Source organism: Pedobacter sp. GW821-FHT01D05, assembly GCF_059422505.1.
Genome location: NZ_JBWKXA010000002.1, coordinates 609,142 through 666,812, shown reverse-complemented (window position 1 = coordinate 666,812; position 57,671 = coordinate 609,142). Strand labels below are relative to the sequence as shown.

At 39.5% G+C, this 57,671-nt stretch carries 47 protein-coding genes (1 of these 47 running past the window's edge); 25 read left to right on the top strand and 22 right to left on the bottom strand.

All coding sequences use genetic code 11. The features are described from left to right. The 6 genes from AC07VK_RS11015 to surE all read right to left on the bottom strand — a co-directional run. On the bottom strand, window positions 1-1,584 hold the 5' portion of the coding sequence (locus tag AC07VK_RS11015) for a RagB/SusD family nutrient uptake outer membrane protein (protein ID WP_492960420.1). It extends 57 nt beyond the left edge of the window; 1,584 of the gene's 1,641 nt are visible here — the first part of the coding sequence; it begins with the start codon at window positions 1,582-1,584; the stop codon falls past the left edge of the window. Between the two features lie 10 nt (window positions 1,585-1,594). Next, window positions 1,595-4,645: a SusC/RagA family TonB-linked outer membrane protein gene (locus AC07VK_RS11010; RefSeq protein WP_492960418.1), complete on the bottom strand. Its 3,051-nt coding sequence runs from the start codon at window positions 4,643-4,645 to the stop codon at window positions 1,595-1,597. Between the two features lie 340 nt (window positions 4,646-4,985). Continuing rightward, window positions 4,986-5,990 (bottom strand): LacI family DNA-binding transcriptional regulator, encoded by a 1,005-nt coding sequence (locus AC07VK_RS11005; protein ID WP_492953962.1) that lies wholly within the window; start codon window positions 5,988-5,990, stop codon window positions 4,986-4,988. Window positions 5,991-6,244: 254 nt separating this feature from the next. Further along, window positions 6,245-7,348, bottom strand: a complete 1,104-nt coding sequence (lpxB, locus tag AC07VK_RS11000) for a lipid-A-disaccharide synthase (protein WP_492960416.1) — start codon at window positions 7,346-7,348, stop codon at window positions 6,245-6,247. 154 nt (window positions 7,349-7,502) lie between these two features. Further along, complete coding sequence (locus AC07VK_RS10995) at window positions 7,503-7,763, bottom strand: stationary phase survival protein SurE (protein ID WP_492960414.1); 261 nt, start codon at window positions 7,761-7,763, stop codon at window positions 7,503-7,505. Between the two features lie 24 nt (window positions 7,764-7,787). Next, complete coding sequence (gene surE, locus AC07VK_RS10990; RefSeq protein ID WP_492960412.1) at window positions 7,788-8,633, bottom strand: 5'/3'-nucleotidase SurE; 846 nt, start codon at window positions 8,631-8,633, stop codon at window positions 7,788-7,790. A gap of 222 nt (window positions 8,634-8,855) precedes the next feature. Here surE and AC07VK_RS10985 point away from each other — a divergent pair, with 222 nt between their 5' ends. Beyond that, window positions 8,856-11,789 (top strand): M16 family metallopeptidase, encoded by a 2,934-nt coding sequence (locus tag AC07VK_RS10985; RefSeq protein WP_492960410.1) that lies wholly within the window; start codon window positions 8,856-8,858, stop codon window positions 11,787-11,789. Window positions 11,790-12,360: 571 nt separating this feature from the next. Here the strand turns inward: AC07VK_RS10985 and AC07VK_RS10980 are convergent. From AC07VK_RS10980 to AC07VK_RS10960, 5 genes are all read right to left on the bottom strand, one after another. Continuing rightward, window positions 12,361-12,843 (bottom strand): hypothetical protein, encoded by a 483-nt coding sequence (locus AC07VK_RS10980; RefSeq protein WP_492960408.1) that lies wholly within the window; start codon window positions 12,841-12,843, stop codon window positions 12,361-12,363. Further along, window positions 12,833-13,396: a C40 family peptidase gene (locus AC07VK_RS10975; RefSeq protein WP_492960406.1), complete on the bottom strand. Its 564-nt coding sequence runs from the start codon at window positions 13,394-13,396 to the stop codon at window positions 12,833-12,835. Before AC07VK_RS10975 ends, AC07VK_RS10980 begins: the two co-directional genes overlap by 11 nt. Further along, a complete protein-coding gene (locus AC07VK_RS10970) occupies window positions 13,315-13,689 on the bottom strand; it encodes a hypothetical protein (protein WP_492960404.1) in 375 nt (124 codons plus the stop codon). Before AC07VK_RS10970 ends, AC07VK_RS10975 begins: the two co-directional genes overlap by 82 nt. Before the next feature lie 65 nt (window positions 13,690-13,754). Further along, window positions 13,755-14,393: a DUF6266 family protein gene (locus AC07VK_RS10965; RefSeq protein ID WP_492960402.1), complete on the bottom strand. Its 639-nt coding sequence runs from the start codon at window positions 14,391-14,393 to the stop codon at window positions 13,755-13,757. Window positions 14,394-14,770: 377 nt separating this feature from the next. Then, window positions 14,771-15,049, bottom strand: coding sequence for a helix-turn-helix domain-containing protein (locus AC07VK_RS10960; RefSeq protein ID WP_492960400.1), 279 nt, complete (start codon window positions 15,047-15,049; stop codon window positions 14,771-14,773). Between the two features lie 927 nt (window positions 15,050-15,976). Between AC07VK_RS10960 and AC07VK_RS10955 the strand changes: the two genes are divergently transcribed. The 6 genes from AC07VK_RS10955 (at window position 15,977) to AC07VK_RS10930 (ending at window position 22,132) form a co-directional block, all read left to right on the top strand. Next, window positions 15,977-16,390: a hypothetical protein gene (locus AC07VK_RS10955; RefSeq protein WP_492960398.1), complete on the top strand. Its 414-nt coding sequence runs from the start codon at window positions 15,977-15,979 to the stop codon at window positions 16,388-16,390. A 35-nt stretch (window positions 16,391-16,425) separates the two neighbouring features. Then, complete coding sequence (locus tag AC07VK_RS10950) at window positions 16,426-18,666, top strand: trypsin-like peptidase domain-containing protein (protein WP_492960396.1); 2,241 nt, start codon at window positions 16,426-16,428, stop codon at window positions 18,664-18,666. 991 nt (window positions 18,667-19,657) lie between these two features. Further along, window positions 19,658-19,888 carry a helix-turn-helix domain-containing protein gene (locus AC07VK_RS10945; protein WP_492960394.1) on the top strand — a complete coding sequence of 77 codons (231 nt, stop codon included), beginning with the start codon at window positions 19,658-19,660 and terminating at the stop codon, window positions 19,886-19,888. A 360-nt stretch (window positions 19,889-20,248) separates the two neighbouring features. Next, the gene (locus AC07VK_RS10940; RefSeq protein WP_492960392.1) at window positions 20,249-21,127 is read left to right on the top strand and encodes a YDG/SRA domain-containing protein; all 879 of its coding nucleotides are present in this window, start codon (window positions 20,249-20,251) and stop codon (window positions 21,125-21,127) included. After that, window positions 21,114-21,509, top strand: a complete 396-nt coding sequence (locus tag AC07VK_RS10935; RefSeq protein ID WP_492960390.1) for a (deoxy)nucleoside triphosphate pyrophosphohydrolase — start codon at window positions 21,114-21,116, stop codon at window positions 21,507-21,509. Before AC07VK_RS10940 ends, AC07VK_RS10935 begins: the two co-directional genes overlap by 14 nt. A 68-nt stretch (window positions 21,510-21,577) precedes the next feature. Beyond that, window positions 21,578-22,132: a hypothetical protein gene (locus tag AC07VK_RS10930; RefSeq protein ID WP_492960388.1), complete on the top strand. Its 555-nt coding sequence runs from the start codon at window positions 21,578-21,580 to the stop codon at window positions 22,130-22,132. Between the two features lie 335 nt (window positions 22,133-22,467). Here the strand turns inward: AC07VK_RS10930 and AC07VK_RS10925 are convergent, their stop codons facing one another. From AC07VK_RS10925 to AC07VK_RS10910, 4 genes are all read right to left on the bottom strand, one after another. Then, window positions 22,468-23,193 carry a hypothetical protein gene (locus AC07VK_RS10925; RefSeq protein WP_492960386.1) on the bottom strand — a complete coding sequence of 242 codons (726 nt, stop codon included), beginning with the start codon at window positions 23,191-23,193 and terminating at the stop codon, window positions 22,468-22,470. Further along, a complete protein-coding gene (locus AC07VK_RS10920) occupies window positions 23,174-26,200 on the bottom strand; it encodes an N-6 DNA methylase (RefSeq protein WP_492960384.1) in 3,027 nt (1,008 codons plus the stop codon). Before AC07VK_RS10920 ends, AC07VK_RS10925 begins: the two co-directional genes overlap by 20 nt. A gap of 117 nt (window positions 26,201-26,317) precedes the next feature. Continuing rightward, complete coding sequence (locus tag AC07VK_RS10915; protein ID WP_492960382.1) at window positions 26,318-26,974, bottom strand: STM2766 family helicase-associated protein; 657 nt, start codon at window positions 26,972-26,974, stop codon at window positions 26,318-26,320. A 1-nt stretch (window position 26,975) separates the two neighbouring features. Next, on the bottom strand, window positions 26,976-28,964 hold the full coding sequence (locus AC07VK_RS10910) for an STM2767 family DEAD/DEAH box helicase (protein ID WP_492960380.1): 1,989 nt from the start codon (window positions 28,962-28,964) through the stop codon (window positions 26,976-26,978). Window positions 28,965-29,506: 542 nt separating this feature from the next. Here AC07VK_RS10910 and AC07VK_RS10905 point away from each other — a divergent pair. From AC07VK_RS10905 to AC07VK_RS10885, 5 genes are all read left to right on the top strand, one after another. After that, window positions 29,507-30,229, top strand: coding sequence for a hypothetical protein (locus AC07VK_RS10905; RefSeq protein ID WP_492960378.1), 723 nt, complete (start codon window positions 29,507-29,509; stop codon window positions 30,227-30,229). Between the two features lie 129 nt (window positions 30,230-30,358). Further along, window positions 30,359-32,416 carry an AAA family ATPase gene (locus tag AC07VK_RS10900; protein WP_492960376.1) on the top strand — a complete coding sequence of 686 codons (2,058 nt, stop codon included), beginning with the start codon at window positions 30,359-30,361 and terminating at the stop codon, window positions 32,414-32,416. 69 nt (window positions 32,417-32,485) lie between these two features. Next, window positions 32,486-32,698, top strand: coding sequence for a hypothetical protein (locus AC07VK_RS10895; RefSeq protein WP_492960374.1), 213 nt, complete (start codon window positions 32,486-32,488; stop codon window positions 32,696-32,698). 26 nt (window positions 32,699-32,724) lie between these two features. Beyond that, window positions 32,725-33,795 carry an HNH endonuclease domain-containing protein gene (locus tag AC07VK_RS10890; protein WP_492960372.1) on the top strand — a complete coding sequence of 357 codons (1,071 nt, stop codon included), beginning with the start codon at window positions 32,725-32,727 and terminating at the stop codon, window positions 33,793-33,795. A gap of 206 nt (window positions 33,796-34,001) precedes the next feature. Continuing rightward, a complete protein-coding gene (locus tag AC07VK_RS10885; protein WP_492960370.1) occupies window positions 34,002-34,853 on the top strand; it encodes a helix-turn-helix domain-containing protein in 852 nt (283 codons plus the stop codon). Here AC07VK_RS10885 and AC07VK_RS10880 read toward each other — a convergent pair. The 3 genes from AC07VK_RS10880 to AC07VK_RS10870 all read right to left on the bottom strand — a co-directional run bounded on the left by AC07VK_RS10880 (window position 34,850) and on the right by AC07VK_RS10870 (window position 37,815). Continuing rightward, window positions 34,850-35,350, bottom strand: coding sequence for an SRPBCC family protein (locus AC07VK_RS10880; RefSeq protein WP_492960368.1), 501 nt, complete (start codon window positions 35,348-35,350; stop codon window positions 34,850-34,852). The genes AC07VK_RS10885 and AC07VK_RS10880 overlap by 4 nt on opposite strands. A gap of 57 nt (window positions 35,351-35,407) precedes the next feature. After that, window positions 35,408-36,292: an SDR family oxidoreductase gene (locus tag AC07VK_RS10875; RefSeq protein WP_492960366.1), complete on the bottom strand. Its 885-nt coding sequence runs from the start codon at window positions 36,290-36,292 to the stop codon at window positions 35,408-35,410. Window positions 36,293-36,792: 500 nt separating this feature from the next. Next, the gene (locus AC07VK_RS10870; protein ID WP_492960364.1) at window positions 36,793-37,815 is read right to left on the bottom strand and encodes an LLM class flavin-dependent oxidoreductase; all 1,023 of its coding nucleotides are present in this window, start codon (window positions 37,813-37,815) and stop codon (window positions 36,793-36,795) included. Window positions 37,816-37,935: 120 nt separating this feature from the next. Here AC07VK_RS10870 and AC07VK_RS10865 point away from each other — a divergent pair, with 120 nt between their 5' ends. The 4 genes from AC07VK_RS10865 to AC07VK_RS10850 all read left to right on the top strand — a co-directional run bounded on the left by AC07VK_RS10865 (window position 37,936) and on the right by AC07VK_RS10850 (window position 44,349). After that, window positions 37,936-38,460 (top strand): hypothetical protein, encoded by a 525-nt coding sequence (locus AC07VK_RS10865; RefSeq protein WP_492960362.1) that lies wholly within the window; start codon window positions 37,936-37,938, stop codon window positions 38,458-38,460. Between the two features lie 388 nt (window positions 38,461-38,848). Continuing rightward, on the top strand, window positions 38,849-39,586 hold the full coding sequence (locus tag AC07VK_RS10860; protein WP_492960358.1) for an ImuA family protein: 738 nt from the start codon (window positions 38,849-38,851) through the stop codon (window positions 39,584-39,586). 5 nt (window positions 39,587-39,591) lie between these two features. Further along, window positions 39,592-41,100 (top strand): Y-family DNA polymerase, encoded by a 1,509-nt coding sequence (locus AC07VK_RS10855; protein WP_492960355.1) that lies wholly within the window; start codon window positions 39,592-39,594, stop codon window positions 41,098-41,100. Window positions 41,101-41,109: 9 nt separating this feature from the next. Continuing rightward, window positions 41,110-44,349 (top strand): error-prone DNA polymerase, encoded by a 3,240-nt coding sequence (locus AC07VK_RS10850; RefSeq protein ID WP_492960353.1) that lies wholly within the window; start codon window positions 41,110-41,112, stop codon window positions 44,347-44,349. A 135-nt stretch (window positions 44,350-44,484) separates the two neighbouring features. Here AC07VK_RS10850 and AC07VK_RS10845 read toward each other — a convergent pair whose 3' ends face one another. Continuing rightward, window positions 44,485-45,537: a glycoside hydrolase family 130 protein gene (locus AC07VK_RS10845; protein WP_492960351.1), complete on the bottom strand. Its 1,053-nt coding sequence runs from the start codon at window positions 45,535-45,537 to the stop codon at window positions 44,485-44,487. A gap of 67 nt (window positions 45,538-45,604) precedes the next feature. Continuing rightward, a complete protein-coding gene (locus tag AC07VK_RS10840; RefSeq protein ID WP_029276197.1) occupies window positions 45,605-45,790 on the bottom strand; it encodes a CsbD family protein in 186 nt (61 codons plus the stop codon). A 200-nt stretch (window positions 45,791-45,990) separates the two neighbouring features. Here AC07VK_RS10840 and AC07VK_RS10835 point away from each other — a divergent pair, with 200 nt between their 5' ends. After that, window positions 45,991-49,080 (top strand): SusC/RagA family TonB-linked outer membrane protein, encoded by a 3,090-nt coding sequence (locus AC07VK_RS10835; protein ID WP_492960349.1) that lies wholly within the window; start codon window positions 45,991-45,993, stop codon window positions 49,078-49,080. Between the two features lie 16 nt (window positions 49,081-49,096). Beyond that, window positions 49,097-50,476 carry a RagB/SusD family nutrient uptake outer membrane protein gene (locus AC07VK_RS10830; RefSeq protein WP_492960347.1) on the top strand — a complete coding sequence of 460 codons (1,380 nt, stop codon included), beginning with the start codon at window positions 49,097-49,099 and terminating at the stop codon, window positions 50,474-50,476. A gap of 62 nt (window positions 50,477-50,538) precedes the next feature. Here the strand turns inward: AC07VK_RS10830 and acs are convergent, their stop codons facing one another. Further along, complete coding sequence (acs, locus tag AC07VK_RS10825) at window positions 50,539-52,434, bottom strand: acetate--CoA ligase (protein ID WP_492960345.1); 1,896 nt, start codon at window positions 52,432-52,434, stop codon at window positions 50,539-50,541. Between the two features lie 301 nt (window positions 52,435-52,735). Here acs and rpmB point away from each other — a divergent pair, with 301 nt between their 5' ends. The 7 genes from rpmB (at window position 52,736) to rimO (ending at window position 56,643) form a co-directional block, all read left to right on the top strand. Continuing rightward, the gene (rpmB, locus tag AC07VK_RS10820; RefSeq protein WP_025145121.1) at window positions 52,736-52,969 is read left to right on the top strand and encodes a 50S ribosomal protein L28; all 234 of its coding nucleotides are present in this window, start codon (window positions 52,736-52,738) and stop codon (window positions 52,967-52,969) included. A gap of 44 nt (window positions 52,970-53,013) precedes the next feature. After that, a complete protein-coding gene (rpmG, locus tag AC07VK_RS10815) occupies window positions 53,014-53,196 on the top strand; it encodes a 50S ribosomal protein L33 (RefSeq protein ID WP_010599807.1) in 183 nt (60 codons plus the stop codon). 83 nt (window positions 53,197-53,279) lie between these two features. Next, complete coding sequence (locus tag AC07VK_RS10810; protein ID WP_010599808.1) at window positions 53,280-53,435, top strand: DUF4295 domain-containing protein; 156 nt, start codon at window positions 53,280-53,282, stop codon at window positions 53,433-53,435. Window positions 53,436-53,553: 118 nt separating this feature from the next. Continuing rightward, a complete protein-coding gene (locus tag AC07VK_RS10805) occupies window positions 53,554-53,781 on the top strand; it encodes a hypothetical protein (protein WP_426325900.1) in 228 nt (75 codons plus the stop codon). Continuing rightward, window positions 53,782-54,198, top strand: a complete 417-nt coding sequence (locus AC07VK_RS10800; RefSeq protein ID WP_426325902.1) for a type II toxin-antitoxin system VapC family toxin — start codon at window positions 53,782-53,784, stop codon at window positions 54,196-54,198. Then, window positions 54,198-55,160, top strand: coding sequence for a signal recognition particle-docking protein FtsY (gene ftsY, locus AC07VK_RS10795; protein ID WP_029276206.1), 963 nt, complete (start codon window positions 54,198-54,200; stop codon window positions 55,158-55,160). Before AC07VK_RS10800 ends, ftsY begins: the two co-directional genes overlap by 1 nt. 151 nt (window positions 55,161-55,311) lie before the next feature. Beyond that, window positions 55,312-56,643 (top strand): 30S ribosomal protein S12 methylthiotransferase RimO, encoded by a 1,332-nt coding sequence (gene rimO, locus AC07VK_RS10790; RefSeq protein ID WP_492960342.1) that lies wholly within the window; start codon window positions 55,312-55,314, stop codon window positions 56,641-56,643. Between the two features lie 77 nt (window positions 56,644-56,720). On the opposite strand, the gene AC07VK_RS10785 is transcribed toward rimO, so the two are convergent. Then, window positions 56,721-57,065: a hypothetical protein gene (locus tag AC07VK_RS10785; protein ID WP_492953991.1), complete on the bottom strand. Its 345-nt coding sequence runs from the start codon at window positions 57,063-57,065 to the stop codon at window positions 56,721-56,723. Window positions 57,066-57,671: the final 606 nt, after the last annotated feature.

Here is a 57,671-nt window from a genome sequence, read left to right as displayed (position 1 = left end):
TGGGTAGAGCGCCTTGGTAGCTGTTGATGGTGTATGATCCCACCAGCTAGCTGTTGCAAATTTACCAAAACGGATTAAATCGTCTCTTCTCATACCTTCGAAGATAAATTCTCTTCCTCTTTCAGCCAAAAGCTCATCTAAAGTTAAACTTGTTGTCGTGTAGGCACGTGTAGCAAAATCTGCCTCACTAAAGGCACGTTTTTTACAATCGTTGATTAATTGAACAGCCTCTGCTGTAGCTACGCCTCCATTTTTACGCATAATTGCCTCTGCTTTAGCAAAATAAATCATCGTTAAGCGATAGATATTCCAGTCGCCATTATTATAATTCACATCAATGGCAGGCACTCCACCGGGGCCAGGGAACTGATTACCTAATTTGTATTTGTTAAAACGTACACCCGAATTTTCTTCACCTTCGCTCATGTTGCTTACAGTAGAACCCGCTTTGTTTTTCCTGATATTATCAACAAATGTCAGTTGCGATCCATTGTATTCTTCAGATGCCAGAACCGGCTGGGTTGGGGCAACAAACTGGAACATAGGTCCTTCTAAAAGCCAGCCTCTTTTTCTCAAGTCAGCCTCTTCATAAGTGGTAAAAACACCGGGGATCAATACAATTCCATCGTTACCATTCCTACCACCACCATAAATCTGTTGTTGTTTAAAGTGATAGAATTCTCCCGGCCAAGAAGGCTGGAAATTGGCAATCGAATAATTATAAGCAATAGAGAAAATAACCTCTTTAGATAAGTCGTTAGTGGTTTTAAACTGGTCCGTAATGTTAGGATCAAGCGCCATAACACCATTCTGCGCTCCTGCTTCGCCAGAGATGAGTTTATTTGCTGCAGCAATACAATCATCCCAACGTGGAGTTCCTGTCCATACCTCTGCATTTAAATAAAGTTCTACCAACATAGCATAACCAGCAGCCTGGCTTATCCTGCCCACCATTGCACGCGAAAGTTTAGGTGCTTTATCAATGTTGGTTTTGATCTCCGACTCGATAAAGTTGAATACCTCTTTTCTCGGCATGGTTTCAGGCCTTTCAGGAACCCCTACTTTTGTTACTACAGGGATATTACCAAACAGATCCATTAATTTAAGATAATGGAATGCCCTTAAAAGTTTTAGTTCAGCAATATAAGCGTCCTTTTCCGCTTGGGTGATACCCATCTGCCCAATATCTCTTTTCTCGATATTCTCAATAGGGTCATTACATAATCCCATACCCCAGTTCATTAATACCCATGCCTGGTTAATTCCACCCTCATCAACGGTCCAGGTGTGGTAATGTAATCTTTTCCATTTACCTCCGTCTTCACCATGGCGACCTTTAGTAGGCCAGGCCAACTGATCACCAGATAATTCGGCAAGGCGCCACCAACCATCCTGACCAGATGGGGTAACCCATGCATTAGCATGCGTATAAGGCCTTAGTACAGCCGATAAAACCTCTGTTTTGTTATTATAAAAATTATCAGTTAACAACTGATCGTATGCGTTTTCATCAAGCTTGGTACAAGCACTTGTAATACTTAATACACCGGCAAGTACGCCATATATGATTGATTTATTTTTCATTTTTAAGTTCTTAGAATCCAACATTTAATCCGACAACAAATGATCTGGTACTTGGGTATGGACCTCTTGTATCAATACCTAAACTCTTACCATCAATTTCGTTTCCGATACCATTATCCTGTACAAAATCAGGGTCGTTTCCGGTATAACCTGTAATGGTACCCAAGTTTTGTCCGGTTGCATAAAGGCGCAGCTTGCGGATGTACTTATTCTTAAATTTAAAATTGTAGCCTAAAGTAACCTCATCAAGTTTTACAAAGCTTCCGCTTTCTAAATAGTAATCAGAATACATATAGGTATCGTTGATGTCTTTATATTTATCAAAAGTGCTTCTCAATAAATTACCAGACCAGGTTTTGTTGGCGTAAGTTAATGCCGTTGTGTTTAATACATCGAAACCAAATTTACCTCTTAAAAATATACGAAGGTCGAAATTCTTATAGGTAAAACTGTTTGTCCACGAAGCATAGTATTTAGGGATGGCGTTACCGATAACGGCTAAATCTGTTGCATTTAAATCGTTACGTGAGGTATTGATCTGACCATTTAAAACTTTTTCACCATTTCTGTTATAGAATAACCATTTACCCTCTGGTGTGAAACCAGCAAACCTTTTACCATAGAATTCGCCGATTTTTCCGCCTTCAAATATGGTAAAGGCATCACCTAAATCTCCTGCACCGCCAATTCCACCTCGGGTGATAAATTTAACTTTAAATACATCATTCGAGTAGCTATCCAACTTGTTGCTTAAGGTACTGGCCGTAGCATCCATGTTCCAGCTAAAGTTATCGTTTTTAATTACCATGTAGCTTAAACCCAACTCTATACCTTTAGACGAGATCTGACCAACATTGGTTTGCAGGTTATCGCGAACATATGGTGGCTGAGGCGTTGTATAACTATCTAAAAGATCTTTTGTTGTTCTCTTAAATACATCAATCGAACCTGTTAAGCGGCTGTTAAGCAAAGTAAAATCTAAACCGATGTTTGCCTCCTGTTTACGTTCCCATCTTAAATTCGGATTTGGGTTTCTATCAGGGCCATAGGTTTCGTAATAGTTACCATCAGGATACAGGTATTTACCGCCACCGCCAAGCGTAACGCGAGATACGTTATTAACAGTAGGTGCATTACCGGTAACCCCGTAACCAGCCCTCAATTTCAGGTAGTTAACAAAAGGAACATTTTTCATGAAACCCTCTTCAGTAATATTCCATCCGGCAGAAACCGCAGGGAAGTTACCCCATTTGTTATTCGCACCGAACCTTGATGAACCTTCTCTTCTTAAGATAAACTGAACCAGGTATTTGTTATCGAAAGCATAGTTTACCCTTCCGAAGAATGCAATTAAAGTATTATCGTTTTTACCACTGGCCATTGTAGCCTTACCAACGCCCAATGCTGCTCCCTGTGATATATTATCTTCATGGAAAAGATCGTTAATGAACCCCCGGTTAGACAGGTTTGAGTTCTCTTCCATATAATAACGGTAGCTATAACCTGCCAATGCCGTAATATTATGTTTTTGAGCAAATGTATTATTATAATTTAAGGTAGGTTCAAGGGCGTATGCCTGTGAAAGAAAATCTCCTTTGTAAGCATAACCACCGCCAGGAAAATCGGTATTTTCGACAGAGTTTTCACTTGCTTTTAGACGGTACTGACCATCCAGGTATGAATTTCGCACTACCGAACCAAAAATTGAAGCCTTTAACCCTTTAATGATATCTAAATCGGCCTTCACATCACCTGAGGTTGTCTGCTGCTTTCTGTAATAGGTTTCCTGGAATAAACGCGCATACTCGTTGGTACTCGTTAAATCAAAACGATAAGAACCATCTGGATTAAAGTTAGAAAGTGTAGGGTTTTTTGCAGATTCACTTTCCCAACCGCCACCACCCAATAAATTGGCTTTATTAAAATTGGTAACCAGGTTCATTTGAATGTTCAAGCGGTCATCCAATCCTTTTTGGTTTACATTTAACCTTAAGGTATATTCCTCTCTACCGTTCTGCTTGGAAATACCTTCCAAATCGCGATAGTTTAAACTCGCTCTGTAGTTTGTTTTATCGGTTCCACCACTGAAAGAAAGGTTGTGATTCTGCGAAAGATTATCGTGATTAATCAATTCATTATAAAAGTCGGTAGAGCTACCAAAATTCTGTTGTTTAATCTGTCCGGCTGTTATTTTTTCACGATACTCATCAGCAGTTAAATAATCAGGACGGTTTTGCAGATATTCCTTTCTCAGATAGCTAGAATATTCGAACACGCCTGGCCCTGCTTTACCTTTTTTGGTTGTAATTAAAATTACACCCGCATTGGCACTGGTACCATATATTGCTGCTCCCGAACCATCTTTTAACACATCGATCGACGCAATATCGTCCTGTTGCAATAAATCAGGGTTACCACCAGGTATTCCATCAATTACAAACAAAGGGCTACGGCTACCGGTTACGGTTACAGATCCCCTCAGCTGTACAGAAACGCCACTGTTAGGGTTACTACCGCCTGGTCTGGTTAAGTTTAAACCAGCAATTTTACCCTGGATCAGATCCAGAGGATTTCTGGAGCCACTTTGCCTAAAGTCTTCAACACCGGCATGGCCTACTGCTGAAGTGGTTTCTTTGATACCCTGTGTACCATAACCAACAGCAACAACAGTTACTTCCTGTAGGTTCGTATTTTTTGAAACTGCAAATTTGACATTAACAACTGAAGATTGGCCAACAGTTATATCTTGTGTATCGTAACCAATGTAAGTAAAACGGAGCACCTGCCCTTCGCTGGCCTCAATAGCAAATTTTCCGTTAGCATCGGTAACGGTGGTTTTACCGGTGCTTTGATTTTTAATACCTGCACCCGGTACTGGCTGGCCATTTTCATCGACAACAGTTCCTGTTACATTTTTTTGCGCCTGGATGCGCCCGGTAAATGCGTTTGCGTACAAGCCTCCCCCTGTACCTTTCCACTTCGGGTTCATTGAAAACGCCGGGCTATTTAGCAACACTATTGCAGCAGACAGCCCCGTAATTTTAAGTAAATTAATTTTCATTAACGGTTTTGTTAAATTATAAATGATTAGTTATTTGATTTCCTGGTAATATTTTATCTGTGATGGAAATGACCAGACTGGATTACTTGCCTGACATTTTCGAGTGCTTTATTGATTTAAAATTTTGATTGGCAATAGCAGAAACGAACTTCAAGCATCAAGTTTATCTCTGCAGTCTTATAGAGCTGTTAAATTTCAGAAGGGGGATGCTGTAATTCTCATAAAAACGACTTGGTTACGCTAAAACGTTTTAGCCAGTCAATTATAAGGATTTTAAATTATAATAAAACGTTTTAGTAAGTAAAAAAAATATTACAATCGAGCGAAGGATGATTTTTTTCTAGTCTCTAATAACTAAACGGGCGGGGATAATTACCTCTTCAGCAGGCGATTTACCTTTTGAAGAAAGCTGGTTTAAAATGAGTTTAATGATGGTTTCGGCTATTTCCTCCAGGGGTTGTTGGACAGCAGAAATACGGGGGGTATGCAGTTCGAATGCTTCATGATCATCATATGCGATCACTCCGAAATCATCTCCTACTTTTTTATTGATTTGTTTTAACGCTTTTAAGCCACTAATCGCCAAATAATTGGTTGCAAATAACACTGCATCGATTTTTTTATTTTCGAAGAGTTCTTGGATCTGAGCAATCGTTTCGCCTTCTTCCTGATTAAAGTGGATTTTTAAAACCAGCTTGTCATCATATTTGATTCCATTATCTTCCAGTGCTTTTTTATAACCATCGTACCGCTCTATAATCTGTTCCACATTTATATCAGTGGTAACCAGGGCTATATTCTTTTTACCCTGATCGATAAAACTCTGTATTGATTGGTGCGAGGCATTAAAATGATCTGCTCCAACATAGCTGGTATTAACGTCTGACAAATTTCTATCAAACAGGATTACGGGGTTTCCATCATCAAGGAGCATTTGTATATCTTCTTCTATTCCTTTTATTGGAGAGATGATATAGGCATCAACTTTCCTCGATTTGAACATGTTGATCAGCTCTTTGGCTTTGTCGATGCTGTTTTCTGTACTGGAATAAATGATCTTATATCCTCTTTTATAGGCTTTATCTTCGATTAACCTTGCAATCCTCGAGAAGAATGAATTGGAAATATCTTCGATAATTAAGCCGATGATATTGGAGTTGCCGGTTCTTAAGCTTCTCGCTATCTGATTAGGCTTATAACCGCTTTCCTCGATAATTTTTTTAACTTTTTCTATTACTGCTTCGCTTATTGATTTCTCTTTTGCTTTACCGTTAATAATGAATGATACTGTGGTAATGGATACATTTGCTTTTACGGCTATATCTTTGATAGAAAGCGATTTCATTTGCTTGGGATTTCTTTTGAGTTAATCAATTCAAAGCTAAATAAAAATTATAGCTTTTAAATTTTTGCCAGTATAAAAACGCAATTTAACATTTTTTATGTTAATCGTTTTAGAAACGTTTGTGAAAGGATGGTACAATGTTAATATGAATGCCTAAAACAACAAAAGGCGCCATTAAAGTGCCATTTGTATCAAAATTAATATCCTAATATAAGTAAGTCCACCATTAAGTCCCTTCTGTCTTGTTGAATTGTTTAGTTCAGGTAGGTCGTAATCAATCTGGCCGTTTTTGCCGAAGCGCCGGGTTTTCCCATGAGCAAAAGCAGCTCGTCGTATTGCTTTAACATCTCGTTCCTCCCCTCGCCTGTTAAGATAATTTTGAGCTCTTCGTTCACCTTTTGGGTATTGCAATCTTCCTGGATAAGTTCGGTTACGATCTTCTTGTTAACGATAAGATTAACCAGTGAAATAAACTTAATTTTCACCAATAGCCTGGCAATGGCAATTGAAATGGTGCCGCCCCTATAAACCACCACCTGTGGCACTTTAAACAAAGCAGTTTCTAGCGTAGCTGTTCCTGAAGCTACAATTGCGGCATTGGCATGGTGCAACAAATTATAGGTACTGTTAAAAAGAAGATAGACTTTTTTATCTCCCGTAAACTGGCGGTAATAACTTTCGGTAAAGGTTGGTGCTGCTGCAATGGCAAAAATATAATCAGGGTGGTTTTCGGTGATGCTCAACATCACCGGCAGTAAACGTTCTATTTCCTGCTTTCGACTGCCAGGCAACAGGGCGATAATTTTTTCATCTCCTAATTGATGGTTTTCGCGAAAATTTAGATCTGGCGTAAACTGCGCAATTTCATCTAATAAGGGATTGCCAACATAATCTACCTTCATGCCCCATTCTTTGTAGAAATCTACTTCGAAAGGTAATATACAGAACATATGATCGACCACCTTCTTGATTTTCAACACCCGTTTCTGGTTCCAGGCCCAAACCTTAGGCGAAATATAATAGCATACTTTTATACCGTTTGCTTTTGCAAACTCCGCGATTTTTAAATTAAAACCAGGAAAATCAATCAGAATCAGCACATCGGGCTTCCATTTTAAAATATCATCCTTACAGGCTTTAAGATTTCTGAAAATGGTTCGTAAATTTAAAATCACCTCGGTAAAACCCATAAAAGCCATATCGGCATAATGTTTAACCAACTCGCCACCCTCGGCTTCCATTTTATCGCCCCCGAAATACCTGAACACCGCTTCGCCGTCCTCAGCTTTTAAGGCTTTCATTAAGTTGGCGCCATGTAAATCGCCTGAGGCTTCTCCGGCTACGAGGTAGTATTTCATATTTCTTATGTTATAACAAAATCGTAATTGCGAGGCAAAACGAGCGATCGTCATTCCCGCGCAGGCGGGAATCTTAAAGCTAATTGCATTAGGATTCCCAATCAAGTTGGGAATGACGAACCGACTATATCCTTCATGCCAGTCTAGTATTTCCTTAAAAAACTTTATATGCAAAAAACACAAAAGCGCATAAAAAGGTTGCTGCCAATATGCCTCTTCCAATATTTTCTTTGTTGTATTTAAAAAAGTATTGCATGGTATAAGCATTTATGGCAATACCACCAATGTATAATAAATCTGCTTTAGCAAGGGAAGCCACATGGTGAATGATATACCAGGCCATAGCACAAAATATTGCCGGCACAAGCAAACCTATGCCCAAACCTATCCATACCGAATTATTTAATCTTTTCAACCGATCAATCATAAGGACAAGCGCTTAACCTAAATTAATGCCATCGGGCGCTGAAACTTTAGCTCCGGCACTTTTAGATTTCGTAGCATTGTTGCCTATAAAATCCCAACTGTTTATTGCTTGTATCGCGTGATGGGCCGTTAAATCAAACTGGACCGGAACGATAGAAATGTAATTGTTTTCCAATGCCCAAACATCGGTATCCTCTCCTTTATCAAAATTTTCGAAAACACCGGTTAACCAATAATATGGTCGTTTGTAAGGATCAGTTCTTTCATCAAATTCTTCCATCCACTTGGCATTGGCCTGGCGGCAAACCTTAACGCCTTTTAGCTGATCGCCCTTCGGGAAATTCACATTTAAAAGGGTTCCCTCTGGTAAACCATTCACCAAAACCTGCTCACAGATATTTTTAATGTATTTTTTGGTATGACTAAAATCGGCATCGGCTGCGAAATCATCTAAAGAGAAACCAATAGATGGAATTTTTTCTATCGCGCCTTCTACTGCCGCAGACATAGTACCCGAATAAAGTACATTAATCGAATTGTTTAATCCGTGGTTAATTCCCGAAACGCATAAGTCAGGTTTTTTACCTTTAAAAATCTTATTTACAGCAATTTTAACACAATCAACCGGAGTTCCACTGCATTTATACATTTCTACACCTGCATAAAGATCAACCTTATCAAAACGGATCGGCTTGCCTATGGTAATGGCATGTCCCATACCGCTTTGCGGACTATCTGGTGCAACCACCACTACATTGCCCAGCTCCTGCATTACTTCCATTAGATTCTTTATGCCTGTAGCTGTAATCCCATCATCATTTACAACTAAAATATTTGGTTTTGTGCCCTGCTTTGTCATGCCGGTAAAAATACAGATTATAAATTCAAGGCACAATAAACCATGATTGATATGCTAAAATCATTTATTCCTAGATTTTTAGTTTTGAAATCAAAATTATTTCATTCCCTGCCAGAAAGCATATATATTTGGATAAATAACTTATTAAAAATGAAGGCTGTATTTGAGATCATACTTAAACGAACAGGTACGCACTCATGATCATAAACCAAAACCAATTCAATGAAATTCAAACTATTTACTTTGGCTTGTTTTCTAATTACAGGTTCTTTAGCGAAGGCGCAAACAACCTATCAATGGAAAACAGGAACTTCTGGTGGCTTTAGCTACAGGTATGTAACCAACGATCCGACCAAAACACGTTTTTATACGCTAAAAAACGGTTTAACTGTAATTTTATCCCAGAACAATAAAGAGCCAAATATTACCTATAAGATGGCGGTAAGAGCGGGCAGTAATACCGATCCGCGTACCAATACCGGCCTGGCGCATTATTTAGAACACCTGTTATTTAAAGGAACGGACAAATTTGGAACCTTAAATTATGCCAAAGAAAAACCACTTTTAGATAAGATCGAAGCACTTTACGAAACCTACAACAAAACTACCGATCCGGTTAAACGTAAAGAGATTTATAAGGAAATTGATAAAACTTCGGGCGAAGCTTCTAATTATTCTATCGCAAACGAATACGATAAAATGATGAAATCGATCGGGAGCAACTCTACCAACGCCCACACCTCGGTAGAAGAAACCGTTTACGAGGAAGATCTTCCATCAAATGCCATTGATAAATTCCTGGCTGTGCAGGCAGAACGTTTCCGCGCGCCTGTTTTCCGTATCTTCCATACTGAGTTAGAAGCGGTTTACGAAGAAAAAAACATCGGTATGGATAACGATGGCCGTAAAATGTATGAGAAAATGCTGTATGCTTTGTTCCCAACACATAACTACGGACAACAAACCACCATTGGTACCATCGAACATTTAAAAAATCCATCCTTAATCGAAATCAGAAAATACTACAACAAATATTATGTGCCCAATAATATGGCGCTAATTATGAGTGGCGATATTAATTATGATGATTTAATCAAAAAAATCGACAAGGATTTCGCTTATATGGCACCTAAACCTTTGTCGCTTTATAACCCTGCACCAGAGAAACCGTTAACACAGGTTCAAACGGTTGATATTTATGGTCCAAGTGCCGAAAATTTATATGTTGCGTATAGAGGTTTTGCCCAAAATACACACCAAAGTTTATTGTTAGATTTAATCGGCAGCATTTTAGCCAACGGTAAAGCGGGTTTAATGGATATCAACATCAATAAACAGCAAAAAATGTTGAGGGCGGGCGCCGGTTATAACTCGATGAAAGATTATGGAATCTTCATTTTATCTGGCTCACCTAAAGCTGGCCAAAGTTTAGAAGAAGCCCAAAAATTATTGTTAGAGCAGGTAGAACTGCTTAAAAAAGGCGAATTCGACGAAAGCCTGATTAAAGCAACGGTTGCAAACATCAAATTAGCAGAGTTACAGAGCTTTGATAATAACGATGTGCGTGCAGATTTCGCGATGAATGCCTTTATCCAAAACCGTGGTACGGAGTGGGATAAAAGCCTGGCATCAACCGATGCAATGGCTAAAGTAACCAAAAAGGAAATTGTAGATTTTGCCAATAAATTTTTCGTCAACAACTACGTTTCTATCTTAAAACATAAAGGCGAAGATAAAAGCATCATCAAAGTAGAAAAGCCAGCCATTACCGCTGTAAAAACCAATGTTAATGAGGTTTCTCCATTTACAAAAGGTATCATTGCTGCTCCGGTAAAACCGATAGCCCCTAAATTTTTAGATTACACCAAAGACCTTAATTTCGGTAAAGCAGGCATTGCTGATGTAATTGCGGTTCAAAACACCGAAAACGGAATTTTCCGTTTAGGCTACCGTTTTGATATGGGCTCGTACAACTACAAGTTATTGCCTTATGCTGCTCAGTATTTAGCGTTCTTAAGTACCGATAAATATTCGGCAGAGGATATTAGTAAAGCATTTTACAACATTGCCTGTAGCTATAGCATAAACGTAGGTACCGATGTAACTACAGTTTCCATCAGTGGTTTACAAGAAAACTTTGATAAAGCTGTTGCCCTGGTAGAAGATGTACTGGCAAACTGCAAAGCAAACGAAAAAGCCTTAGAAGATTTAAAAGGCCGTTTGTTAAAATCGAGAGATAACGCAAAATTAAATAAATCATCAATTCTTGGTGGTTTAATGAGTTATGCACAATACGGTGCCGATAATCCTTTCAATTACGGATTAACAAATGATGAGATCAAAAATATGAAATCGGCAGATTTGATCTATATCTTACACAACCTGACCAATTACAAACACACCATTACTTATTATGGCCCTAAAACTTTAACAGCATTTTCTGCTGATATTGTAAAAGCACACCCATTGGCCAAAGCATTTACTGATGCGGCGCCAATTAAGAAATTTGTATACACCAAAACCGATTCGAACAAAGTTTACTTTGCCGATTACGATATGGTGCAGGCAGAAATCCGTTGGGTACGCAATGGTGGCTTGTACGATCCGGCCAATGCTGCAAAAATTGCCTTGTTTAACAACTATTTCGGCGGCGGTATGGGTTCAGTCGTATTTCAAACCATCCGCGAATCTAAAGCTTTGGCTTATTCTACCTTTGCGGTATATTCTTCTCCAAATACCAAAGAAAAAGAAAATACCATTATTGCTTATGTAGGTACACAGGCAGATAAAATGAATGAGGCCGTTGCCGGTATGAATGAGTTATTAACCACTTTACCAGAGTCTGATAAATCATTTGCATTATCAAAAACCAATTCATTAAATGGCCTGGAAACCAGCCGTATCACCAAAGACGGAATTATCTATAGCTATTTGGCAGATAAAAAATTAGGTTTTGATCACGACTCGAGGGTTGATGAATACGCGAATTTAAAACCATTAACTTTTAATGATGTAAAATCATTCCACCAGACCAATCTTTCAGGCAAACCTTACAGTTATTGTATCGTGGCTTCCGAAAAGAAAATCAACATGGCCGATTTAGCAAAATTTGGTCCGGTAACTAAATTAAGCCTGGAGCAGATTTTTGGATACTAATAAGGTTGAAGGTAGGAAGGCAGAAGGTTTAAGGTAGAACCTGATGCTTCAATATCAAAATTACCAGCGATTCTCGGAAACGGGGATCGCTTTTTTTTGTTTAATTCAATAGTTTATTGGCCATTGGTCATTGGTCATCGGTTGCATAATGCAAAAAATCCGTGTTAATCCGTGCCTTCGTGGCTAAAGCGTTTATTGGCCATTGGTTCATTGCCTAAGTGGTTTAATGTCTGGCGGTTAGCTAAATGCCAAACGCTAACCGCCGGGCAAAAAAATATTTTTCGGATCATTGAGCTTTGTAATTGAAATCCTCTAAAAAATAAATCTATTTCCAGGTACTATTTTTGATTGGGTAGTCATAATAATTTTTGTTATGTTGTTTAATTTAGCCTAACTGTCAGCTTAAGTCTTGACTAATTTAAGTAACGTGGAATAAATGCTCCCCTAAGCTGGTTTTACAGGGAGCATTTTAACATTCAGGCGAAGAACCGTTTTCTCATTAGCTGGCAGGGAAGGCCTTCGAAACCATTTTCAGCACTGTAGAGAAATTTCCCCAATGGGGCATCTAATGTTAGGAGAATAGCCTTTTTCTCATCAACCAGTAGGCCAGGCCAAGTGCCACCACCAGCCCAATGCACATCGCGGCCCAACGTGGCTTCCTGCTTTTATCAATGTGCTGCAGTTTCTTTTTTACCTGTGTGCTTTCCAGTCTGCGCTTTTGCTGCTGAAGCTGCTGGCCCGCTTGCTTTTGCTGTTGAAGGATCTTCCTTTTACCAACTTTGCCGCTTAGCACTACTTTTTCGGCCACTCCTTCGAAACCATTTTCAGCACTGTAGCGGAATTTCCCCACTGGGGTAATTTGCACCACATATTCGCTGTTACTGGTATCGAGCAGTAAGGTGTTTTCTTTTGCCCAGCTTTGCAGGTTGGTATCCTCCTGGTATTGGCTGTTCGATTGAAGGTTTTCCGTTTGCAGCGTCTTTTTGCTTTTTAAACTTCCACAGGCCGAAAGCAGCATGCTACAGGCCATCAATAGCTTTAACTCAGTTTTCATTTTCCGCTCCTTTCTTAATGGTCCAATCGGCAAAGTACCTGATGGCTTTCAGGGGCCGCCGTTTGCGGTATACCCCATCGCCTTCCCTGCTGCCCATTACATTGGTATTCCCTTCTATGGTGATGAGCCAATCGCCTTCCTGCCGTTCTACCAAACCACAATGGCCAATGCGTTTCAGGTGGCTAAAGTAAATGCCGAATACCACTGCAGGGCTTACCTGTTTGGTACGTTTACCTGGCGGAAATAAGGCCGGGCTCCAGGGGCTACGTGGTGCAGGGTAACCGGCCTGCCCAAAAACCCAGCTTACAAAAGCCGCGCACCAGGGGCTGCCCTGTTCAACACCTGTATAACGCAGGTACGCAGCTACCCGTGGCCCATCGTTATGGCCCGAAACTTCGCGCACACCAATTTCATTTTTTGCAATGCGCAACAGCTTTGCCCTATCGGCCATTGCCCTGTTAGGCGCCTGGTTTATGTTATAGCGGCCAGGCAGGCTATCCCTGCTAAAAATAGCAAAGCAAACGATGCCCAAAAAAATCTTAACTGTTGCCATGATGTGAGCTGTTTAAAACGTAAAACCATATCTGTTAAATTAAGCAGGCCCATGCCAAGCCAGAAGCGGTACAAGAGCCACCAGGAAATCTGCAGCAGGGCCACATAACACAACAGGCCGAGCATTAGCAGCTGCCAAATGCCTGCATCGAGCAGGGCAGCGGTGGGTTCGAAGGTTCTTAGTAAATTAGGGAGTGTAAGCCAGCCCAAAACCAGGATGGTGGCCAGCATCAGTTTTTCGAGTAGTTGCCTTTTCGGCATCAGTGCCGTTAAAGCCAGTTTTAATGTTTTCATATCGTTTCTTTTAAAAAAAGCCCAAACCTGCGGCTTTGCAAGGTTTGGGCGGGTTAATCAATAAACTAAGGAATGGTATAAGTGCCCAGGTACTGGCTGCCCGATACGGCTGTGGCATCGCGCTTCACCGCAAAAGCCCATCCGTAAAAAACATCGCCCGTAAAGCCGGCACCAATTGCCGCGGTATAGGTAAGCGCCCCGCGCTGCGCTTCTTCGTACACCAGGTACATCTTTTTGGTATCGTTAAAGAGCACTACCGTTAGCAGGTCATCGGTAAAGGCACTGTAGCGGTTTAAAATGCTCTGCCAGTTTAGTACCAGATCTGCACCCTGCAAACCCGCGTTAAGACCATGAAAAACCGAAAGCGAACCTTTGCTCAGCACCACCTGCGAAAAATCGATCGTATAATCAGGATAGTCACCTACAATCGCCTGGTTTAAAAAGACCTTTACTGCCGCATTGTATCCTGTAAGTTTGCTCAGCTGTTTATCTTTAAAGCCAATGTTTAAAATGTCTTTAATAGGGCTCAGGTACATCGGAGCCAGTGCAAATTTGCTGCGCTGTGCCAATTGCGGTTGGGTACCGGGTTTACCGCTCTTTTTGGGCAGGCCCCTTAGGTAATCTACGCTGCGCCAGTTGCTGCCAATTACACTGCCTACTTTGCCCGAGAATGCGCCATTTGCGCCTTTTGAATACGTTGCCATAATTTTTGTTTTTTTAAGTGAAAAAATGTTTGTTCAAAAGGATTTCTGTTTATACCGGTATGTTTAAATCCATGCCCAAACCTAGCAGCTTAGCAGCACTGGCGCCTCATTTTGAGCTAAAATGAGCTAAATTGAGCCAATTAACACCGATTATGAGCTAAAATGAGCCGTTACGGTTGGCCCGCATTGCCACAGCCAGGCCACTTGTGGCAGCCTGCTTAAGGGCAGCATAACCGTAAGCGGTGTTGCCATTCTGCGAAAGCAAGCTTTGGCTTTACCTTTTAGGTAACCAAAAGGTAAAGCCGGGGTAATCCTGGGGTAACGTTGGGGTTAACTTGGTAGCAACAAAGGGTAAACAACAGGTAAATAAGGGGTAATCAGATACGGCCTTTTCGCTGGCTTTCCAGGTAGGCAGCCAGTAAATCTTTCGCGTAAAAACGATCGCCGCCGGGGAGTTTTATAGGCTTTAAGGTGCCATCTTTTACCTTACGTTTGTAGGTACTTTCGCTAATGTTCAGGTAATCTTTAACCTGCTGGCGGGTAAGTTGCGCATTAGGGTCGCCAAGGAGATCGATAAAAGTAAAGGTTAGTTGTTCTTTGTTCAGTACGAGGTAAATGTTGTACATTACCTGTACAAGTGCTTCGAGGTTATTCATGGGGCGTAAAATTTAAATCATGAAGCATTTTACGAAAAGTTGTTGAGGCGTTCCACAATCCAGATCCGGAAAATGTTTCTGTACTGTTATTCAGGCGGTTAAACCCGTTGTGCTGAAGCGGCTAAAATCGGTTGGTAAATGTGGTATTTATCTGTGTTGTTTTACGCCGAACAACATCAACACAGTTTAACCAGCCTGGTTAAATCTAAGTTAATTGTGCTGTGTATACTGTGATTCATTTTGGGGAAAAACTTCCCCAAATATTATGGGTAACCCCGACTGGGGCAGATGAGCCCCAGGTTGAAAGTAATACAAGCCACCCGTTGGGGGCGGTTTTGCTGTGCATAAACAAGCGGTTTATGCGCCGTAGTAAATAATTTAATTGATAGGGATGAAAAAGTAACTGGTGTTAGTTTTTCCATCATGCGTAAATTTAATCAGTAATTAAAGGCTTTATAATGTTACGCCTTATATCCTGTATAACGACAACTTATTTCAAATCGTATAACAGAAAACGCAATCTATTGCAGCCAGGCAATTTTAATATCATCAGGAACGGAACCTTAAAAACCTGGGGCACGTGAAAAAATAGCTTATTCAGGCAAATAAAACATTTTAGCCCATAGTGTTTAATTGCTGGAAGGTTACTGCCTGAGCAACCCTAAAGAATAAAAAAGCCACAATCATAATTTTCTTCAGCCGATACTCTGATAAAAAAAATGAATTACGAACTCTTCAACAATCATTAAATTTTTAATCAGGGTAGCCAGGAAGGATCATACTAAAAGCACAGGTATCGGACAGAATAAATACTGCACTCATAAAGGATTTGCTAATCAAATATTTAACAAAAAATTAATATCAGATAATTCTTAATACAAAGCACCTGAGCTAACTTTGAAATATTAGCCTCTTAACTCATACCACGTGAAAAAAACATTTATTACATTCCTCATCTCAGCTATATTTTTCCTCATAGGCTATGGCTGTAATAATAAGCAACCTTTCAAACCGCCATATGATGGCGCCTCTGGTACCGTTATTGCAAAAGAAACATGCAGTTCAGACCAAAACAAAGATTACTGGTTAATTGAGATACATTCTGCTTCCTCTGTACAGCAGCAATTTGGAGATAAACTAACCTTAAACGGCACCACTTACAATAATGTTATTAAAACCGTGGATTTGCCTGAAAGCCTGAAGAAGATAGGGCAAAAGATCGGTTTCGATTTTACAATAGCAGGCACAGCTACTTCAACCCCAAACTGCAGCGTAAGCGATCCGGTAGTATACACCCTCAAGGTAGCTAAATTTGTACACGTAAGCCCAGCTGTCTTTTAGTTAGTTCCACCATTTTTCAAGTAAATAACGCACTCATGAGAATACTTTTAGTTGTATTTTTGAGCACCCTATTTTTATGTGCCAAAGCACAAATCTTAAGGGTTGCCACCACTCCTCAGCAAATTAACAGCCAGATTCCGGGCTACCCAGACCTCAAAACCGTCAATACCAAAACCTTTAGTTATTCACCGAAGATTGCAAAGGCTAAAATCCAAGCTCCAATTGACGGCGACCCAAAAACTGAAATCAATAAAACCGAGCATTATGCAGATATATTGCCTGTTGCTGTTGGTATAGCAGATGGTAAAATCACCTCGAGCTCAGCAGGAAAAGTATGGACACTGCGTATCAGCGTGCCTAATGCATTAAATATCGGTCTGGTTTTCAATAGTTTTGAGCTTTCCAGCACAGCAGAGATGTATATCTTCAACGATCAAAAAAACATATTGGACAGCTGCATCAAGAAAAATAATTTTACTGTTTCAAACACCATAGGCATTTCACCTTTAAATGGCAACAATATTACCATCTACATTATTGAGCCCCATAATTCCGGAGATTTTAAAAGCCGTATCTCCATCAATAAAATAGAGGTCGGATTCAAAGAAATGGGTGATTCAAAAAACGGAGCAATAATGCGCGATGCTTCTACAAACTGTAACCCAACCGTAATGTGCCGGCCTTACATGATGAATTCGGCAAGGGCAGTAGCCAAACTTTCTTCCAATGGATATACAGGCACAGGCACTTTGATCAACAATGAATACAATAACGGCAAAGCCTACTTTCTAACTGCCTTTCATGTTATCGACGCTGATAATAATGATGTGCTGGATGCTTCAGAAATAAATGCACTGGCCAGTGCAAGAATATTATTCCAGTTCTGGCGCAACAACTGCCTGAGCAGTGTTAACGATTTTGGAATACAGTTCACCGGCGCAATCCTAAAGGCATCTTCTAAAGAAACTGATGTGGTATTGCTTGAGCTGACTAATCCTCCGGGCGTAGGCGACGGTGTCAACTATGCGGGCTGGAACCGGCAGACCACTCCACCTGCTGATTACAGTTCTTATATACTGCACCATCCAAATGGAGAAGATATGCGCATCACCGACACTCGCGATGTAGCAGACTGGCTGTGGGGAAACAAATTCTGGACCGCCCATTATGCTGAAGGAGTCGTGTCACCCGGTTCATCGGGCGCCGGCCTTTTCAATCAATATGGACAGGTTGTTGGCCAGCTCCGCGGAGGATGGAGCAGCTGTGATTTCACCGACTTTGGCGACCGTTATGGCAAGTTCAGCTACTCCTGGGACGATGCCGGACTTCAACCCATACTATCACCATCAGGAAACCAGGCCGTAAATCCACTTATATTAAGCACAATAACAATGAACGGCGATGAAAACATTGACTATTGCGATAACAATAATCACACCTATTCTGTGCCAAATCTGATTGGCTGCACCTATAGCTGGAATGTCCCAAATACCCTAAACCTGATCAGCGGCCAAAATACCTCCAGCATTGTAGTCAACAGAAACGCGGCAGTATCACCGGCCTACACCCAGCTTACTGTAACCATCACCGATAGCAAGGGCTATAACCGGATAGTAAACGTTAACAAAACCGTTCAGGTAGGCATAGCAAATATTACCCTTGCCTCCGGTCCGCCTCCTCCGGCGCCCAGGTACGTGACTGTCATGTTCAAATACAACAATACCTATCCAGGGAGTTATTTCGATGTAGAAAGCGCAGACGGAAACCCCTTCATCCCCTTAAATACCCTTAATCCTGCCACCTACCTTCAGAACGTTCAGGGTATTTCGTTTGATACCACTTATGGCATGTACCGCACCATTACCGTACGCTATACAAACACCTGTGGGGTAAGCGCCTGGCAGCACTTTGGAATCAATTTAGACGATTACCCCCATTTATCTACATCCTCGGCATTTAAGGTGTATCCAAACCCTGTAAGCAATGAGCTCTTTGTTGAACTCGCCCCGGTAAAAGAAGATTTAACAGAATCCTCACAGCTTAGCCAGGCCACATCCGCTTTTCAAAGTCAAACTGCCCAGTCAAAAGCCAGCAACAAAACCAGTAATGGATTCTCAGCTGTTTTGTACGATATCGGAAGAAATGTGGTTGCTACAAACCCATTTGCCCAGGATAAGATCACGCTGAATACCAGCGCTATTCCAAACGGCACTTATTTTCTTCACATTACCAAAGATGGTAAAACCACCAAACAGCAGATTATCGTTAATCATTAAGCAAAAAACGTGGTGTACTAAAAAAAGGGGATATTAAGACAGATAAAAAACTCTACCGAGGTTATGGGGACGGAAGGTTATTAATATGGGTAATGCGCTAGCTATTGGCTATGCAATAAAATATACCGCTCACAAAATGACCCCGAAGTCGTTGAGCGGTTGGAGTGATTGTTTGTAGTTGTGAAAAAACAGGCAAAAACCAGCCCCTTCCACATAAAATATATGGATACGGCAAACCGTATTGGTAATTAGAAAAAAGATGCCTACCTTGGGAATGCGAATAACCATAGTACTGCACCTTGCCTAATAGCAATAAAGGGCTGGTACCAAGCTAAATTAACCCGCCAGGACTCAGTGCGCGCTCTCACACCAACCCCTGTTTTTTTATTGGGCTATTTAAACTTGTAATTCAGGCACGTGCACTACGATGGAGAACAGATAACGTTCTTTAACAAGAGTTTAATGGAATACTTGAGTATGACTTCCTGGAAGTGATACGATTTGATGGCGCTTAATTTTTTCATCTGTACATCATTTGTTTACAGTGGTGATGAAGCTACCAGATTTATTCGTCCCACTGCGTGGTTTGAAAAATCATGGTGGTTTCGTTTTCATAAACGGTTAATTTTTATGTAAACGATGAGGGCTCAATAAAGCAGGAGGAAACCAGATTGGTAGAAAACCAAAAGGGAGAACTTCAATGCTTTTGAGTGTGGTACCGTCAAGAACCCTTAAGCCTAGGCTTAAGTTCTGCAAAAGACTAACATGAAGTCCGCCCTATTGAATAAGATATCACGAAGATAGCAAAACTCAATAGATACGGCGAACTCACGATCATCTCATGCAGAAAGTTTGACGGTTTTCACTCATGAGTGACATCGTTAAAGCTAGGTATTATCCCAACTCCATTTGTCGCTATAAATAACTGATAACAAATATAACAATAAATATAAAACGTGGCAATAAAACCACAAAATATTATTAATAAAAAGTGGAAGAGCATAAGGATACATTTAAACTAATTGGCGCAAATGTTAGAAGATATAGGAAAAAGGCAAAGTTGTCACAGCAAGATTTGGCCGATAAATTCTCTGGCGACCGGGCTAAAATAAGTGACATTGAAAATGGCAAGGAGAATTTTATGTTTTCAACGTTATTGGCTATTGCAGACGGTTTAAATGTGGATATAAAGAAGTTCTTTATGCCGATTAAGGAAGATTAAATACATTTCTAACTAATAATAGAGGCAAGAAAACAATCTGTAAGGAAAATCGATAAAAGTAACATACCAAGAGCAATTTCGCTCCAGGAATAGTGTTTGTCGTTTTCTTTCGAGATAATGAGAGATAGCAAGTCCGAAAGCCCTTTTCTTAAATTTTCCATGGTAGTAGAATGATTAGGTCAAGTAAATATCAATAACATTAATGGGAAATAAGACAGAATTGATGGATAGGTGAAGGGAGCTTGCCTCAAGATAAAAATGCTAAGCTATTTTTATTTATCCACATTCCATTAATACATCTTAACCAAACAGCCCGCTCAATTTAAATAAACCAACGACTAAATTAAGCACTAAATTTTCATGACTAAGCCAATAATATTTGGAGAGATAAAAGGTATCCCAGAAGGTTATCAATTTGAAGATAGAAGAATAATGATGAAAGATAGTTTCCATAGAAACTGGGCCGGAGGAATAGATGGGACTGGGAAAACAGGTGTTGCCGCTATTGTACTTTCAGGGGGCTACGCAGATGACGAGGATCTTGGCGATACAATCATTTATACAGGCGCTGGTGGCAACGAAGGCGACAGTAAAAGGCAAACTAAGGATCAAGACTGGAATAACCGAGGAAACGCTGGATTATTAAAAAGCATGGACGAAGGATTACCCGTAAGGGTAATTAGGGGGGCAAAACACAAAAGCCCATTTTCCCCAAAGCAAGGCTACAAGTACGCAGGTCTTTATAGTGTAATAGATGCATGGCAGGAGATCGGTAAAAGCGGTTTTAAAATCTGCAGATATAAGCTCGAGTACACAGATATTAATCCACATAGGAAAACCACTGAAGAAATAGAGCTTGATTACTCGACTAAAGAGAAAAAAAGAATCGAAAGCGTCGTTCTAAGGATAGTTCGCGACACCAAAATAGCAAGAGAAGTCAAACAGCTCTACAATTATCAGTGTCAAATATGTAATGAAACCATTATTACCAAAGTTGGCCGTTATGCCGAAGGTGCACACATTAAACCGCTAGGCAAACCACATAACGGCAATGATAACTCAAACAACCTAATATGTTTGTGCCCTAACCATCATGTAATGTTCGACAAAGGGCTATTTTCTATTTCAGATGACTTTAACTTATTAGGCGATATGGCTGGAAAGCTAATTTTGAAGAAGAACCATAAGCTAAATTTATCAAATCTAGCCTATCACCGTCTTGCACATGGATACAATTAGAGTTGTTTGTGGCATTATTTTCAAAGAAGATAAAATACTTCTCTGCAGAAGAAAAGCTGAAAAATCTCTTGGTGGTTATTGGGAATTCCCGGGCGGAAAGGTTGAACCTAATGAATCGGAAAGCAACGCGTTAATGAGAGAACTACAAGAAGAACTCTCTATGCAAGTTGAAGTTACGTCACATTTTAAAACTACTATTCATCAATACGAGAACATTCAAATAGAACTTATAGCCTACGGCTGTAAGTTCATTCAAGCTGATTTCGTGTTAACAGACCATGATGAAATTCAATGGGTAAAAAAAATAGAGTTGTTTAGTTTTAATTTAGCTCCAGCAGATGTACCGGTTGCGGAAGCGCTTATTGCACAAGGAAGATATTAAAGCCAGTGTAGGATTATTTTCTACTGCCTTTAAAAAAAAATAATCTAGAGAGTGTTAACTATAAAAAAATGAATTCAATATTTCACGCAGAAGAAATCCAAGGTGGCTACAGCTGGACCATTACCTCCAAACTAGGTCATATCCTGTATACGGCAGAACAAAAATATGGGCTAAGAGATAAAGAATATACTATACTCGGTGTAGAGCTAAACGAAAATGGTCCTCAAGTTTGGTATCCTGGAAACAGAAAGCATATTGTAATCCAAATATCAACAGATTGCGAGCATGATATCAACCGCGCAGTATTTCAAACTGCACACGAGGTTATACACTGTCTTTGTCCAACCGGAAAAAGCAATGCAAATGTTTTAGAGGAAGGTTTAGCGAATTTGTTTTCAATTGATTACAGCCGAGAAAACGGCCATGGCTTTTGGCAAGCAGCGAATCACAAGTATACAGATGCAAGCCATCTACTAAAAGAACTCCTTGCATTTGATCCCGACATTATCAAAAAACTACGTAAAATCCAGCCAACCATTTCTCTAATTGATAAAGCATTGATCTTAAAAATCAACACCAATATTCCGGTGGAACTCGCAGAAAAACTAACACAAAAATTCTAGTTTCTAAAACTGGTACTATTAAAATCCAATCTATACCATAAATTCTTTATTGGCAGCAATGGTATTTATAGGGAAAGTTGCCTCATGAAACCGCTGTTTAAGCAAAGTTGCGTCAAAGCCAGCGCAAATTCTATAATTGGGCAACACACTCAAATATTCACATAAAACTTTGTTACTAGGTTGACCTCTTAAAATAGAAATTATTACTAAATGCTGCAACTCGAAAAACGTATCAAAATACCTGTCCAATATCGGCAACTGCTCTATGGTTAAATATCTAATTCCAAAATAACTTATTAAAGTTCGAGCGGTTGCTAATGCCTTGCGTGAAATTACTATGTATTATTCGAAAAATCGAGCAATACATGGTGAAGATTAAATTCATTTTGGAATCTATTATGATTACTATCGAACGTAAATATGTTATCTTCTATTGAGTTGTCTTCAATTGTTTTGAGATCTCCTTCAGGGGTAGTTTTGAATTTCCCGCCCAATTTCAGAATGATTTGTTTTTTAATCTCTAGCATATCTCCCTCAAGTATAAAGCCTATCATTCCTCCAAAACTTAGATTTTGTGCGTACTTGCCATTAAAATAGCGAAAAACCCCTCCATCATAGATGTGATTTTGATCTTTATCTATTTTATATGTATTGTAATAGACATATTTACTTATCAAATCATTGGTGCTATTTAGATTTTTACATTCGAAGTGAAAATTCTTATTTTTCCAATATGAATTGTGAATAGTAATATCGTAATTACCTTCTATATCTTCATCATTTGTATTTTCTCCAAATGCATAAAAATTTGCACTAAATGCTTTATCATTATTAAGTTTCGTTCGAATGAATTTTGCAATCTCTCTTTCGACCCTGGGATATTGTTTTTCTTTTTCAATTACAATTTTACTAAGGAGTGAGCTCTTGTCATATGTTTTGTAAAATGATAATAAATGAAAAAAAATCCATTTTTTCCAAAAATCATCGTCTAAATCGTTGAGTAAATGTGTTAAGTTTGGCAGTGGAGAAGGTTTTTTGATTTTAATGTACTCTCTCTCCATAACTATTTGGAATTAAATGCTGTAAAATATCCTGTCCATCCTCAAATGCTTTCGTTTCACTCCAATTCTTACTTAAATTTTCTTTGATGAAGTAAACACAATCATTTCCATAAATTTTTTCCTGACTAGCCAATAAGTTGTTATGAGGATTCTGTTCGAATATCTCATTTAATATATATTTTTTTACCTTTGTTGCATCTGGATTTTTAGAAGTTCCTGAATTAAGGGAGATCTTTGCTACAATTAGATGAAAATCTGTTGAAGTAATTTCAATTAATACCGGGTTTTTCAAATAAAGATTGAGAACTTCGCTAACTGTTGCTTTATAATTTTCTAATAAACGAATATTTTTAGTCAATTTATAGGTTGGTGTAAAATAATCCCTGACTCTTTGTTTTTCCCAATAATTAAATCCAAAAAGGTCAAATATTAATTCATTCAGTTCCTCTGCTTTTTCAGTATATGAATATTTATTTATTGAGATATCTCTACTAATTCCTGTTATATCTTCCGCTAACTCCGTACTCAAATCTCTAGGTATGGGAATCTGTAAAATATCATCATTACCAATTCTAGAAAAGGAGTCAAATACTCTTTTTCTTTGATAGAAGTCTAAGTAATATTGTATCGCAGATGAATTGAGTATCGCTTGAAACAAGTAATAAAGATTCTCATCTTTTAGCTTAAACGTATAAACCGAGAAATCAAAATAATCATTACTATCTGAATATACACAGTTAAGTTTGCTTCCTATCCGTGTAAATATTAATTTTTTGCCAATATATATATCTTGATTTTTTATTGGTCTTTCAAAGTTTTCAAGTGAACTTATGAACTTATTTGAACCTAACTTTATAAATGGGCTAAGGTTATTAGGTTTAATATAGGCCTTGTTAAAAGTAGGAGAATACTCATCGCTAAAGTATTTCTTTATGAAAGTTTGCAAAAAGGTGTTTTTTGCTTCGTCAGTAAGCTTGCCCCATTCGTCTTTTGATATATTAAATTCTTTTCTCCTTGCCGTTTCGCCCCAGATTTGAAAACCTCTTCCTATTGCATGAGAAAACTCTTCCAGAAATTTGTTGTTTCTCATTTTTTCAAGAAGAGCACTATCGTAATTGTTGCCAACAAGAAAATCCCTAAGCTTTTGCTTATTTGATATTAACTTTCCCTGATTAATTTTCACAATCTTATCTTCTTGAATTATCAATAGCTCGAATGGCTTCTCTGAAAATACGCCAAGTTCAACTGGATAGTAATCAATAATATTATCCTTAGGATGATTATCAAAAATTAAAGCTAAAACACTCTCTTTAGCCTTTTCAAAAAGGATTTTCTTTACTCTCGATAATTCGTAAATTTTCTGAATACCGTAATTTTGATAGAAATAACGCTGGAAATCTTTAGAGATATCGTTGTAAAAATTAGAGCTGTTGGAGATAAATCCGTATCGAGAATTATTTGAGCTCCAATCCTTTATTTTTACAAGAAAGCATTGTGAAATCTGATGCTTTCCAACAATATATTTTATAATTGTCTCTTTATTTTCTTCTAGAGCAACCTTATAAGTATTTAGAAATATCAGCTCATTTTGATATTCAGTTGTATTGGGAATTTCGAAAAATGGAGGATTACCAACTATGTACGAAAATTTCTTTCCATTGAAAGGATCTCCAGCCATATCTAATGTATTCGCAAATTTTATGTTTTCAAAAAAAGAGCACTCAGAGAATAAATCAATTTTTTTGTTTTCACGAAGTTCATTTGCTATAAAATCTTTTATATCAGCTGGATTAATTTCGTTGAACACCTGTAGTGATAATGAGAATAATGTGAATCTTTGTGCTGTCAATTCTTTCTCAATACCAAAAATATTATCAGATAACAATCTTGTTCTGAATTTTATCTTTTCAAGGTTATTATTAGGCTCTAACCCATTTTTCTTTGCAATCTCTAAAAGCCTTTGGTAGCCAACTATTAAGAACATTCCAGAGCCACACGATGGGTCCAGAATAGATCCTATCTTATCGTCACATATAACGTCATCAATTACTAATTGAGCAAGTTTTTTAGGAGTATAGTATATCCCATTTTCCTTTTGTTTTTCAGATAAAAAAACTTCGTAGATGTAACTAATGAGTTCTATGGGTAATATATTGAATTGAAAATCATATAGTCTTAACTGACTTGAATTTAGATTACCCTTGATTGAATTTGATATTAAATAACAAATAGATGGATTTAAAAAATTCTTATCTATAGTCGGTTTATCAAATAATGAATTATTAAAAATCGAATGAATGATGCTGAAAAGCTTATTAATTCTTTCACTAATCCCTTCCTCTAATAATTTAGCATAGTTTATAGTTTCATCTAAAAAGTAATGAGAGTAAAAAGCTGAATTAATTATATGATTGTCTTCAAGATATTTTATATAAAGAGTTCTATCTATCAACGCTTGCACAACGACGTCTCTATTTTTGTAATCATTAATTATTCCATTAAGGGTATTATTCAACTCTTTTTTTAATGTTGTTAAAGTATTTACAAGCTCTTTGTCTATCCCTTTATACTTTGATCTATCGATTAATGAATTATAATTTAACCAAAATGCTCCGCTATCAAACTGCCAAAACCTAATTTTGTTAATTTTTACCAAATCTAGATACGAAGTTGAAAACTCATCTAATTGACTCTCCTTTAAATCAAGCTTTGGAGAATACTTGGCATAATAAAGCTTTACTGTACCACCTTTTTTTGGGAAATAAAAGATTAAATCTGCATCATTTTTATTCCAAACATAATTCCTAAACCTCAATAACTCTTCGTTTGACAACGTATTCGTAATCAGATAAAATGAAGTATTTGTACTGGTTAAACTTTTGAAGTAAAAGACATTTTTCTTCAATTTTTCAGTAAGAAGTAAGTCTTTTTCTATGGATAACTCTCTTGTCTCTAAATCTGTGTTAAAGTCAAAACCTAAATCAGTAAAGAATTCTTTATAATTCATTGACTCGTGAGAAAGTATCTTAAGTTAAAAATGCTAACAAAAATAGTAAAAGATGCAGTAATATCAAGCGTTATCTTAACTATCGTTCAAATAAGAATTTTGATTTTAATGGTTTAGCTATCTAAATTTCTTAAGATACATGCAATCTGTCTGGTTATCCAAATAATCAACGAAATTATCATGTAAAATTGTCTTTTCAAGCCCAATTTTAAATGTATTTTGATTGGAGTAAAAAACGTCAATATGATGTTCTGGATGAGTATGTTCTTTTCCTTGCTCTTTTGCCTTAGAATACCCTTCTGAGTCTTTGTCAAATCGTAAATAGCCATCTTCCATCATCAATAAATCTTTTAAAAGAATCCAAAGATTACTATCATATTCAGCTTCAAGTGTATCAATGGGCTCAGCAAAATCAATGCAAATTGTACTATTAAATCTATCGTCATTAATAATAGATAACAAATCAGATATTGTTTTTGAATTTATGTCAATTAAGTTTTTGTAGTTAATTAGTACTGTTCCCTCGTTAATAATAAATGTAAACGGGAAGTTGATAGAATAATATTTAAAATCAGTAATGAAAAACAATCTACTCATTTTTTTAATATTGAGCACTAACTTGGAGCTACTTACATCTGAATCTGGCTTGTTGAATAGTAGATAACGAGTAGCTTCAAGTAAAACTTTTAAAATTTGAGTTTTTGTTTTAATTCTTTCGTGAGGAAAAAACAGATCAATACTGCTTTCCTGTAAAGAATATGCAAATCTTTTCATACTAATAAAAATCTTTTACTGACGAAATAAATTCAATTGTTCTTTTTTCGTCAAACCGTTCAATATTTGCATTTATTAGCGCGTCTTCAATCTTTCTTCGCTTAATATCATCGATTTTTAGGTTGTCGAAGATCTCAGCTAAAAATTCTTTATACGACTTTTGCGAACTATTCAGATAGCCAACTAGATTGTTTTTTATTTCCTTCTGCTCATCTGCTGTTGGTTCAATTGTTCTAATCGCCTTGGTTTTATTTATAATTTGAAGACCTTGTTCTAAGTGAGCTATATCATTCTTTTCATTTACTAGTAGATAAGATTTTATGAACGATCGAGTAAGCATTGTATATAATATGTTGCGATATCTGTAAGTTTTCTTGATTGTACCTGTAACACAAATAACAAAAGGGAATTCTAATCCTTTAACATTATTTGGATTTGAAATGTACAATGCATTATCGATCATTGACTTACTTTCATGGGCTCTATTTGTTTTCCATCCAAATTTCTTATTAATTGAAGCTGACAAAAAATCAATATACTCATAAATCTGCTTGTCATCATCTAAAATGATTATAGCTATATCATTAGGTGAAACATCCTTATCTTCATCAATAATACTTTCAATAACTTTGATAACTTCGCTGGATCTGGAAGATTTAATGATGTTTACGCTTTCGAATTTATCTGTATCAATATCTTCAAATCTCCTTAGTGGTTCACGAATGAACTCAATCTCATTATCGTTCGATCTTTTAACTTGATACCCAAATGCATTCCATTCAGCATCATCAAACCAGTTTAGCTTTTTCTCTTCGAAAAGTCCAAGGCCTACGGAGTGAGCAAACATTAGTGTTCTTGGATCTGTTCTATAGCATTTATTTAAAACAACATCTACGTTTAATACTTCTTTATTAATTGTTTCAAAAATATCTTGAAAGATATCCCCAGCTATGTATACGTTTTCCTTAGTAACTTTTTCGCAAACTTTGAAAAAAACTTCTGGAAAATCCTGCCGTTCATCTATCAATAGATAATCGAAGGCGTACTTAAAGTATTTAGGATCGATACTTTCAATATATTCTAAAGCAAGAGAAAATATTCTGTTGTAGTCATTAAGTGGGCTAAATCTCAAAAATGGAATATTATAAAAATTACACAAATAGCTATAGATTCCTGAATGAGGATCACCTCCCGATCCCCAAGCTCGGTTCACCCACAATCTTTTGTTCCATTCAATTTGTTTTTCAACCCTCATAAAGTTGAAGAAAATTGGAACTCTTTCTTTTAATGTATTTGCGAGAGCAATATTATGACATGTAAAAAATATCTTACTATTTCCTGTATTTAAATATAGATCCTTTAGTTTATGCAATAAAAGTTCAGTTTTCCCTGTTCCTGATAAACCTTGGATTGTGATGGTTTTTTTTCCAAAATCTTGGTACATAAATCTAGTTTGCTCTCCATCAAAAAGTACAATGTTCTTTTTCACTTTTTCAAGTAAGGTTTCTGGAACTGCAGAGCCAATTTTGGATATGTCATTTATACTCCCAATTAGCAAGGATATCAGTAGGTCACTAATTCGTTGTAATTTTTTATCTTGTAGATAGTTTTCTTTAATTACGCTTTCAATATTTTCAATATCGAAATCTTCAAGCTTTGCTGTATTATTTTTTTTCCAATCTCTGGGTCTGCCAATATGCTCCTTATAATTATATTTATCAGAAATTGAATTTAAATCTTCTATAAAATCATCATAATAATTTTCAAACTCATTCTCGTCCTTGCCTAAATTAAGAAACATCAGTTTGTGTCTAGGAATCAAAATGACCAAAGCACTGTTTTCATAGTCATAACGATACTTTTCACCTAAGGGTGAGGTTACGAGATAGACCTGTTGATTAGGGTATTTAAGCAGATATTGTTCAAACCGATTAACAATTTTTTCAGCTAGTTCGTTTTCGGTAAAATGTTTGAATAATTGTTGATTCATTTATTTTGATTATTATTTTACAAATCTGCTCTAAGATATAAAAGAGTAATTAAACATTTTACTTTATCTCGAATTGCTTTAAAATCTGTTGTTTTCTTTTACTTATGATTAAAGATAAATCATAAGTAAAACTGGTACTGGCATTGTAAAAATAACTCCCGCTACACCATAGTCGATAGATATTTTTGTATCAATTTTAATATATCGCTGAAATTAAATAACTGATCATCACTGTGAAACGAAAGTGAGGTTTGATAAATGTAAAAAAATGCCTGTGTCAGGGACAGGCGCGGCATCCTTCTGGAACAGAAGATACGACAGATCACCACGCTCGCAAATGGCAGCCAAACAGCCTTAACACCCAACTATGCCATCCCTCTCATATCCGCTGTATACCCCGATCGCCTTATCAAAACTTTCACTACAACGCTGGGCTACATATAACTTAAACAGTTAAAAATATTACTATTTTAGCGGTAATAATCCCCTATGGATTTTTGCAACATTGTTTAACAAAGCAAATCGCCCACGCCCCTTAATAAATGCGAAAAAAGAAAGATCTTCCCCTAATCATACTCCAAGCCTTGGAAACTTTTGTTAATCAGAAGGGCGAAAAATTTGAAGTCGTAGATCCTGGTAAATGGTTACTAAAAGTAGTTGACAGGGAACCAGGTTCTAATTTTCATTTTACAATCGAACTCCACGAAAAAAAGTCTGATGGTACCTATCAGATTCTAATGAGCACAGCACCAACAAACTCTATGGACAACGCCGATTATAGGGGTTGGATAAAGATTGACAGTATCAATAAACAATTTTCAAACTGGATTGAAATGTTGGATAAATATGACAACGTTAAATCTTTTTTTGACGACAAAATCATAAATGGTTTTCAGGAGGAATTTTATGCAGAGTTTGAGGTTATTGAAGAAGAGGAGGATCTTCCACTAAAATCCCAACAGATCCTGCTCCTGGACGAATACCTTGAAGAACTTGGTGAGAAACTCCAAGAATATGTTAACGAACAAAATGCTCACCAAATAAGTGCCATTCAAAATGAAATAATTCTGTTAAGAGAGAATTTGACCACCAAATCAAAAAAGTGGATATTAAAAAATCTGACCAAGATTTGGGGAAGTGTTGCTAAACAGGGCACAAAATTTATCAAGGAATTGCTTACCGAATCTAAGAAAGAACTAATTAAACAAGGTGTCAAGGCGGCAGTCGACTATGTAGCACAAAATGGTCCTCACCTGCTAAGCTAGAAAAAGAAAAAACCTTTAGAAGCTTTTAAACAAGCGTCTAAATTACAGAACCAGAGATTAATTACCTTTTTACACCTAAATTTATACCCCATGCAAAGTTTAGCTTGTGACTAATTACTATTTTGCAACATGGAAAATCTATTATTGACCAAAGTAGAAGAATTCTACATGGATGGGGCACCTATCAACGCCTTGAGCGATTTGAAGACTATTAACCTGTTCATAGGAGCAAATAATAGCCGAAAGAGTAGACTCCTCAGAAACATTATTTCAATTGAGAAAAAAATGATGGTATCTACCACGCTCTCCCTCAACCAGCTATACCTGGAAGGAAGTGCGTTAACAGATTCACTTTTTGATCATGAGAAACTCCCAATGAATACCCAATTTATACAATATACGGGCAATTCAAATCTCCAGCCTGCTCCAGGAAGATTTTCTGCTTTTAGAAATTTCTTTAAAACCCAACCTGAACAGCTCGTCACAATTGGCACACTAAAAAAAATTCTTGATGCAATTTTATGGGCAATGATGAAAGATGGGAGACTTAGCGAATCCGAAAAATTTAATGATTACATCAAACGCTATTACGATATCCTCGATGTACTAGTCTACATTCTTGAAGAAAACGATAAAGGTGTAAATGTAGCACATGCCGCTAGTACATGCACCTGGACTGAACACAACCTAAATTTAGTAAGTTTCTATATACAAGATTTGGATGATACTGGAAAGATTATAGGAACAAAAGAAAAACTGGAACTTTGTTTAGCATTGAGGCAGTATATTGCCAAACTCGACAACATTACCCATTACTGGCCTACTCCAAAACAGATCTACATCCCTACCCTGCGCTCATCAAGAAACCTTCTCGACCATGACCATAATCTCGCTGGGACAGAAACATTCAAATACACTATCAATTTCCAGTACTTCGGCCAGCGAGACGCACCAAATGAGACGGTAGTTCATACCGGCCAGGAACACTATGACCTTTTCGACAAAGCAAAAAGAGGTATTAAGGCAGAACGCAACAATTTCAAAGAATTTGAACAGTTTATTGGAAAAAGCTTTTATCAAGGTGAGGATATAGAAATTGTGGCACATCTAGGTGGAAGAAATCCAACAATTATTATCAGCCTTCCTGATGAAATGGAAGATGTGCAGATCCATAACCTAGGCGATGGCGTACAGGCAATCATTAACCTGTTTTTTCCGATATTCACCGCCGAGGAAGGTTCCTGGATATTCATCGAGGAGCCAGAGATCAATCTGCACCCAGGCTTTCAAAATCTTTTCATCCGAACCCTCGTTGGTAACGATTTTCTAAAGACAAAAAAACTGCGCTATTTTATCAATACCCACTCCAACCACATTCTCTCTGAGGTATTGCTTAACGGCAGTGAACTTTCAGAAGTCTTTGTTTTAAGAAAGAGGGATGCGCTCACGTCAGAAATAAGGAGGTTCAATGGTTTTGAGCACGCCACATTAGATCTTCTTGGTGTACTAACGACATCAACCCTGATTAGTAACTGCTCAATCTGGGTAGAGGGCGTAACAGACCGGCTGTACATCCGCGCATTTCTAGCTGCTTACCTCAAAACAAGAGACGATTTTCTACCGATTGAGGGATTAAACTATTCTTTCATCGAATATGGTGGCAACAACTTGGTTCATTATCTCTTTAATAATGATGATACGCATAGAGATAATGAAGGGATATCTGCTTTTTTTGTCAGCTCTCGAATATTCCTAGTTGCTGACACAGATTCAGGAAAAGAGGAGAAGCATCAAAGCTATGAAAAGATCCGCTCTGACAGGTTCCATTATGAGCAGACCGATTATCCGGAGATAGAAAATATCCTACCGGAAAAATTACTTAGAGGCTTTTTAAAAGACAGATTGAAGATCACTGAAGAAAAACACGATGCCGTTTTCTCGTCTAGTTATCAGTGTACCAAGTTGGGAAAATTTTTCAGAGATAAGTTCAAGAAGATTGGCGTCAATACTGTGATATCGGCAAAAACTGGTGGAACGCTGTCATCGCCATATAAAAGTAAACTCGCTGAATATACCTACCAACAAGTACTTAGCGGTGGCATCAGATGGGAAACACTATCCAGTTCTGCCCCGATTAAGCGGATCACGGAAGCACTTTATAATTTTATACATGCAAGCAATAGATAAATAATAATGCTCAAATTTGAATACACCCGGGAAGAAATAGACAAAGTGTCCCAATTCCTTCAAAACCACATGTTCCAATCAGGTGTCCAATACTTAAGTGCAGATCAGGCCGCAGACCTTTTGGCTAAAAACTCCATCTTAAGAAATGATATTGGGCCAAAACCGGGGTTTAACTTCCGTGAAATGCTCCGTCAAAGCCGTGACGGTAAAATTGAAAAGGTCACAGGAGCTTACCAACTTCGCCCGGGCACCAGGTGGAGGATCAATCTGATTGATAAGTAACCACCCCATTAAACCAATTCAGCTAAATGACTTTTCCCCTACCTCAACGCTCCGGACTTCCCATAGCCCTACTGGCTGCGAGTTTCAACAACACCTCAGCAACCTATAAATATTACTGGTTGTTATCCATTTTATCCGAACTGGAAGAAGGAAACACCGTAATACCAAAGCATCGCCTTTTTGCTGGCATGGTATCACGCGCTTGGTATACCGTAAATTATTTCCATATTTCTTTTGGTAAGCAGGATCAGCTACAACGGGCCATCAACCAGATCCGTGAACTGGAAGGCATAACCATTGATGAAAAACAAGAAGTTGTTAAACAAAAGATTATCGGCAGCCTGAATCCGTTAACAGCCAAAGCAATCCAATATTTTGATAAAGAGGTACCTCACCGATATCTAAGCCCATGGTTTCCAGAATCAAAAGGAAACCGTACTGAAATACACGAGCGTTCAGCAAATTTCGAAAACAACAGCCCATATGCCCTGGATGAACTGAATTTGACAATAAACCCGCTCTGGCAGGCCTATCTCGTTGAACATGCTGGTATTTTAAAGGCATACTGTTACTGGCACCTGAGCCTTTATCTACAGAAACACAATCCCAACGTTCCGGACATCCCGAATAAACTAATCAAACCTGCACGCAGAAATAGCCTATTAAACCAGCGCAAGTTCTGGAATATGGTTTTAGACCATACCGGCCCGCTGGAATGTATATACACGCAAAAAAAAATAGCGCATGGCAACTTCGCTGTTGAACATTTCATTCCCTTCGCATTTGTGTCGCATGATTTGATCTGGAACCTGATACCCGCCGATCCATCTTTCAACAGCCGGAAGAATGATAGGCTTCCCAGAATTGAAGATTACTTTGATGGGTTTTATCAGCTGCAAAAAACAGCAATCAAGGTAATGAGCGAGAATTACCCCAAAGAGCCGATAATGGATGAATATCTCACTATATTTCCCAGAGCTAATGCACTGGAGTTATCCGAGATAGATTTAAGGGGGAGGTTTTTAGAAAATATCCTGCCGCTGTTAACCATTGCAAGTAACAACGGCTTTGAATATATGAGAAAGTATATTCTTTAATTGCAGCGCTTATGCCGCGAAAGTGCTTTTAAGCAGCCCGAAATTAGAACAGGTATTTGGTAAATAGGTATTTTCCATCTTTCATGAACAGCAGAACCAAACAAATCATTCTTGCCCATATTTTGATCTATACCCTCTTAAATCTCACTAAAAGACCAAAAACGCGGGGTTTTGTTTATTTTTGAATAGAATAGCCAGTAAAATATATGGAGAAAGATCAAAACGGACGTCTATATGAAACCAGCAGCGCTTTGAAAGGTATTGTAAGCCATTTTTACCATGTTTTTAATTCTGCAGACGCTGCTCCGGTTATCAAACACGTTTCGCCCAGCCTTGAAATGAAATTGATCTTTAATTTTGGTCCTCCTGTTAAAATTTCTTACAATCAGGAAAGTCCGGGAACAGTGATAGAGCGCGTATCCATTATTGGGCCTTTAAAAAAAATGCTGAACTATGAGTTGCCGGCAAATGCAGATGCTATCGTAATCACTTTCGAATTAGACGGATTTTATCGCCTTTTTAAAGTCTCTTTAACAACGGTTACTGGAAATGAAACCGATAACTTAGCTATTTTGCCACACAGCCATTACCTTGAAGAACTGTGGCGAGAGTTAATGGAATTAGAAGATATACAAGACCGATTGCAGATGTTGAACCATTTTATAGACTCTCTGGCTGAAACTAATGAAGCCGCAGTAAAACCATTAATAGAAGGAGAGTACTATTTTCATAACCCATTGATCCAGCCGGTTAAAGCAATTGCGGCAAATACGGGGTTAACGGAACGGAGTATACAGTTGCGTTTCCAGAAATACGCCGGTTACTCGCCAAAGGAGTTATTGCGTTTCTTACGCTTCAAAGCAGTTATAAATCACCTGTTAAATTTACCTAAGGGTAAACCTGATATTTTCGGTATTATAGATGAATTTAACTATCATGACCATAGCCACCTGATCAAAGATTTTAAGTATTTTTTGGGTACCACACCACACCGTTTCATTAAAGAACTAAAAGGCCGGCAGTTTTACCTGACCGGCCAGGACAAAAATAGATGCTAACCCTTTTCTGCTTCATTTTTCAAAGCCTGCAGCCAGTTTTTGGTCGCAATGTTGAGGTTCTTCTGAAAATATCCTTTCATCAGTTTTACCATCCAGCCTTCCATGCTTTCGTTAACAACAACAGTTGTATATCCGTCCTGTTGCTTAAACTGCCAGGTATGTATTGCAAAAGCTCCAAAGGCCTTACCACACCATCCAACCTGTTGATTTGTTTTAACAGTTTGTAAGGTTGACTTGATGTTCATACCAGCGGTTGACCATTCAATAAAACTGCCAGGCTGAAGTGGACCATTGAGCTTTGCGGCTGTAATTTCCTTTTGCCACTCAGGCCATTTTTGAACGTTTGTAAAAACTGCATATACTTTTTGTGATGAAGCATGAATCCTTATTGACTGTAAGGTTTTTACCGGAGCATCCTGATTGACATTGGTCGATGTTGTATAAGAACTTGTAAACTCCAGAATTAAGACAGCCGCCACTACAGCAACCAATAACATGGCGAATACTTTAATTAACTTTTTCCTATCTTTTTCTTAAGTTGAACTACGTGAATTTTATGCCGAAAACAAATGGGCGTAATCTTTTGCAAAGGCTTCAAATTTGTAGGGCGGCTTTCCGGTCACTGCTTCGATGTCGGGGCTGATCAAAGCTGCCTCTCCCCTCGCATAATGAGCATAGTCTTCTAATAATCCCTCTGCCTGCCATTCGGGAAAGCCTACAGATAAGACTGCATTACGCATATCTTCTGGCGTAACGTCAATATACCTTATCTCTCTGGAAGTTGCTGCTGAAAGTATACTGGCTAAGGCTGTATGTGTTACAGCTTCAGGTCCGGTCAGGTTGTAGGTTTTTCCCTGGTGGCCGTCTTCTGTTAACGATTTGGCTGCAACAGCTGCGATATCACGAATATCAACTAAACTAACTTTTGCCTGGCCGGCTGGAGCGAAGAATTTGCCCTGGTGAATAATCGGATCGCGAAAAACAAGAAGCCCCTGCATAAAAAGATTGGGACGCAGGAACGTATAGTCAATTCCTGATGCAATGATCTTTTGTTCTACTGCGGCATGATAACGCAAATAACGCACCGGAGATTGAATATCTGCCGCAAACTGAGAAAGTTTCACAATATATTTTACACCTGCCGATATTGCAGCATCAACCAATGCAATCTGCTGGATTTCGGCCTGTTCGGTAGAATTGGTCAGTAGAAATACTTTTTCGACACCCGAAAGTGCCTCACTCAGACTTTGAGGATCGTTAAAGTCACCCTTTACCAACTCCGATCCGGATAAAGATTTAAGTGATCCTATGCTGTTGAATGAGCGGACCATGGCCTTAAAGTTAAAACCTGCTACCGAGAGCTGTCTGGCTAATTCTGAACCTATTGTGCCAGTGGCACCAGTAATTAAAATAGAATTGTTTTTTGATGTATCGTTCATGATTGTTATAATTAATACTTCAAATTTCAATGTATTTTAATCTCTATAATTGTACGAAAACGAAGGCATCTTAATTACGCCGGCGGTTACCAGGACCGTCTAAAGAAGCACTAGCTAATTGTACGGGCCGTTAAATGCCTACATCCGCACCAACGGATCTACTGTCTGAACGGACAATACCAATTGAAAAAGCCGTTTAAATTCCTGGTTTGGGGCTGTGGTTTGTGCCGATCAGATAAACTGATATTCAACAGCAGGCATGAGGTAAAAAGGATAACCATCAAAGCATTTCAGCAACCGGCACACATTTATAGCCACAAACACTTAAGCTGTTATCATCTGCTTTCGCTCTCAAAGTCCTTTTTATGCTGTAAATACATGATAAAACAAGAAAGCGGGAAAAACCAAAGGCTCTTCCCGCTCATCTAAATTAACGCTCTCGGAATATAAACGCCATCTCCGGCAATATATTTTGTGCGATTTAAAAAAATCAAACTAATCTACCTCCATCCAAGTCCCGGCGCAACGTGCTCCAGAATAGCAGATAACACATGGATGTTGTAATCTACGCCCAAGGTATTTGGAATGGTCAATAATACCGTATCGGCTTCCTGTATCGCTTCGTCGCCAGCAAGTTCCTTAATCAGCTGATCGGGTTCTGCGGCATACCCCCGACCGAAAACCGCCCTTTGGGTTGGCTCGATATAGCCAAAACTATCCGACCCTTTCCCCTGCTGCCCGAAATAATACCTGTCCTGATCGTTCATCAGCGCAAATATTGAACGGCTAACAGAAACCCTTGGCTCGCGATCATGTCCCGCTTTTCTCCAGGCTTCCTTGTACAGCCTGATCTGCTCGGCCTGCTGGATATGGAACGGCTTACCATTTTCATCAAACTTCAAAGTAGAACTCTGCAGGTACATTCCGTGCTCTGCCGCCCAAACAGCAGTCGCATTGGAAGCGGCTCCCCACCAGATGCGCTCGCGCAGTCCTTCAGAATATGGTTCTAACCTTAACAGTCCCGGCGGATTGGGAAACATTGGATTTGGATTGGGCCTTGCAAAACCATCGCCTTTCAGTTTTTCCAGAAACTCCAAAGCCTTTTGCCTTCCCATATCAGCATCGTTCTCTCCATCCTTTGGTGCAAAACCGAAATACCGCCAGCCTTCTATTACTTGCTCGGGTGAACCCCTGCTGATACCCAGTTGTAACCTGCCACCAGAAATCAGGTCGGCCGCACCAGCATCCTCAACCATATATAAAGGGTTTTCATAGCGCATATCGATAACACCCGTTCCGATTTCAATCTTAGAAGTTTTTGCGCCAATGGCCGAAAGCAGCGGAAAGGGCGATGCCAATTGCCTTGCAAAATGGTGTACCCTGAAGTAGGCTCCGTCAAGGCCGATTTCTTCAGCCGCAACGGCAAGGTCGATAGATTGTAGCAAAGTATCACTGGCGGTACGCGCCTGATATGAGGGATGTTCCGACCAATGCCCAAACGATAAAAATCCGATTTTCTTCATTTCATTAATTGCTAAATCCAAAGTTAGCATTACTCCTATAGCGTAAAGGTCATTGTGTAGTCATAACCTCTACTACCCTTCAGCAAACAATAGCCCGGGCTAATTGTTCCAAAGTCAGTTATGTCAAGAAGAAAACAGATACGGTCAAAGGAGCAGTTTGCTGCTGCGCTCGAACTGGAAAGAGCGGGCGATAATTCTGCCGCATTAAAACTCTACCAGAAATCTGCAATTACAGATCCTGCTAATTCCCACGCCTGGAACAGGCAGATGGTGCTTTTGCGCAAAACTAAATCAAAAGAAGCTGAGGCTAAGCTCATCAAACTGGCCATAACCGCATACCAGAAATCCCACGAAACCAAACAACAAGATTGGCTGAAAGAAAACCGGGCCAAGGCAGACAGCACCCGGGAACTGGCCCATGTACTCGGGCTTTTGGAACCAACAGGCCTTCCGAAAAGCGACGACACCATCATCGAGAAATGGCAGGCCAGGCTATACCTGCTAGAATACCGCATCAAAAATGCACGGAAGAAGAAAACCTCGTCCAAAAAGCCTGTAAGCAAATCGCCCAAAAGTGCAGCTCCTGCACCCAAAAAGCTTAAGCAAAACGCCGCTACCAAACCCAGGCCAGCAAAAAAGCAATAAGATCATTCCAATCTAAACAGGTACTCATTACCGTTCACCTGTTATTATCTGAACCTGATTTTTAACAGCTCAAATTCTCCAGGCATTGAAAGCACGCCCAGTTCGGGCAGATATTTATGCTCACTACAGACCCCAACACAATGACGCAATATCCATGTTCGCTTTTTGAAGGACATTACACATAAAATCAACGAACAGTTTTAAGCATGCTTAACAAATGCAATAATGAATTTCTCATTGAGCAGTAAAGCACCAGCCTGTCTTTTCACTTTTCTCCACCAAAACACCAATGTTTTCCACATTTCATTTTTTACTAACATTTTTAGCATTATGTTTGTTGTTAAATGATATAAGCAAATTTAGATAGCTAATTATTTTAGCGATTAAGATGGAAACAAAGAGCGAATTGGTAGACAAACTACAGCAGGATATCCTGATGTGGCAGGGCTTTAAGCCTGCTTCTGCTTATAAGGCAGAGCGGATTGGCCTTGGTGCGATTGAAGAAGCTTTTCCTGGTGGTGTGTTTCCAAAACGGGCTATCCATGAGTTTATTACTGTTTTCCCTGAAGATGCTGCTGCCAGCGATGGTTTTATTGCCGGGCTGCTTGCTGCTTTAATGAAAGATGGAGCGGCCTGCGTATGGATCAGTACGGCCAGGCGTTTGTTCCCGGCAGCGCTTAGTTCTTTTAATGTAGCACCTGAACGCATCATTTTTATGGATGTTGATACAGAAAAGGATGCACTTTGGATTATGGAGGAAGCATTGCGATGTGAGGGCTTAGCTGCCGTGGTGGCTGAGGTTGATGCCCTGAGCTTGGTTGAATCGAGAAGATTGCAGCTTGCAGTAGAAGAAAGTGGCGTTACCGGATTTATCCTGCGCAAAGATGCACGAAGAATGGCCAGTACCATTGCTACTGCACGATGGCAGATTAGCCCATTGCCGAGTGTTTTGGAAGAAGGCATGCCAGGCCTTGGTTTTCCACGCTGGCAGGTAAACCTGCTGAAAGTAAGAAACGGGGTTCCGGGAAGCTGGATAATGGAATGGGCCGGAGAAGGCTTTTTAGAAGTAAAACGGGTATTGCAGCAAGATGGCTGGAGAGCAGATGAAAACAGACAGATTGGGTAAAAGATATGCAAAGGCGTTTTGTTTCGATATGGTTTCGCCAGTTGCTGGCGGATTGGCAGCTTATCCGCCGTCCTGAACTCTCAACGGTTCCTTTTGTATTTGCAGTGCCCGATCATGGCCGGATGATGATTACTGCGGTAAGTCCTTTGGCAGCAGAAGCCGGAATTGAGCAGGGCATGCGTGCTGCAGATGCCAAAGCCATCTGCCCAGGTCTGGAGGTACTGGATGATAAGCCAGGCAGATGTGAAAAACTATTAAGGGGACTTGCAGAATGGTGCATCCGCTACGCGCCTATTGTTGCTATAGATGAATTTGCCAAAGATGGATTGCTGTTAGAGGTAAGCGGCTGCCCACACCTTTGGGGCGGTGAGCGCGAATATATAAAAGAAATTGTTTCGAGGTTAAAAAGTAAGGGTTATACCGTACGGCTGGCCATTGCAGATACCCCTGGTGCTGCCTGGGCAGTATCCAGGTACGGAAAAGTTACGCCACTTATTCCTAGTGGTGAACATGCGGAGGCTTTACTTCCTTTAGTGCCAGAAGCCTTACGGCTAGAAGAGGCTGTACTTGTTAAGCTACGCAAGCTTGGGTTTTATCAGGTAAAAAGTTTTATCGGAATGCCCCGGTCTGTTTTGCGGAGGCGTTTTGGCGAAGGTTTTTTATTACGCATGGCCCAGGCGCTTGGAACCGAACAGGAAACTTTGGTGCCTGTACTGGTGCCAGTCGCTTTCCAGGAAAGATTGCCCTGTTTAGAGCCGATAAGAACACGTACGGCAATTGAAATTGCTATCGCTAAATTATTGGAGAGTCTTTGTGCTAAGCTGCAGGCAGAGGGCAAGGGCCTTCGCAAAGGTATTTTAACTGGTTATCGGCTTGATGGGCAATTGGTACAGATAGCGGTAGGTACAAACGCAGCAAGCCATAGTGTAAGCCATTTACTAAAACTATTTCAGCTAAAGATAGACCAGGTGCGCCCCGGCCTGGGGATAGAGCTGTTTATTTTAGATGTTCCCAAAGTAGATGACGTAGCGCCAGAGCAGGAAGCCATTTGGGCGGCAAAGCCCGGACTGGATGACCAGAGTGTAATCAGGTTATTAGACCGTGTTGCAGGAAAAGTTGGCCCACAGGTAATTCACCGTTACCTGCCCGCTACACGTTACTGGCCAGAGCGATCGGTGCAACATACTTTTTCGGTCACTGAAAAGCCAGCTGCCGATTGGCGTTTAGATATGCCAAGGCCAACCGAGCTTCTTCCTGTTCCTGCTCCAATTGAAGTAATGGCGCTTATTCCCGATCATCCGCCGAGGTTTTTTATATACAAGGGTGTTCAGCACCAGGTGGTAAAAGCAGATGGCCCGGAGCGGATTGAGCGCGAATGGTGGCTGGAGCGGGGAGAGCACCGTGATTATTACCAGGTTGAGGATGAGCAGGGCCGCAGGTACTGGTTGTTCCGATCGGGCCACTATGACAGCGAAAGGCAGTTTAAGTGGTTTATACATGGATTTTTTGCTTAAAAAATATTTATGGGATATAGTGAGTTACAGGTAACTTCCAATTTTAGTTTTCTGCGCGGGGCATCGCACCCCCACGAACTGGTAGAACAGGCGGCGGCTTTTGGCTATGAAAAGATTGCCATTACCGACAGGAATACCCTGGCAGGCATTGTGCGTGCGCATGCCGCAGCGCGTGAAAAAGACATTTCGGTTATCCCGGCCTGCAGGCTCGATTTATTGGACGGCCCGAGTTTACTCGCTTACCCGACCGACCGGGAAGCTTACGGGCGATTATCTGCGCTGCTTACTTTAGGCAATATGCGGACAGAAAAAGGTTCATGCCACCTCTCGCGTACAGATGTTTATGCACATTCGAAGGGATTAATTTTTACGGTTGTAATGCCGGGTGTACTGAACCGCAGGTTTGCTTTTGAGGATAGTTTTATTGCTGCGGTAGCAGAATATCGCGAGGCTTTGGGTAACCAGCTTTATGCAGGTGCCACAAGAAGTTATTCAGGCAATGATGATAAACTGATTTTCCGGATTGCCCAGCTTTCTTCAAGGTACGGGATTAAGGTGGTGGCAACAGGTGATGTACATTACCATGACCCTTCGCGCAGGGAACTCCAGGATGTACTAACCTGTGTGCGTGAAAAGTGTACGATTGAGGAGGCTGGATTCCGGCTGCACCAGAATGCAGAACGTTACATGAAGCCAGTGGATGAAATGAAACGGCTTTTTAGAAGATACCCTGAGGCAATAAAAAACACACTGGCCATTGCCGAGGCCTGCACTTTTTCGCTGGATGAGCTGAAATACGTTTACCCGGAAGAAATTAACAAGAGCGGCAGACCGCCACTGGAGGAGTTGGAATACCTTACCTGGAAAGGGGCGCATGCGTTATATGGTGAAGTGATCCCTGAAAAAGTGGTTAATATGGTGCGCTATGAAATGGAGTTCGTTAAAAAGATGGATTACGCAAACTATTTTCTTTTTGTGGAAGATATTGTACGGGAAGCGCGCAGCCGGGGCATTTTATGCCAGGGACGTGGCTCTGCCGCCAATTCGGCCATCTGCTATTGTTTAGGCGTTACTTCGGTAAACCCTATGAAATTTGAGCTGTTATTTGAGCGCTTTATCTCCTCTGACCGTAACGAACCGCCCGATATTGATGTTGATTTTGAACACGAACGTAGGGAAGAAATTATCCAGTATATATATGATAAATACGGGCGGGACCGTGCGGCTATTGTTGCCACGGTTACCCAGCAACACCAAAAGGGAGCCATCCGCGATGTTGGTAAAGCGATGGGTTTATCGGTAGATACGATTAACAGGCTTTCGGGCTCGTTATGGGAATATACAGACGAATGGTTTGAGGGCAAACGGGTAGTTGAACAGGGGCTGAACCCTGAAGAACCACACCTGAAAAAGACACTAGAGTTAACAGCGCAGATGATGGGATTCCCCAGGCAGTTAGGGCAACATACCGGGGGATTTGTGGTAACACAGGGTAAATTAACCGACCTCTGCCCCATTTTGAATGCCCGGATGAAAAACCGTACAAACATTGAATGGAATAAAGATGACATTGATGTTTTGGGCTTTTTAAAGGTGGATGTTCTTGCTTTGGGGATGCTTACCTGTATCCGCAAAACATTTGATCTGTGCCGCGATCATTATGGCAGGGAACTTACTTTGGCCAATATCCCCCAAGATGATCCTGATGTTTATAACATGATCAGTGCGGCCGATACTTTAGGGGTATTCCAGATTGAAAGCCGTGCGCAGATGTCGATGTTACCCAGGTTACGGCCAAAGTGTTTTTACGACCTGGTGATAGAGGTGGCTATTGTTAGGCCCGGACCGATACAGGGCGATATGGTGCATCCATATTTGCGCAGGCGGAATGGCGAAGAGCCGGTAGTATACCCTTCGCAAGAACTGGAAGAAATATTGGGCAGGACATTAGGGGTTCCGCTGTTCCAGGAACAGGCCATGAAGATTGCTATTGTGGCGGCAGGCTTTACCCCAGCTGAGGCAGATGGGCTGAGGCGGAGCATGGCAACCTTTAAATTTAAGGGATTGGTAAACCAGTATGAAGAGAAACTGATTAGCGGGATGCTGGCCAAGGGCTATTCTTTGGAGTTTGCCAAAAGGATTTTTAAGCAGTTGGAGGGATTTGGAAGCTATGGCTTCCCAGAAAGCCATGCGGCGAGTTTTGCACTGCTGGTATATGTGTCCTGTTGGTTAAAACACTATTATCCGGATGCCTTTGCGGCTGCTTTATTAAACAGTATGCCCATGGGATTTTACCAGCCTGCACAGATTGTAATCGATGCGCAGAAACACGGTGTCGAGGTACGGGAGGTGGATGTAAATTATTCTACCTGGAATAACCTTTTAGAAGAAAAACCGGGTAAATATTTTGCAATAAGATTGGGTTTTCGCCAGATTAAAGGCATTCGTGAAGAAGAAATGGAAGTTTTGGTTTCGTGCCGGGGCAATGGTTACCACAGCATTACCGGGCTTAGAGACATGGGGGTTACCCTTGCTACGCTCGAACGCCTGGCTGATGCCGATGCATTCCGATCGATGGGGCACGACCGTAGGAAGGCGCTATGGGAAGTTTCTGCTTTGCAGGATATACCAACAGAACTGTTTAGGGGCCAGCCGTCTGAAAGCCTGTTAGAAACACAGGTAGAATTGCCACTGATGGGAAAGGGTGAACATGTGGTACAGGATTATGCTACGGTTGGATTATCGTTAAAGGCGCATCCGGTAAGTTTTGTACGGGATCAGTTGGATATGCTGCGGATCCGTTCCTGCCATGCAATCAATAATGAGGCAACTGATGGGCAACTGGTAAAAGTAGCAGGATTGGTGCTGGTACGGCAACGACCAGGTACCGCTGGCGGGGTATGTTTTATCACTATTGAGGATGAAACGGGGTATTCTAACCTGGTGGTATTTGAAAAGCTTTTTGAAACTTACCGAAAGGAGATTCTACATTCACGGCTGTTAATGGTAGAAGGGCGCTTGCAGCGTGAAGGACAAGTGGTGCATGTAATTGTGAGCAAGTGTTTCGATTTTACAAAGATGCTGGGCAAACTTTTGCAAAGGGAGGCGGATGATCTGCCTGTGCTAACGCTATCGCGGGGTGATGAAAAAGCGACACTTGGTGTGGCACAAAATAAACGGACACAGGTTCGGGAGGATGCGAACAAGAAAGCTAAAAATGCATTTCATATGGGGAGGAATTTTAAATAAGCGATGACAACGAACAAAACTTAATGATAAGTGCTTCTGGAAGAATCCTGTAACTGGTAGCGAGCATCATTTCTATCATTATGGTAAAAAACAAAGTTCATTGGTTCATTGGTTGCATGATGCAGAAACCGTGCCTTAGTGGTAAAAAACCAGTGCCCCCAAAATCTCCTGTATCGAAAACTTAGCCCCGCAAACAAACTCATCAGCGGCGCCATAATAAATCGTTAATTCATCACCATTAACGATATGGCCGTTTGTAAATACGACTTCACCAAAGAAACCATGCAGTTCGTAATCTGTTGTTGGTACCATAATCGGTTCTTCGGTTCTGGCCAGCACTTTCGATGGGTCATTTAAATCCATTAGAAAGGCCCCTAAACAATATTGATGTTTTCCATTTGCACCGTGATAGATTTCGAGCCATCCTGCTGTGGTTTTTATGGGTGCTGCACCAGCCCCAACACGGGCGCTATCCCAATAAGTAGCCCTTGTTTTAATGATACATTTGTGTTTGCCCCAATGGATGCCATCGGGAGATTCGGCCAGCCAGATATAATTACCACCCAAGGCTACACTACTGGGGCGATGTAAGGCGTAAAATTTACCGTTAATGCGTTCTTCAAATATGGCGCAGTCTTTATTGTGCGGCGGGATAATCATGCCGTGTTTCTCAAAGCTTTTCCAATCTTTTGTTGTTCTTAAGCCAACCCCTACCCCATGGGCTGATACCGAAGTAAAGGTTAAATAGTAGGTTTTATCGATTAAGGATACACGGCAATCTTCAATGCCAAAAGTTTCATCTTCTCCCTCACCCTGTAATAAAGGATAATCGGCCGGTTGATAAAAATGCACGCCATCATCACTGCAAACCAGCCTTAAATGCGATAATGTGGTTAAATAATCAGCACCTTTGTAATTAATTACCCTTGGATCGGTCGCGTTTAGATATGGGTCATTTTCTTCGATCGCTAGAATTTCTATTCCATGTTTCTTTAAAATAGGAAAAGAGATTATACCCTCTGTTTGTTCGGGCCTTTCGGCTACACGGATCAATAGCCAAATTTTTCCTTCAAACTTAAAAACGCCGGGGTTTAGCAGACAAACAATTTCCAGACCATCCCTACTGGGTGCGAGATCTTTTGGAGATAATATTGGGTTTTGAATAAACCGTTGTGCAATATCGGCCATAAAAAATGATGTTAAAGCAAACAGGCGACCAAAATTGGCCGCCTGTATATTGTTAATTAAACTGAGATTATAATGAATTGATCCATTTTACAAGTTCATCCCTTCCTTTTCCCGTTTTTTGTTGCAGTTTCCCCAACAATTCATCGTCTTGCCCTTCTTCGTGTTTTAAATCATCGTCAGTTAAATCGGCATAAGCTTGTTTAACCTTTCCTTTTATTTCATTCCACTTTCCTTTTAATTCTAACTTATCCATGCTCGTATTTTTTTGATTTAAACAATGTAATTTCTAAATCTATTAACAGTTTTCGCTGCTCTTTGTTTTGATTTAAGCACATTAGACCAAAGAATGGTCTGATTTTATCCTGATACAGATGGTTTTTTACATATTTTTAGTTAAATTAAGAGTATCATTTCTATGAATGAATAAACATTATTAACTAAACTACCAATTTGATGAAAAAACTACTTTTATGTATGATTTTATCTCTCAGTGTAATTTCGTTTGCTTTCGCACAAGGCAAAGTGATTACCGGGAAAGTTACGTCAACCTCCGGACCAATTCCGGGCGTTAGCGTATTTGTAAAAGGCTCACCTGCTAACGGCACACAGAGTGATGCCTCGGGCGCCTTTAAATTAACCGTTTCGGATGATGCTAAAACACTTGTTTTTAGCTTTATCGGTTACAAAACCAAAGAAGTGCCTATTACAGGGCAAAGCATCAATGTAAACCTTGATGAGGAAAACAATACGCTATCGGATGTGGTGGTGGTGGGTTACGGTACACAGAATAAGCGGGATGTGACCGGATCTGTGGCCTCTGTTAAATCTAAAGACCTGGAAAACTTACCCGTAACAAGTTTTGAACAGGCCTTACAAGGAAAAGCGGCAGGTGTTCAGATTGCCGCTCAAAATGGAAAATTAGGGCAGGGAATAACGGTAAGGGTTAGGGGCGCTGCCTCCGTAACTGCCGGTAGCGAGCCACTTTACATCGTTGATGGAATACCCATTACTTCGGGAGATTTTTCAAGTACTACTGCGCCTACGAGTGCTTTGGCAGATATAAACACCAATGATATCGAATCTATAGAAGTATTAAAGGATGCATCGGCATCGGCAATTTATGGTGCCAGAGCTTCAAACGGTGTGGTATTGATCACCACCAAACAAGGTAAGGCAGGCAAAACACTTATCCAGTTTAATGCACTGGGTGGAGTAAGCTCCCCTTCTAACCATAGGGATTTTTTAAATGCAGAACAATACGTTCAAATAGAGCGCAGAGCTGGGCAGGGCCAGGCGAATCAGGATTTTCTCAATGGAGATTATGCAACCCTGCAAGAAGCATTAGATGATTATAGCGCAAGTGTAGAGGCGCGTTTAAACCGGTATTCAGCTGGCAACAACGATTATCAAACATACAAGGTAAATTCTAACTGGGAAGCTGCTTCTTTTCAGGACAAACCGGTTACGCAACAGTACGACCTTAATTTAACAGGTGGCAATGAAAAAACGAAGTTCTACATCGGCGGGCAGGCGCTGGATCAACAGGGAATTGTGATAGGCAACAGTTATAAACGCTACAGCGGCCGGCTAAACCTAACCAATAAAGTAACTGATTTTTTAGAAGTAGGTGTTAACCTTAATTTTTCAAATAGTATTAACAACAGATTATCAAACGATAACGCTTTTTCAAGTCCTTTACAATCTGTAGCACTTTCGCCAATTACGCCTTTTATAGACCCAAGATCGGGTTTAATAAGTGGAAGTTTACCTGGAGCAGCTTCAAATTATCCGGTGTACTACAATCCATTCATTAGTGTAGATAATGCTTTTTATAAAGCAACAGTGTACCGGACAATTGGCAAAGCTTTTGCGAATATAAACCTTGCTAAGGGATTAAAATTCAGCACTGATTTTTCTATTGATAACTTAAATCAAAACGAAGAAAGTTATTATGGCTCATTAACTTTTAGGAATACGGGCACATCGAATGGGTACGGGCAAAATATTTCAACTTTTGTAATTAATGCCAACACCAATAATTTCTTCAGTTATAATACAACTATCGGAAAAAGTGCTTTTGATGTTATTTTGGGTACAAGTTATCAAAAATCAACCACCAAGTACAGCACCATTGAAGGACAGGATTTCCCAAGTGATTCTTACATTAAATTAGGTTCTGCTGCAACAAAAGTAATTGCAACCAGTAATGAAGGCGCTTTTAGCTTTCTGTCTTATTTCTTTAGGGCCAATTATAAATACAACGACCGTTATTTAGTGGGTTTTAGTGTAAGGGCTGATGGTTCATCACGTTTTGGAGCCAATAACAGATATGGGTATTTTCCGGCAGGTTCGGTGGCCTGGATTGCATCTGAAGAAGATTTCTTAAAACAAAGCGAAACCATCAGTTTATTAAAATTTAGGGCAAGTTATGGTTTAACAGGTAATGCCGAAATTGGTAATTATTCTGCCCGTGGTTTATTCGCTGGAACTGGGGCATACGGTGGTTTGCCCGGGCAAACTCCTTCGCGGATAGCCAATCCGGATTTAACATGGGAAAAAACGAAGCAACTCGATATCGGCTTTGATTTTGGTATTTTAAAGAACAGAATTACAGGAATTTTTGATTTCTATCAAAAAAACACCACCGATTTATTATTGGATGTACCTATCCCGCAAACAACAGGTTTCTCTACTAAAACCCAAAATTTAGGTTCGCTAAAAAATACCGGGTTTGAGTTGGGCATCAATACAGAAAATTTTGTAGGCGCATTTAAATGGTCAACAGCAATAACGGGAGCAATTAACAACAATAAGATTACAAATTTAGGAGGGCAGATTTTAAATAGCAATGAAATAAATGCGGCTATTTCAGGGCAACCGATCGGTGTATTTTACATTCCGGAATATGCCGGGGTAAATCCGGCTAATGGTGATGCGATTTATTACAAAAACACAGTTGATGCAAACGGCAATGTAGACAGGAGCACAACAAATAACATTAACGATGCACAACGGATTTTTGCAGGCAACCCTAATCCTAAATATACATTCGGCTTAAACAACACGTTTTCGTACAAGAATTTCGATTTAGGTATATTTTTCCAAGGTGTAAAAGGCAATAAAATTTTCAATGCCGGCGGCCAGTATATGAGCGCAAATGCATCAAACGGTTATGATAACCAAACTGCAGATCAAATGAGTTACTGGGATAAACCGGGTGATATTACATCTGTTCCAGAGCCCCGTCTGTTTGCAGGAAACGGTATCGGAAACTCAACAAGATATTTATCTGACGGTTCTTATGTCCGCTTAAAAACATTAACGCTTGGCTATACTTTTCCAGTTTCGGTATTAACCAAAATTAAGTTAAGCAAATTAAGGTTATATGCTACGGCGCAAAACCTGCTTACCATAACGGGTTACAAAGGATGGGACCCGGAGGTTAATGCAGATTATCAATCGACAAACATTAATCAGGGCGTAGATTTTTACTCAGCACCACAACCACGGGTAATTTCATTCGGTATTAACATTGGCCTGTAATTAAAAAAGAATCAAAATGAAAAAGACATATATAAATAATATCATATTTGCTTGCCTGTTTTTGATGGCTTTATCATCATGCAAAAAGGCACTAGATGTAAATCCTGTTGATACCATTGAGCAAAAAAATGCTTTGCTTACCTCTAAAGATGTTGAAGGAGCGCTAATTGGAGCCTATTCAGATCTTGGCAGCCGTAATTTTTTCGGTGGCCGTTCGTTTTTGATAGCTGATTTCTTAGCGAATACCGATGCCATTGAATGGTTCGGCACATATGAAGAACTAACGCAGGCAATAAACAAGTCGTTACTAAAAACAAATACTTTTGTTGATAACGTTTGGGCATCGGGCTATACCGCAATTAATGATGCCAATAATGTTATTGCAGCTATAGATAAAGTAGATGCTGCTAAAAAGAGCAGGGTTGAAGGTGAAGCCAAATTTATTAGGGGTGCAGCCTATTTTGAGTTGGTTAGGTTATTTGGAAAAGCCTACAACGATGGTTCGGCAAGTACAAACCTGGGGGTACCGATCGTATTAAGCCCAACTAACATTGTAAACGAATCAAGTTATGTAAGCAGGGCTACAGTAGCGGCAGTTTATAATCAGGCCATAGCTGATTTAACCGATGCTGAAGCTAAATTACCTGCAACTAATAGTTTCTTTGCCACTAAATCTTCGGCTGCAGCAATGTTAGCCAGGTTGTATTTACAAATGGGCAATTATAGTGCTGCCGCTTCTGCTGCAAACCGGGTAATTACTTCAGGAAATTATCAGTTAACAGGGGCCTACCTTGATGCTTTTCCTAAAATGCCAGAAAGTGGAAAACCTGCAAAACCCGGAGAAAATTCGACAGAAGATGTTTTCGCTATGCAGGTAACAACTTTAACCGGATTTAACGGTTTTAATGAATTTTATGGTTCATCAACATTTGGTGGCCGTGGAGATGCTGTAATTTCGCAAGATTGGATTGACGCAACTTATAGTGCTGGCGACGATAGGGCTAATGCCTTTTACGATGATGACGATATTTTTACGGCGAAATTTGGAAATCAATTCGGAAATGTTCCCGTAATCAGGCTTGCAGAAATGTATTTAATCAGAGCAGAATGTAATGTTCGCTTAGCTCCGGCTGCTCCTATTGGAGGCGTTACACCACTACAAGATTTAAGCACCGTTAGAAGTAGGGCTGGCTTAACAACACTAACCGCTACCCTGGCAAATATTCTAAATGAAAGAAAACTGGAATTTGCTTTTGAAGGCTTTTCATTACATGATGCAAAAAGAACGCAAACCAATATTGGTAGCTTACCCTGGAATTCTACCAGATTAGTTTTCCCAATTCCACAAAGGGAAATTGATGCCAACAAAAACCTAGTTCAAAACCCAGGTTATTAAAACAACATATTAACAAAAATGCCCCGAAATTTCGGGGCATTTTTGTATCTGGCACTTGGGATTTAAAGTTTCTTCGCGGCCGATATTATCTCTTCTACCACTCCCGGATCAAGCAGCGTAGAGGTATCGCCTAAATTACTGGTATCTCCTTCAGCAATTTTGCGCAGAATTCTACGCATAATTTTGCCCGAACGCGTTTTTGGCAAACCAGAAACAAACAATATTTTATCAGGCTTGGCTATCGCACCAATTACACGGGTAACTGTTTGCAAGATATCTTTTTTAGACAATTCTGCCTCGCCATGCATTTCAGGGTAGATTACAAAAGCATAAATGCCCTGACCTTTTACATCATGCGGGTAACCCACCACTGCACTTTCTACCACACCAGCGTGCATGTTAATCGCATTTTCTACCTCGGCGGTACCAATTCTATGTCCAGAAACATTTAATACATCATCCACACGACCTGTGATCCGATAATAACCATCTTCATCACGTAAACAGCCGTCGCCAGTAAAATATAAATTCTCGTAAGTAGAGAAATAAGTCTGTTTGCAGCGTTCGTGATCGCCATAAGTTGTACGCAACATGCCCGGCCAAGGGAATTTGATACAAAGATTTCCCATCACCCCATTTCCTTCAATTTCATTACCATTTTCGTCTACCAAAATCGGTTGAATACCCGGCAACGGCAGTGTAGCAAAACTAGGTTTGGTTGGTGTTACCGTAGCAATAGGCGAAATCATAATGCCTCCTGTTTCCGTTTGCCACCAGGTATCAACAATAGGCGCTTTACCGTGCCCGATTTTCTCATCGAACCAATGCCATGCTTCTTCGTTAATCGGCTCTCCTACCGAGCCTAAAACGCGGATTGAGCTTAAATCTTTGCCGTTTAATGGCTCTTCTCCATAACTCATTAATGAGCGGATGGCCGTTGGAGCAGTATATAAGGTATTTACTTTATGTTTTTCTACAATATCCCAAAAGCGAGAAGGCGTTGGGTATGTTGGGATTCCTTCGAACAATACAGATGTTGCCCCTTGTGAAAGCGGTCCGTAAACAATATAAGAGTGACCGGTAATCCAGCCAATATCGGCTGTACAGAAATAAACTTCGCCAGGCTGATAATTAAATACATTCGAAAAAGTATAACCCGCATAAACCATATAACCACCACAGGTATGCACCACACCTTTAGGTTTTCCGGTAGAACCAGAAGTATAAAGGATAAAGAGCATATCCTCTGCATCCATTTCTTCTGCTTCACAAATATCATTTACGTGTTTAACCTCATCTTCCCACCACACATCCCTGCCTTTCAACATCGAAACGGGTGTACGGATATGGGTTAACACGATACATTTTTCAACAGTTGGGCAACCAATTAAGGCATCGTCAATTACATCTTTTAAAGGAATCTGTTTGTTGCCACGATAAGAACCATCAGCCGTAATCACCACTTTACATTGCGAATCGTTAATCCTGTCGGCAATAGATTTAGCAGAAAATCCACCAAAAATAACGGAGTGAACGGCACCAATTCTGGCACAGGCCAAAACAGCAATAGCAAGTTCGGGCACCATAGGCATATAGATACAAATACGGTCGCCTTTTTTTGCGCCGTTACGTTTTAAAACGTTGGCAAAACGGCAAACGCGTTCGTGCAACATTTTATAAGTATAAGTAACACTTTCTTCTTCAGGATTATTAGGTTCCCAAACAATAGCAGGTTTATCGCCATTGGTAGCCAAGTGCCGATCTAAACAATTTTCGGTAATATTAAGTTTAGCGCCTTCGAACCACTTGATATTTGGTTCGTTGAAGTTCCAGGATAATACTTTGAACCAAGGCTTGCGCCATTGAAAGTTTTGCGCCACTTCGCCCCAAAACTGCTCGGGGTTTTCTACGCTTTTCTTATAATCTTCTTCGTATTGCTTAAAAGATGTAATTTGCATTGCTCGTTTCTATATTTTGGATTAGTGGGGCTAATTTAAATAAATAATAATAAGGAAAAATAGTCTAATCGTATCAAAATGAATATCAAACGTTTGATCAGAAATATTTATTTTAAATAGATGTTGCATATGAAGTATTTAATATTCGTGATGAACAAACACTGCATAAACCTTTTCAGCCTATAAATATTAATTACAAAAAATATTTAGCTGTACTATTGCTGTTTACAATTATTATTCAGATATTTGCACACTCTTAAAAAAATTAAGCGGACGATATTAACAACTATATTTACAAGTCATGTCAAGAGTTTGTGATTTAACAGGAAAAAAAGCAATGGTAGGTAACAACGTTTCTCACTCAAACGTTAAAACCAAACGCAAATTTTACCCAAACCTACAACTTCAGAAATTTTATATTCCTGAAGAAAACCGTTGGATTACGTTGAAAGTTTCTACTTCAGCGATTAAAACCATCAATAAAGTGGGTATTAGCGAAGCAATTAACCGTTTCGTAAAAAAAGGATTTTTGTAAAAAACATTAACTGTTGAGATTAACAGTTTTCAATTTATATTAAAATGGCAAAAAAAGGTAACAGAGTTCAGGTTATTTTAGAATGTACTGAACATAAAGAAAGTGGCATGCCAGGTATGTCTAGATATATTTCTACCAAAAACCGTAAAAACACTACTGAAAGATTAGAATTGAAAAAATTCAATCCAGTATTGAGAAAAGTAACCGTACACAAAGAGATTAAATAAGGCTGAAGGTAAAAGGCTTAAGGTTGAGGGGTTAACCGCTCATTCAATCCTTCTATCATTCAATCATTTAAAATTATAAGAACATGGCAAAGAAAGTAGTTGCAACCCTTAAAACAGGTACAGGTAAAGAATATTCGAAAGTAATTACAATGGTAAAATCACCAAAAACCGGTGCTTACTCATTCAAAGAACTTATCGTACACAACGACCACGTAAAAGATGCTATTGCATCTAAATAAGGTTAATATTTTTTAATATTAAAAATATTAAAGGCCGTTCCGTTTTAACCGGAAGGGCTTTTTTTGTTAGTGAAATTTACGTTAGGAAAAATTGATTATCTTTGAAAAAAGCACAACCATGGAAGCGTATAAGTTTAAAGCAAAAGTTTCTGAAAACGGAACTATTGTTGTTCCTGACGGATTTGATATAAAAAATAAAGAAGTTGAAGTGATTATTTTGGATGAAGTGATTCAAAACGCGCCAAAAAAAAAGATGAAAGATTTTCTTGACAAATTTTCGGGAGTATTGGAAGGAATTGATCCAGATAAGGCTAAATACGACTATCTTATGGACAAGCATAAGTAAATGAACATTCTATTTGACACCAATATTTTTATAGATATAAGTCTTAAAAGGCATCCTTTCTTTGAGGATTCTTTCAAGGCGCTGAACAAAGTTGATGACATAAATATAAATGGATTCATTTTGGCCTCAACTTTTACTGATATATATTACATCTGCAAAAAAAATATAGGTCACGCCAAAACAATAGATATTCTTCTTACGCTTATAAGTACGATAAATATTCTTGGCATTAATAAAGATACGATCATCTTCGCAATCCACTCTAATTTTTCAGATTTTGAAGATGCAGTACAAAATGCTGCTGCAGAACTAAATCAGATTGATCTTATTATAACCAGGAATACAAAGGATTTCACAGGCAGTAAAATACCGGCACAAACACCTACCGATTTCTTAAAAAAACATAAAAATAACTAATGGGTTTATTCGATTTTTTCAAAAAGAAAGAAACTGCACCTGAAGCTCAGGAAGCGCTGGATAAAGGTTTAGAGAAAACTAAAGACGGTTTCTTTAATAAAATTACCAAAGCTGTAGCAGGAAAATCTTCTGTTGATGATGAAGTACTCGATAATCTGGAAGAAGTTTTGGTAACTTCTGATGTAGGCGTAAGTACTACATTAAAAATTATCAAACGTATTGAAGAACGTGTTGCCAAAGATAAATATCTAAACACTTCTGAGCTTAACTTTATTCTCCGCGACGAGATCCAGTTGCTTTTATCTGAAAACAACAGTAACGATTTCCGTCAGTTCGAATACGGCGATCATAAACCTTATGTAATTATGGTGGTTGGCGTAAATGGTGTGGGTAAAACCACGACCATCGGAAAGCTGGCCCATAAACTTAAGGAATCGGGACTTAAGGTAGTATTAGGTGCGGCAGATACCTTTAGAGCTGCGGCCGTTGACCAGATTAAACTCTGGGGCGAACGTGTTGGCGTGAGGGTTGTGGCACAGGCCATGGGTTCTGATCCTGCTTCAGTTGCGTTTGATACCTTACAATCGGCTGTTGCTAACAACGAAGATGTAGTGATTATTGATACTGCCGGACGTTTACACAACAAAATCGGTTTGATGAACGAGTTGGGTAAAATTAAACAGGTGATGCAAAAGGTAGTGCCAGGTGCACCGCACGAAATTTTATTGGTGTTAGATGCCTCGACCGGACAAAATGCCTTTGAACAGTGCAAACAGTTTACCGAAGCTACTGATGTTAATGCATTGGCCATTACAAAATTAGACGGAACAGCAAAAGGCGGTGTCGTAATCGGAATTTCAGATCAGTTCAGGATTCCTGTTAAATATATTGGTGTAGGAGAAAAAATTGGCGACTTACAGCTTTTTGATAAGAAAGAGTTTGTGAACAGTTTGTTTAAGTAAGCTAAATTTATAAATCAAATCATTATCGACCGTCATGCTGAATTCATTTCAGCATCTGCCATTGAGATCCTGAAATGAATTCAGGATGACGACCACACCAACAAGACACAGGTTACAAAAATGTTGTGTTTATAGAAAGATTAAGTGAAAGATGAATACCAAAATAGTAAGAAGTAAAAGCGCAATTAAACAACCCAAGATTAATGTAATTACATTAGGTTGTTCAAAAAACATATACGATTCGGAAGTATTGATGGGCCAGCTGCGTGGCAACAACTTAAATGTTGTGCACGAATCAGACAAGATGGGCAAAGATGATATCGTTGTAATTAACACCTGCGGTTTTATCGATAATGCTAAACAAGAATCAATCGATACCATTCTACAGTTCAGCGAACTAAAGGAAGCCGGTAAAATTGGCAAAGTAGTGGTTACAGGCTGTTTATCTGAACGTTACAAACCCGAACTGGAATCAGAAATTACCAATGTTGATGCCTTTTTCGGCACTAACGATTTACAGAATATATTACATGAGCTGGGTGCGAATTACAAGCACGAACTGATTGGCGAGCGTTTGCTAACCACACCTTCTCATTTCGCTTATTTCAAAATTGCTGAAGGCTGTAACCGTCCTTGCTCTTTTTGTGCCATCCCTTTAATGCGTGGCAAACACTTGAGCAAACCAATGGAAGAATTGGTTAACGAGGCTAAAATACTAGCTAAAAACGGCACAAAAGAACTGATTTTAATTGCTCAGGACCTTACCTATTACGGGTTAGACCTTTATGGCGTGCGCAAGTTAGATGAGTTGATGCGTCGTTTATCGGATGTTCCCGGAATCGAATGGATCCGTTTGCAATACGCCTACCCTTCGGGCTTCCCAATGGAAATTTTAGATGCCATGAACGAGCGCGATAACATCTGCAAATATCTGGATATGCCATTACAGCACATTACAGACAATATGCTAAAATCGATGCGCCGTGGTACCACCAAACAAAAAACCATCGATTTAGTGAACCAAATTAGAGATAAGGTACCAAACATCGCCATGCGTACTACTTTAATTTGTGGCTACCCTGGCGAAACTGAACACGATTTTGAAGAAATGAAGGAATGGGTTGCCGAAACCAAATTCGATCGTTTAGGTTGCTTTACCTATTCGCATGAAGAAAAAACACATGCACATACCTTAGTTGATGATATTCCGGACGAAGTAAAACAACAACGTGTAGATGATATTATGGAAATTCAACAAGGCATTTCGTTCGATATTAATCAAGAAAAAGTAGGCAAAATCTTCAAGGTACTGATCGATAAAAAAGAAGGTGATTTCTTCGTTGGAAGAACCGAATTTGACTCGCCCGAGGTTGATAACGAAGTTTTAATTGATGCGGCTACAGGTTATGCCGCTAACGGAAGCTTTGTAAATGTTAAGATCGACAGGGCCGAAGATTTCGATCTGTACGGAACGATAGTATAAAACAAACCTCAGTTTTGCCCTATAAAGGAGAAGTCCAGTTTTGGAAACTGGACTTCTCTATGATCGCATATTTACTACTATTTCTTATCTACAGGTCTGTTTTTAATCTGACTAGGTTTTAACCAGATTTTAGCCCCTTTCGAGTTTACATAATATTTTTCATTTTTTGCATTGATATAAACATCAGATCCATCTGGTGCCATTTTACCTTTCCAGGTTTTATCAGCAACTTTCGAACTGCCTTTTACTGCTACCTCGGCAGTTTTATTACCTACAGATTTAGCACCTTTACTAATTGCTTTTCCGGTATGATCTAATGCTTTACCAACTTCAGTTTTTTTCTTTTCCTGAGCATTTACGGTTAAGGCTGCACCTCCAAATAAGGCCAGCGTTAATAAACCCATTACTAATTTTCTTTTCATGACAGCTATATTTTTATTTAGAGAATAACAGTTGATTATAAGATTTGTTTTATTTCTGTTACACTATAAATTAAAATGGATACCCTTCGACTACGCTCAGGGTGACACCGAGGCTAAAAAGATGCCTATATTTCTTGCACAGCCCTTCGTTTAATAAACCTTATTGAAGCGGTTATCCTTTTTGCTGTACCCACACAAATATCCCTCACTAACCATCACAAAAAGATAATAGCGGAAAGAAGGACTGCCCCAACCGAAAAGCACTAAACCTGCTTTTCAAAAGATTTAAATTGTTTTTTTTGGAGCGCAGGGTTCGAAGCAACGATTAAAGTTTGTTCCCGTTCTCCGCTGTATCCTTTCGCTGCGCTCCAGGGATGCCGCTTCGCCCGGGGCTAAACAATTGGTACTACAAAAAGAGCTCAAATCGTAACAAGTTAAGTACTGCAGCTGTCGGCCTGAGCGTAGTCGAAGACTTCTATAGACTGATAAATTATGGATACCCTTCGACTACGCTCAGGGTGACACCGAGGCTAAAAAGATGCCTATATTTCTTGCACAGCCCTTCGCTCAATAAACTTTATTGAAGCGGTTATCCTTTTTGTTGTA

Bases quoted from the DNA above. Each gene is read 5' to 3' on its own strand.
- AC07VK_RS10925 (WP_492960386.1), bottom strand. From the start codon at position 23,193: ATGGAGAGAGAGTACATTAAAATCAAAAAACCTTCTCCACTGCCAAAC.
- AC07VK_RS10920 (WP_492960384.1), bottom strand. From the start codon at position 26,200: ATGAATTATAAAGAATTCTTTACTGATTTAGGTTTTGACTTTAACACA.
- AC07VK_RS10980 (WP_492960408.1), bottom strand. From the start codon at position 12,843: ATGAAAACTGAGTTAAAGCTATTGATGGCCTGTAGCATGCTGCTTTCG.
- rpmB (WP_025145121.1), top strand. From the start codon at position 52,736: ATGTCAAGAGTTTGTGATTTAACAGGAAAAAAAGCAATGGTAGGTAAC.
- AC07VK_RS10850 (WP_492960353.1), top strand. From the start codon at position 41,110: ATGGGATATAGTGAGTTACAGGTAACTTCCAATTTTAGTTTTCTGCGC.
- AC07VK_RS10985 (WP_492960410.1), top strand. From the start codon at position 8,856: ATGAAATTCAAACTATTTACTTTGGCTTGTTTTCTAATTACAGGTTCT.
- AC07VK_RS10950 (WP_492960396.1), top strand. From the start codon at position 16,426: ATGAGAATACTTTTAGTTGTATTTTTGAGCACCCTATTTTTATGTGCC.
- AC07VK_RS10785 (WP_492953991.1), bottom strand. From the start codon at position 57,065: ATGAAAAGAAAATTAGTAATGGGTTTATTAACGCTGGCCTTATTTGGA.
- surE (WP_492960412.1), bottom strand. From the start codon at position 8,633: ATGACAAAGCAGGGCACAAAACCAAATATTTTAGTTGTAAATGATGAT.
- AC07VK_RS10975 (WP_492960406.1), bottom strand. From the start codon at position 13,396: ATGGCAACAGTTAAGATTTTTTTGGGCATCGTTTGCTTTGCTATTTTT.
- AC07VK_RS10800 (WP_426325902.1), top strand. From the start codon at position 53,782: ATGAACATTCTATTTGACACCAATATTTTTATAGATATAAGTCTTAAA.
- AC07VK_RS10880 (WP_492960368.1), bottom strand. From the start codon at position 35,350: ATGTTATTGGTTGCTGTAGTGGCGGCTGTCTTAATTCTGGAGTTTACA.
- rimO (WP_492960342.1), top strand. From the start codon at position 55,312: ATGAATACCAAAATAGTAAGAAGTAAAAGCGCAATTAAACAACCCAAG.
- AC07VK_RS10890 (WP_492960372.1), top strand. From the start codon at position 32,725: ATGACTTTTCCCCTACCTCAACGCTCCGGACTTCCCATAGCCCTACTG.
- AC07VK_RS10830 (WP_492960347.1), top strand. From the start codon at position 49,097: ATGAAAAAGACATATATAAATAATATCATATTTGCTTGCCTGTTTTTG.
- AC07VK_RS10875 (WP_492960366.1), bottom strand. From the start codon at position 36,292: ATGAACGATACATCAAAAAACAATTCTATTTTAATTACTGGTGCCACT.
- AC07VK_RS10840 (WP_029276197.1), bottom strand. From the start codon at position 45,790: ATGGATAAGTTAGAATTAAAAGGAAAGTGGAATGAAATAAAAGGAAAG.
- ftsY (WP_029276206.1), top strand. From the start codon at position 54,198: ATGGGTTTATTCGATTTTTTCAAAAAGAAAGAAACTGCACCTGAAGCT.
- AC07VK_RS10960 (WP_492960400.1), bottom strand. From the start codon at position 15,049: ATGAATAACCTCGAAGCACTTGTACAGGTAATGTACAACATTTACCTC.
- AC07VK_RS10900 (WP_492960376.1), top strand. From the start codon at position 30,359: ATGGAAAATCTATTATTGACCAAAGTAGAAGAATTCTACATGGATGGG.
- AC07VK_RS10805 (WP_426325900.1), top strand. From the start codon at position 53,554: ATGGAAGCGTATAAGTTTAAAGCAAAAGTTTCTGAAAACGGAACTATT.
- AC07VK_RS10930 (WP_492960388.1), top strand. From the start codon at position 21,578: ATGAATTCAATATTTCACGCAGAAGAAATCCAAGGTGGCTACAGCTGG.
- AC07VK_RS10860 (WP_492960358.1), top strand. From the start codon at position 38,849: ATGGAAACAAAGAGCGAATTGGTAGACAAACTACAGCAGGATATCCTG.
- AC07VK_RS10870 (WP_492960364.1), bottom strand. From the start codon at position 37,815: ATGAAGAAAATCGGATTTTTATCGTTTGGGCATTGGTCGGAACATCCC.
- acs (WP_492960345.1), bottom strand. From the start codon at position 52,434: ATGCAAATTACATCTTTTAAGCAATACGAAGAAGATTATAAGAAAAGC.
- AC07VK_RS10865 (WP_492960362.1), top strand. From the start codon at position 37,936: ATGTCAAGAAGAAAACAGATACGGTCAAAGGAGCAGTTTGCTGCTGCG.
- AC07VK_RS10970 (WP_492960404.1), bottom strand. From the start codon at position 13,689: ATGAAAACATTAAAACTGGCTTTAACGGCACTGATGCCGAAAAGGCAA.
- AC07VK_RS10895 (WP_492960374.1), top strand. From the start codon at position 32,486: ATGTTCCAATCAGGTGTCCAATACTTAAGTGCAGATCAGGCCGCAGAC.
- AC07VK_RS10885 (WP_492960370.1), top strand. From the start codon at position 34,002: ATGGAGAAAGATCAAAACGGACGTCTATATGAAACCAGCAGCGCTTTG.
- AC07VK_RS10910 (WP_492960380.1), bottom strand. From the start codon at position 28,964: ATGAATCAACAATTATTCAAACATTTTACCGAAAACGAACTAGCTGAA.
- AC07VK_RS10940 (WP_492960392.1), top strand. From the start codon at position 20,249: ATGACTAAGCCAATAATATTTGGAGAGATAAAAGGTATCCCAGAAGGT.
- rpmG (WP_010599807.1), top strand. From the start codon at position 53,014: ATGGCAAAAAAAGGTAACAGAGTTCAGGTTATTTTAGAATGTACTGAA.
- lpxB (WP_492960416.1), bottom strand. From the start codon at position 7,348: ATGAAATACTACCTCGTAGCCGGAGAAGCCTCAGGCGATTTACATGGC.
- AC07VK_RS11010 (WP_492960418.1), bottom strand. From the start codon at position 4,645: ATGAAAATTAATTTACTTAAAATTACGGGGCTGTCTGCTGCAATAGTG.
- AC07VK_RS10855 (WP_492960355.1), top strand. From the start codon at position 39,592: ATGCAAAGGCGTTTTGTTTCGATATGGTTTCGCCAGTTGCTGGCGGAT.
- AC07VK_RS10810 (WP_010599808.1), top strand. From the start codon at position 53,280: ATGGCAAAGAAAGTAGTTGCAACCCTTAAAACAGGTACAGGTAAAGAA.
- AC07VK_RS10905 (WP_492960378.1), top strand. From the start codon at position 29,507: ATGCGAAAAAAGAAAGATCTTCCCCTAATCATACTCCAAGCCTTGGAA.
- AC07VK_RS10965 (WP_492960402.1), bottom strand. From the start codon at position 14,393: ATGGCAACGTATTCAAAAGGCGCAAATGGCGCATTCTCGGGCAAAGTA.
- AC07VK_RS10845 (WP_492960351.1), bottom strand. From the start codon at position 45,537: ATGGCCGATATTGCACAACGGTTTATTCAAAACCCAATATTATCTCCA.
- AC07VK_RS10935 (WP_492960390.1), top strand. From the start codon at position 21,114: ATGGATACAATTAGAGTTGTTTGTGGCATTATTTTCAAAGAAGATAAA.
- AC07VK_RS10835 (WP_492960349.1), top strand. From the start codon at position 45,991: ATGAAAAAACTACTTTTATGTATGATTTTATCTCTCAGTGTAATTTCG.
- AC07VK_RS11005 (WP_492953962.1), bottom strand. From the start codon at position 5,990: ATGAAATCGCTTTCTATCAAAGATATAGCCGTAAAAGCAAATGTATCC.
- AC07VK_RS10915 (WP_492960382.1), bottom strand. From the start codon at position 26,974: ATGAAAAGATTTGCATATTCTTTACAGGAAAGCAGTATTGATCTGTTT.